The organism is Nocardia aurea (assembly GCF_003123685.1).
Classification (GTDB): Bacteria; Actinomycetota; Actinomycetes; order Mycobacteriales; family Mycobacteriaceae; genus Nocardia; species Nocardia aurea.
On record NZ_QCYJ01000115.1, the window covers coordinates 172,260 to 229,014 of the forward strand.

A 56,755-nucleotide genomic window follows, 5' to 3' on the forward strand; every position below is an offset into this window, starting at 1 on the left:
AGGTCGACCGGCTCGACGAGACCACGCGCGGCGCCGGGGGCTACGGCTCCAGCGGTGGGCACGCGAGTCTGGCCGAGACCGTCGAGAAGGGCTGATCGCGATGTTCGGTAGGAAGAAGCGGTCCGACGGCTACGACGAGTACGACGATCGTTACGAAGAGTCCGATGCCTACGACGCCGACTACGGCGCCGCCGCCTACACCGAGGACGCGGCGTTCGACGACGACGCGGCGTTCGACGACGACGTCGACACCGCCGACATCCCGGTCATCGATCCCGCCGACGCGACGAAGGCGGGTCCCTACGACTACGAGGATGTCGCCGAACTGCTGACCGCCGTGGCCGAGCAGCGACTCGATCTCGGGTCGGTGATCATCCCGGTGCCGCCGGGCGGGCAGTTGCAGGTCGAGATGACCCCGGACGGCACCCCGCAGGCGGTGCATCTGGCCACCGATCACGGCAGGCTCACCGTGGCCGCCTACGCCGCACCGAAGTCGCCGGGACAGTGGCGGACCGTCGCCGCCGATCTGGCCGATTCCCTGCGCAAGGACGGGGCGAAGGTCGCCGTCGAGTCCGGGCCGTGGGGCCGGGAACTGCTCGCCATCACCGAGGGCGCCGACCTGCGCTTCATCGGTGTCGACGGCTACCGCTGGATGGTGCGACTCGTCGCGGCGGGCCCGTCGGGCGCCGCGGACGCGGGCACCCCGCTGGTCGCCGCCGCGCGCGCGATGCTGCGCGAGACGGTCGTGCGGCGCGGCACCGACCCGCTGCCGGTGCGTGATCCGCTGCCGGTGGTACTGCCGCCCCAGCTGGCCGACCAGCTGACCGCGGCGCACCAGGCCCAGGTCGATGCCCAGCAGGAGCAGTTGGCCGCCCAGGCGGCCGCCGCGGCGCAGCAGAGCGCTGGCAGCGTCATCCCCCCGAGGATGCCGCAGGAGCCCAGGCGCGGCGCCGACGGTTCGGCGATGCAGCAGCTCGGGTTGAACTGAGTCGTTCCCGAAACCTCTCTCCCCGCGCACGGCGGGCGGAGAGGTTTCGTGTCTCAGTCGAAGGCCGCGAACCCGATGCGGCCCAGGATCGCCGGATCGGCGCCGAGTTCGTCCAGGGTGATCCGGTACAGCGCGGCCTCGGGGATCGCCTCGGCCCACTGTTCGGCGACGGCGAGCGGGTGCACGGGATCGTCGATCGCGGCGACGAGCGCCACCGGGACACCGACCGATCCGAGTCGTTCGACATCGGGCCACGCGTACCCCGCCGCTTCGCGCAGCGCCCGCGGCAGTTGGGGCCACTGGGCCCGCCACGATTGCGTCAGGGCGTCGGCGAGCCAGGCCGGACTGGTGGCCCGCATCCCCTCGATCACCGGTTCCAGACCGTCGGCGGCGAGCCGATCGGCGGTGAAGGCGGCACTGAGCGCCGCCGGGCAGTCGGTGGTGTCGGCACCGGTCCACGCGGGCAGCGCCGCGATGACGGCTGTCACACTGCCCGGATGCTCGGCGGCCCATTCCACGGCGATCGCGGCGCCGAGCGAAATGCCCGCGGCCAGGACCGGACCGCGTGCCGCCGCGGCGTCGAGCGCGGCCCGATAACCGGCGATCAATCCACGCGGATCGGGTTCGGCCGCGACGAATTCCAGCCCCGAGGCCGCGGCGGCCGCGCCGAAGGCGCGGCGTGCGAAATCGGCGTCGGAACCGGTGCCTGGCAACGCGACAGCTACCGTGGCGCGGCCCGAAGGTTTCAACCTGATCGTTTCGGGGGATTTCAACGCCATGGATCGACGATCGTTGCCCGCCGAATGTGGGGAGTCGAACACCGGGCCGAGCGTAGCGGGGCAGTCCCGCTGCGCCTACAGTGGCGGTGTACGGCCGATCGCCGGTCGTCCATCGAAAATGACGATGGTGTGCGACCCACGCCATCTGCTCTAGCAGGAGAGCGTGCAATGCCATCCGCTGCCTCAGGATATTTTCGCCGACTGGGCCGCAGACTGACCGAGGACATCGATCAGCTGGACGCCGAGGAGTTGGCCGAGACGGCGGACGCGTCGGGAGCCTGTCGCGCTTCCGAGTGTCGTCGTGGAGACGAAGCCACCATGCTGGGCCGACTACGTAGTGTCGAAGCGTGTCCGAAATCTGTCGGCGCCAGTGTGCAGGCAGAATTCTTCGACGGCACCGACGCCATCACCCTGGTGTGGATCGGGCGTCGCCGCATCCCCGGCATCGAACCGGGCAGGCGAATCCTGGTCCGCGGGCGTGTCGGTGATCGCGACGGCCGCAAGGTGATCTACAACCCCTACTACGAATTGCGCGGGAACAGCTGACACGTATGCCATCGAGCAACGACAACGGCGCCAAGACGGGCGTGCCGACCGAGACCGGACTGCGCCAGCCGACCGGCACCTTCCGTGTTCACCCCGCCGCCGGGGCCGGTGCTACCGCGACCGGTACCACCGCCACGTCCGAGGACGTGCGTGAGCCGATCCCCGATCCGGCCGAGAAAACGCTGCTCGAACAACTCGGCGGCCTGGCAGGCCTGATCTACTCGACCCTTCCGGTCCTCGTCTTCGTCCCGGTGAACACCCTGGCCGGGCTCACCGCCGCCGTCTGGTCCGCGCTCGGCGTCGCCGCGGCGATCCTGGTGTGGCGGCTGGCGCGGCGCAATCCGATCCAGCCCGCGATCTCCGGATTCATCGGCGTCGGCATCTGCGCGTTCATCGCCTGGCGGATGGGGGAGGCCAAGGGGTTCTTCCTCTTCGGGATCTACACCAGCCTCGTGTACGCGGGCATCTTCCTGGTCTCGGTGCTGGCGCGCAGACCGCTGGTCGGCGTGATCTGGGGGTATTTGAACGGGCACGGCACCGACTGGCGCGCCGATCGCGCGGTCGTGCGCCTCTACGACATCGCCACCGCCGCCTGGGTACTGGTGTTCGGCGCCCGCTATCTCGTCCAGTCCTCGCTCTACGACACCGACCACACCGGCTGGCTCGCCTTCGCCCGCATCGCGATGGGGTGGCCGCTGACCGCCGTGGCGTTGACGGTCACCGTGTGGGCGGTCCGCAGGGCCGGACACATGCCCGCGCGCAAATCCGCCGCGACCTGATCACCAGGACGGCGTGATCACCCGCCGTCCGTTCCCGCCGCCGCTCGGCGGCATTCCCGCACCGTGAACAAGGGGTGGGTAGTGCCCACCGCCGAGGTGGGTTCATACCCACCCTGGGGTATCTGGTCGGTCGGGCGAGTTCATCAGACGATCGTTGTCGACACGAAAAACGCAACGACGGCTGGAAAGGACTCGGACAGTTGGCTACCGAGCACAAGATCGCGGCATCGAAGACCCACGCGCATTCCAACCCGGCGCTGTCGGAGAGCAGGCGGGTATCCGCCGAACTGGAGAAACTGATCGGACCGGCCGCCGCGGGTGACAAACGCGCCGTCTCCGAGATCGTGCGGATCGTGCACCCGCTGGTTCGGCGCTACTGCGGTGCACGCCTCGGCAACACGGCCCACCTGCACGTCACCGCCGACGATGTGGTGCAGGAGATCCTGATCGCCACCGTGAACGCGATCCCGCGCTACCGCGATCAGGGCAAGTCGTTCCTGGCCTTCGTCTACGGGATCGCGGCCAACAAGGTGGCCGACGCGTTCCGCCGTTCGCAGATGCATCCGACCTACCCCGTGGCCGATCTGCCCGATCAGCCGTGCGGCTCGGCGGGGCCGGAGGAGTGGGCGCTGGCGTCCGAGCGTCGCGCCGCCACACGGGAATTGATGAAGATCCTGGCGCCCGCGCATCGCGAGGTGCTGGTGATGCGCATCGTGCTCGGCTGGAGTGCCGCGCAGACCGCGGAGGCCATCGGCACCAGCCCCGGTGTGGTCAGGGTGATGCAGCATCGCGCGCTCAACAAACTGCGCGCGGAACTGAAGATCGCCTCGTGAGGACCGGCGCGCCGCGGCGCCGGTCCTATCGGGGAGTTAGGGCTTGATGCCGTGGGGGGCCAATGCCACCCGCAGATCGTCCTCGGCTTCGGCGGCGGTCACGAACAGCAGCTCGTCGTCGCCCTCGAACGGGTCGTCGGGCTGCGGAACGATCACCCGGCCGCCGCGCAGAATCGTCACCAGGGCGGTATCGCGCGGCAGGGTCAGCGTGCGAACGGGTTTGCCCGCGAGCGCGGTGTCGGCGGGCAGGGTGATCTCCACCAGATTGGCTTGACCCTGGCGCAGCGTCATCAGCCGCACCAGATCGCCGACCGAGACGGCCTCCTCGACGAGGGAGGCGAGCAGACGCGGTGTCGAGACAGCGACGTCGACGCCCCAGGAACTGTCGAAAAGCCATTCGTTGCGCGGATCGTTGACCCGGGCGACGACGCGGCGCATGCCGAATTCGGTCTTGGCGAGCAGGCTGTACACCAGATTCGCCTTGTCGTCGCCGGTCGCGGCGATGACCACTTCGTAGGTCTCCAGCCCGGCCTCTTCGAGCAGCGCCAGTTCGCAGGCGTCCGCGTGCACCCAGACGGCCTCCGGGATGGCCGCGGGTTCGATGTGGTCGAGCTGGCGTTCGAGCAACATCACCTGATGACCGCCACGCAACAGTTCGCGGGCGATCGATCGGCCGACGGCTCCGGCCCCGGAGATGGCCACCTTCATGATCAGTCCTCGCTCGCTGGGGGCTTACCTGCCAGCGCGACGGATTCACCGACGCGCCCTGAGGTCGCGGCCACGTAGACGATGTCGTCGGCCTGGACGATGGTCTTGTTGTCGGGCAGCAGACCCTGACCGAACCGGATGATGAACGCCACCCGCGCGCCGACCGTCTGCTCCAGATCGCGCACGGTGCGCCCGTACCACTCCTCGTGCAGGTTGAGCTGGGTCACCGCCACCGTGCCGGTCGGGTCGCGCCAGGTGGTGGTGCTGGTATCGCCGATGAGCGAGCGCAGGAAACGGTCGGTCGTCCACGGGACGGTGGCGATGGTGGGGATGCCGAGCCGTTCGTAGACCGCGGCGCGTTTGGCGTCGTAGATGCGCGCCACCACGCGCTCGACCCCGAAATTCTCGCGCGCGACCCGGGCGGAGATGATGTTGGAGTTGTCGCCGGAGGAGACGGCGGCGAAGGCGTCGGCGCGCTCGATTCCCGCGCGTGTCAACACATCTCGGTCGAATCCGACACCGACGAGCTGTCCGCCGGGGAAGTTGTCGCCGAGCCGGAGGAAGGCGCTGGGATCCCGGTCGATCACCGTGACGTCGTGCCCGATCCTGACCAGGGCGCGGGCCAGCGACGAGCCGACGCGTCCACACCCCATGATCACTACGTACACGGCGTAACCTCGTTCCTGGAACCGTGGCGTTCGTCTGCTGTCTTCTGGGCAGAACCGTACCCGGCCCGGCTCGGCCCGGCCGAGTTTCCCCCGCCGCGCGACCGCCGAGCCGGTGGTGGCACGCCACGGCGACACCGCGCGGGCGATCCACCCTGGGGGGATCTATGCTCGCTCCGGTGTCCAAGTTGACGACGGCAGCCAAGCGCATGCTGCTGGGAAGGCCCTTTCGAAGCGATTCGCTGGGCCACACCCTGCTGCCGAAGCGAATCGCGCTTCCCGTGTTCGCCTCCGATGCCATGTCATCGGTCGCGTACGCGCCGGAGGAAATCTTCCTGGTTCTCTCCGTCGCGGGGATCTCGGCATACATGTACGCCCCGTGGGTGGGGTTGGCCGTCGCGTTCGTGATGGCCGTCGTCGTGGCCAGCTACCGCCAGAACGTGCACGCCTACCCGTCGGGCGGCGGTGACTACGAGGTCGCCACCACCAACCTCGGACCCACCGCGGGACTGACCGTCGGTAGCGCGCTGCTGGTGGACTACGTCCTCACCGTCGCGGTGTCGATATCCTCGGCCGCGTCCAATATCGGCTCGGCGATCCCGTTCGTGGCCACCCACAAGGTGCTGTTCGCCGTGGTCGCCATCGCGGTGCTCACCGCGATCAACCTGCGCGGCGTGCGAGAGTCCGGCACCGCGTTCGCGATTCCGACCTACGCGTTCATCGTCGGCATGTTCGTCATGCTGGGCTGGGGCATGTTCCAGATATTCGTCCTCGGCGACGATCTGCGCGCCGAATCGGCGGGTTTCTCGCTCGACGCCGAGGACGAGCACCTGTACGGACTGGCCTTCGTCTTCCTGATCGCGCGCTCGTTCTCCTCCGGCTGTGCCGCGCTCACCGGTGTCGAGGCCATCAGCAACGGTGTGCCCGCGTTCCGGAAACCCAAGTCGCGCAACGCCGCCACCACCCTGCTGCTGCTCGGCACGATCGCGATCGTGCTGCTGATGGGGATCATCATCCTGGCCCAGAAGATCGGCGTCGTCTACGCCCACGACACCGACCATCTGATCGGCGCGCCCGACGACTACCACCAGAAGACCCTGATCGCGCAACTCGCGGAGACGGTCTTCCACGGCTTCCCGATCGGCTTCTACTTCCTCACCGTGGTGACCGCGCTGATCCTCGTGCTCGCGGCGAACACGGCCTTCAACGGTTTCCCCGTCCTCGGCTCGATCCTGGCGCAGGACCGCTACCTGCCCCGTCAGCTGCACACCCGGGGCGACCGGCTGGCCTTCAGCAACGGCATCCTGTTCCTGTCCGGCGCGGCCATCGCGTTCGTCGTGTTCTTCGGGGCCGAGGTCACCAAACTGATCCAGCTCTACATCGTCGGCGTGTTCGTCTCCTTCGTGCTGAGCCAGACCGGCATGCTGCGGCACTGGACCCGGCTGCTGCGCACCGAGACCGATCCCTCCCATCGCAACCGGATGCGGCGTTCGCGGGTGATCAACGCGGTCGGTCTGACCGCGACCGGCGCGGTGCTCGTCATCGTGCTGATCACGAAATTCTTCGCGGGCGCGTGGATCGCGATCCTGACCATGGTGGCCATCTTCGTGGTGATGAAGATGATCAGGAAGCACTACGACTCCGTCTCGCGTGAACTCGACGAACAGGACTGGGACGGTGTGCTGCCGAGCCGGTCGCATTCCATCGTGCTGGTGTCCAAACTGCATCTGCCGACCCGTCGCGCGCTGGCCTACGCCCGCGCGACCAGGCCGGACACGCTGGAGGCGATCACGGTGAACGTCGACGAGATCGATACCCGCAAGCTGGTGCGCGAATGGGAGAACAGCGATATCACGGTGCCGCTCAAGGTGATCGAATCGCCGTACCGCGAAATCACCAAACCCGTGCTGGATTACGTCAAACGGGTGCGCAAGGACGCCCCGCGCGACGTGGTGACGGTGTTCATCCCGGAATATGTCGTCGGTCACTGGTGGGAGCAGGTACTGCACAACCAGAGCGCGCTGCGGCTCAAGGGCAAACTGCTGTTCGAGCCGGGCGTCATGGTCACCAGCGTGCCGTGGCAGTTGAGTTCCTCCACGCGTGCCAGGCTGGCCGGCGAGACCAACGCTCCCGGCGCGGTGCGGCGCGGCTACGAGGATCGGGTGTGAGCGCGGGCGGTCACGTATTCGGGCTTCTGTCGAACGGGATGAGTGGGCGATGAGTGATCGGCGTGGGAGTGATCTGCGTGGCGAGATCTTCGAGGTCGAACTCGGTGCGCCGGGACACGGCGGATTCTGCGTCGGCAGGCACGAGGGCCGCGTGGTGTTCGTGCGGCACGGTCTGCCCGGCGAACTGGTGCGGGTCCGGGTCACCGAGGATCGCGGCGGGTCCTTCTGTCGCGGCGACGCGGTCGAGATCCTGCGTGCCTCCCCGGATCGCGTCGCCGCGACCTGTCCGGTCTCGGGTCCGGGCGGAGCGGGATGCTGCGATTTCTCCTTCGCGACCCCGGCGGCGCAACGGGCGTTGAAGGCGTCGGTGGTCACCGAGCAGTTGCGTCGGATCGCGGGCGTCGAGCGCGAGGTGACCGTCGAGCCCCTGGTGGGTTCCTCGCCCGAGGTGACCGGCGGTTGGCGCACCAGGGTGCGGCTCGCCGTGGACGAGCAGGGCAGGGCCGGGGTGCACGCGTATCGCGGCACCGGCGTCATCACGGATCTGCGGTGCCCGCAACCGGTTCCCGACGCCATGGCCGATATCGCCGATCGAGCGTGGACACCGGGCGCGGATCTGGTGGTCGCCGTGGACGGTGACGGCGTACGCCATATCGTCGAACTCGCCCCCGCGGTCGTGCCCGGCGCGGGCCGCGGTGACGACACCGCGCGCACGGGACCGGGCGGGCGCGGGTCCGGCGGCGACCGCGCGGCGCGGGGTGAGTTCGATCGGCGCGCGAAACGCGGCGCGGGCCGATCCGATCGCGCGAGCCGCCCGCGCGACGAGGGCGTGAGGCGAGTCGGCGAATACGCCGCGACGCCGGGCCGCGCTGACTCCGATCGCGCGGGTGCGCAGGAACGGCGCGGGGCGACCGCGCGGCGCGCCGCGACCCATGCCCCGCGTGACGAGTGGGTGGTCACGGGCAGCGGCCGGGCGGTCGAATATGTCGCCGGTCGACGCTGGGAACTGTCGGCCACCGGCTTCTGGCAGGCACACCACGGCGCGGCGCAATGTTATTCGGATCTGGTCGTCGAATGGTCCGGATTGCGCCCGGGTGACCTCGCGTGGGATCTGTACAGCGGAGTCGGGGTTTTCGCGGCCGGACTGGCCGAGCAGGTCGGACCGACCGGATCGGTACTCGCGGTCGAATCGTCGCGTTCCTCGGTCGCCGACGGCCGGGCCGCGCTCGGCGATCTGCCGTGGCTGGAGTTGCGGGCGGACCGGGTCGAGCGCTGGATCACCGACCACGCGAGCGGGCCCGCACCGGAAGTCGTCGTCCTCGACCCGCCGCGCGCGGGGGCGGGCAAGGACGTCATCGCCGCGCTGAGCGAGGCGGGACCCGCCCGCATCGTCCACATCGGTTGCGATCCGGCGTCTTTCGCGCGTGATCTCGGTCTCTACCTGGCGGCCGGATACCACCTCGCCGAGTTGCGCGCGTTCGACGCCTTCCCCGCGACGCATCACGTGGAATGCGTCGCATTGCTGCACGCGTGACCGGCAGCCCTACGGCATCACCGACAGCGTGATGAACGACGGCCGTCCGGCATCGTGGAACAGCGTCTGCTCGCCCTCCTTCAGCGACGGATGCAGATCGAAGCGCGGATAGTTGGAGCCCGCGATCTCGACGCGGATGCGATGGCCCGCCGCGAACACCTGGCTGGTGGCGACGAGATCGACCTCGTGGACGACATCGTCGGACGATGACCGCCGGACACTGTCGAGCACGTTCATCTCCCGGCCGTCGGGCCAGACGTCGACGAGTTTGACCGTCCAGTCCGCGCCGGGCGCTGTGGTCGTGCCGTACAGCGTCGCGGTGACCGCCCCGGTGACCTCCATATCGTGTTCCAGCGGCGGCGTCGTGAACCGGACGATTCCCGGGTGCTCGGCGTTGACCCGCTGATCGCGCGGACCGATATTGAGCGGGTCGGGCAGCAGCAGCCCGCCGCCGTGGGTCGGGACGGGCGCGGCCGGATCGTGCGGGAACCGGGTCGGTTCGGCGTCGGCCGCCGGTGGCCGAGGTGACAGCAGACCGTCGGGATGCAGATAGAACGGCACCGCCACGGCCCGGGCGGGCGGCCATTCCTGCTCGTCGCGCCAGACGTTCGCGCCCATCACGAAGATCCGGACGGGTGCGCCGCCTGCCGGGAATCCGGCCAGATGGGCGATCTGCTGGATCTCCAGTCCCGCCATCTGCGCGCTCGCCGCGGTACCGAAGGCGAGTTCGCCCGCGGCGGCGTCCTGGGACAGATGCGTCCACGGGCCGATCACCAGCGGCCCGCCCAGACGACGATGGTTCTCCAGCGTGCCCAGCAGGAACGCGTCGAACCAGCCCGCGGTGTGCAGGACGGGCACCTCGATCCGATCGTGGCGCAGCGAGGAGGCCAGTTCCTCCCAGTAGGCGTCGCGTTCGGGGTGGTCCAGCCATTCGGTCCAGAACGGGAATTCCCGCGACACCGGATCCTCGCGCAGCGGCCCGTCCTCCGAGGGGGGCGCGCCGAGCAGTGCCATCTGCGCGCCGAGCCGTTCGTAGGCGGTCGTGTCGCCCGTCGCCGCCGCCTGGAGCAGACCGAGCAGACCCTGCAATGTGCTCCAGTGATGGGCGGATCCGAGCGCGAGCGCGCCGCCGACGTAGGTGAGACCCTCGTAGAAATCGTGCGGGGTCACCGACGCGACCACCGCCTTCAGCGCGGGCGGACGCCGCGAGGCGAGTTGCAGCGCGCAGCCCGCGATATACGAGCCGCCGGTGGCGACGACCTCGCCGTTCGACCACGGTTGCGCGGTGATCCAGTCGACGGTGTCGACTCCGTCGTCGCCCTCGTCCACCCAGGGCGCGAAGGTGCCGTCGCTGTCGCCGCGCCCGCGGCAATGCTGGAACAGCACGGCCATGCCCGCCTCCAGCAGCGGCATGATCGGCATCGTGCGCGCGGTGCGTTCGCCGTAGGGAGAGCGCATCAGGACGGTCCGGCGCCGGGCGTCGTCGTCGGGCCGGTAGAGGTCACCGCGCAGGATCGTGCCGTCGCGCATCGCGATCGGCTGGCCGTGGACGACCGAGACGGGCATGGCATGGCGGGGCATTCTGACTCTCCTCAGGAAAGGGTGTAGGCGTCGTAGACGACGGCCGACGCCTCGCGACGGCCGGTGGCGACCGCCACCGTGCGGCCGAGCCAGGCGTAGTCGGGGTGGGCGGTCTCGAATGTCAGCACGAGCCGGAAGTAGTAGGTGTCGGGATCGACGTCCTCGCCCAGGGCGAGGCGTCGCATGACCTCGTCCGGACCGTGCCGGTGGCCGCGGGTCTGGAGATAGATGAGCGCCCCGCCGTGGGTGCGCAGGGTGTAGCGGGTGTCGACGGTGGCCGTGCCGTCGTCGTGCACGATCTGCCAGTCGGCCCCGCCCGCGAGGACGGTTCCCGACAGCCTCGGCCCGTCGAAGGAACCGCCGGTGATCCCGATGACCCGGCGTTCACCCCACGGTGTGCGTCCGATCGGCAGGATCGGGTCGAGGGTGACGCGGAAGGTGGCCAGGCGTTCCAGGGCCGGGGCCGGCCGGACCGTCCAGGACGGACGCTCGTTGAGCGAGGCCGGATCGAATCCGGCGAGCCGCTTGTAGCGCAGCGAGATCTCGGCGAGTTCCCCGGGCGGCAGCACCGCGTCGATGTCGTCGAATCCGTGCGGGGCGCGTTCGGCCGCCAGGCTCAGCACCATCTCGGGGCCGAGGCCGCGATTGGCGTGCACGATCGCGGCGGTGGCCTCGCGGCGGTGCTGTTCGTAGTGTTCGGGACCGCGTCCGGTCGCCAGCGCGTTCGCCAGCACCCTGGCGTCGATGATGGCCTGCGACGCCCCGTTGGAGCCGACCGGGTACATCGGGTGCGCGGCGTCGCCGAGCAGGGTGACCCGGTCGTGGGTCCATCGGGGCAGCGGGTCGCGATCGACCATCGGGTATTCGAAGACCGATTCGGCCGCGGCGATCACCGTCGGCGCGTCGAGCCAGCCGAGTTTCCAGTCGGCGAATTCGGCGGCGACCGCCTCGGGATCGGCGGGACGGTTCCAGTCACCGGTCACCGCGGCGCCCTCGGTCGGCCGTTCGGCGATCCAGTTGACCAGCACCCGGCCGTCGGCGTCGGGTTCGGCGATCGGGTAGGCGACGAATTTGCGGATGCCGTCGCCCGACATCACCATGCTGCGGCCGGTCAGGAACGGTTCGGTCAGGGTGGTGCCGCGCCAGAGGGCCAGACCGTTCCAGATCGGCGGCCCCTCGTCGGGGTAGAGCGCGGCGCGCACGGTGGATCGGATGCCGTCCGCGCCGATGAGCAGGTCGGCGTCGTGATCGAGGCTCGTCACCGGACGGCCGCAGCGGATCGTGCCGGGGCCGAGCCGTTCGCGCACCGCCTCCAACAGCAGCATCTGGAGTTCGCCCCGGTGTACCGCGTATTGCGGCCACCGGTATCCGGCCGCCCTGCCGCGCTCCTCGGCGGAGATGATCTGGCCGAGCGGATTGGCGTAGACGAGTTCTTCGATCGGCACGCCGATGCGGGCGATCCGGTCGGCCAGGCCGAGTTCGGTGAGTTCGCGCACGGCATGGGGCAGCAGGTTGATCCCGACTCCGAGCGGGCGCAGTTCCGCCACCGATTCGTCGACGGTGACCTCGGTGATCCCGGCCGCGTGCAGGCTCAGCGCGGTCGTGAGACCGCCGATCCCGGCGCCTGCGATGATGATCCGCACTTCTGCTCCAACAGTTCGATAGTTATGGCCATAACAATATGAAACAGGAACTACCGGGGGCGCAAAATGGAGAAATACGAGGAAATGGCGCGGCGGACACTGCCGCAGCGGGCTCCCGGAGCCGATATCGCGACGTTCTCGCTGGCCTACAACCTGCTGCACGCCGCGTACCTGATGATCAACGATCTGGAATCGGCTATCCATCGCCCGCGTGGGCTGACCCTGCCCGGCTTCCGGCTGATGTTCAAACTCTGGCTACTCGGCCCGACCATGCCCGCGCGCCTGGCGGAACTGTCGGTGATGAGCCGCTCCGCCGTCACCAACGCCGTCAACACCCTGGAGCGAACGGGTTTCGTCGAACGTCGCCGCTCCGCCACCGACGGCAGAGCCATCACCATCGCACTCACCTCGAAGGGCGAGGAGTCGGTGCGTGAGGCGTTCGAACTCCAGGCCGCACGCGAACACCTGTGGTTCGCGGGACTGTCCACCGCCGACCGTGACGCCCTCACCACCCTGCTGCGCGGCATCGTCGCATCCAGGCCGCCGACCTAGGACGGAACGAGCGCTAGGTCGCGGACGGTTCGGATGCCGCAGTCGGTTCGGATGCCGCGGACGGTTCGGATTTCAGTCCAATTGCCAGGTGGCGCGCAGATTCGCCGAGATCTCGGTCTCGCCCGCTTCGATCGGCACCGGCGCACCGCCCGCGGGCGCCGACACCGCCATGAGACGGGGCGCGACCGGCACCGGCGACGCGGTGTTCTCGGTGATCTCGATGACCGGACCGAGGACACGCGACGCGCGGACGGCGTATTGCGCGGCCTTGGCGAGGGCGTCGTCCCACGCGGCGTCGCGGGCCTGGGCCAGCAGTCCGGCCTGGTCGGCGACGCTCAGCGCGAGGCCGCCGAGTCGTACATCGTCACCGCCCGCCTCCACACAATCGGCGATGACCGCGGCCGGTCCGGGATCCGCGTCGGGCCCGATCTCGCGCAGCACCACCGTCAGGTCGGTGGTGGCGAGGTAGCCGGTGATCCGGTTGCCCTGCCCTTCGGTCCAGATCGTCTCGGTGCGCACCGACAACCCGCCGGTGGCGATATCGGAGCCGGGAATGCCGTGGGCGCGCAGCGCTTCGGTCACGGCGCCGACCCGCGCGCCCGCCTGCCCGTAGGCGAGCGCGACCTGCTCGGCCCGCGACTCGATCGATACCGTGATCCGCATCAGATCCGGGGTGGCGCGCACCGCGCCGCGCCCGAAGGTCGTGACGGTGCCCGTCGCGGATTTCCTCTGGTTCTTGCCCACCGTGTTCTCCTGATCGGTCAGTAGTCCCCGCCGCGGACGGCGATGGACCGCACCGCCGCGTCCATCTGCGAATACGCTCCCGCGGCAAGCCTTTCCAGCAGCGCCAACTTCAGATGCGGCGCCTCCTCGGCGAGTGTGTCGAATCGCCGCGGCCCGAGAACCGCCAGCCGCACGTTCTTCTCGGCGCGCGCCTCGTTGACGAACGGCGACCCCACCAGCATCGGGATCTCGCCGAACGACATCCCGGCGGTGAGGGTGACGAGCCGATGATCGCGCCGGTCGGCCCCTTCGAAACCCAGCCGCACCCGGCCCTCCAGGATCAGGTACAGCCCCGAGCGCGCGCTTCCGCGCGCCACGATGACCTCCCCGCGCGCGAAGGTGCGCACCTCGAACTCCTCGGCCAGCCGCGCTCTGTCCTCGTGTCCGAGTGCCGCCAGCGCCGGATGCTCGACGATCGGGATGACTGCGGGCAATCGGTCGCCGGGCGGACGGTAGCGCCGCAGCAGGACGTCCTCGCACCACTCGGTCGCGGTGTCGCGGTCCAGGAAGACCCGCCCGCGCGGATCGTCCGGATCCAGGCCCGAGACCGTACGACCCAGCCGCGCGTCCGGGTCGACGAGCGCGACCAGACATCCGGACGCGGCCAGTTCGGTCTGCAATTCGCCGAGCATGTCGCCCGCGATCCCGCTGACCTCGCCGACCCTGCGCACATCGATGACGAGCGCGTCCAACTCGCCCGCCTGTGCCTCGATGGTCCTGACCGCGCGTTCGGCGCCGGCGAACAGCAGGTCGCCGTCGAGTTGGTACAGCCTGGCGCGGTGCCCGTAGGCGGTCAGCAGGTCCATGTCCTCGGTGTCGCGACGCAGTCGCGAAGGCACCTCCGCCACCGTGTAATCGCCGCGCACCGCGGTCCGCGCCGCCCGGGTGACGTGCAGGAAGTGCAGTTCCAGGCGCCGCGACAACGCGCGACAGGCCGCCACACCGCGCACGCTGTTGCCGTGCGCGTCCAGGCGCGGCGAGTAGACCGCGATGCCGATCTGTCCGGGCAGCACGGCCAGGATGCCGCCGCCGACCCCGCTCTTGGCGGGCAGTCCGACGGTGGTCACCCAATCGCCCGCCGCGTTGTACATGCCGCAGGTGGTCATGACACTGAGCACCTGTTCGGTCAGCGCGGGCGTCAGCGCGCGCTCGCGGGTCAGCGGGTTGAGGCCGTTGTTGGCCAGGGTGGCCGCCATGACGGCCAGGTCACGGCAGGTGATATCCACCGAGCACTGCCGGAAGTAGCGGTCGACGGCGTCGTCGGGATCGGATTCGATGATCCCGAAGGAGCGCAGCATGTAACCGATGGCGCGATTGCGGAATCCGGTGCGCGCCTCGGAGGCGTACACCGGCTCGTTCATGGTCAGTTCGCGTCCGGCGAAGCGGGAATAACAGCGGCGGATCCGCTCGAACTTCTCCTCCGCGTCACGTCCGGCGATCAGCGAGGCGGCGGTGATGGCGCCCGCGTTGATCATCGGATTGCGCGGGCGTTCGGTCACCGGATCCAGGCTGATCTCGTTGAACGCGTCTCCCGACGGCTCCACGTCGATGTGTCGGCCGACCGCCTCGGGCCCCCGATCGGCCAGCGCGAGCGCGTAGGTGAACGGTTTGGAGATCGACTGGATGGTGAACACGGTCTCGGCGTCGCCCGCCGCGTACAACCTGCCGTCGGCGGTGGCCAGGCACAGGGCGAACGAATCGGGCTCCACCGCAGCCAGTTCGGGGATGTAGTCGGCCAGGTCGCCGGACCTGTCGGCGCGACACGACTCGTAGACGTCGGCGACGATACGGGCCACCACACCCGGATCGTCGGCTCGCGGACGCACATGCTCGGGCTCGGCCACACGACCACTGTAGGGCGGGTAACGTGGGTCGCGCCGTCGCTCCGGGCCGTGAGTTCGGAGGCGGCATGTCGTGTGGAGCCTCACATTCGGCGCCGGAGTTGCCTGGTGACGGGCAGACGTCGAGCGAGAGCACTGGTTCGGCTCCGTAGACTGATCGGATCAGACGAAAAATCCGGAGGGAGCGAGTTCAGGTGGGAGTGCTTTCCCGGGTCGATACGCCCGAAGATCTGCGCGGGCTTACCGTGGCGCAGCTGCGAGAACTGGCGGAGGAGATCCGCGAGTTCCTGGTGTTGAAGGTCGCCGCCTCCGGCGGGCACCTCGGCCCGAACCTCGGAGTGGTCGAGCTGACCATCGCCCTGCACCGGATCTTCGATTCGCCCGCCGACCCGCTCATCTTCGACACCGGTCACCAGTCCTACGTGCACAAGATCCTGACCGGTCGCAAGGACCGATTCGACTCGCTGCGTCAGCAGGGCGGTCTGTCCGGTTACCCGAGCCGCGCCGAGAGCGCGCACGACTGGGTGGAGTCTTCGCACGCGTCGGCCTCGCTGTCCTACGCCGACGGACTGGCGAAGGCGTTCGCGTTGACCGGGCAGGACCGGCACGTGGTCGCGGTCGTCGGTGACGGCGCGCTGACCGGTGGCATGTGCTGGGAGGCGCTGAACAATATCGCCGCCGCGCCGGACCGTCCCGTCGTCGTGGTCGTCAACGACAACGGCCGTTCCTACGCGCCCACCATCGGCGGTCTCGCCGACCGGCTGACCGCGCTGCGCACCCAGCCCGCCTACGAACACGCCCTCGACGCGGGCAAGCGCATCCTCAAGAGCATTCCGCGCGTCGGCGAATCGGCGTATTCGATGGTGCACGCGGTGAAGGCGGGCATCAAGGACGCGGTGAGTCCGCAGGAACTGTTCAGCGATCTCGGACTGAAATACGTCGGACCGGTGGACGGCCACGACATCGTCGCGGTGGAGGCCGCGCTGCGGCGGGCCAAGGATTTCGGCGGCCCGGTCGTCGTGCACGTGGTCACCCAGAAGGGGCGCGGCTACGAGCACGCCGAGAACCACGTGGCCGATCAGATGCACGCCTGCGATCCGATCGACCCGCTCACCGGCCGTCCGCTGGCCGGGAAGAAGGCGCTCGGCTGGACCTCGGTCTTCTCCGAGGAACTCATCGCCCACGCCGAACGCCGCGACGACATCGTCGCGATCACGGCCGCCATGCCCGGCCCGACCGGACTCGCGCCCTTCGCCGAGCGTTTTCCCGAGCGGATGTTCGACGTCGGTATCGCCGAACAGCACGCGATGGCTTCGGCGGCCGGACTGGCGCTCGGCGGGATGCATCCCGTCGTCGCCATCTACTCGACCTTCCTCAATCGCGCCTTCGACCAGTTGCTGATGGACGTGGCCCTGCTCGAGCAGCCGGTGACGGTCGTGCTCGACCGGGCCGGTATCACCGGACCCGACGGTGCCAGCCACAACGGTATGTGGGATCTGTCGCTGCTCGGCATCATTCCCGGCATCAGGGTCGCCGCCCCGCGCGACGCCGCCACGCTGCGTGAGGAATTGGGCGAGGCGCTGGCCGTCAACGACGGTCCGACCGTGCTCCGATTCCCCAAGGGCGGTGTGGGCGAGGATATCTCGGCGATCGAACGGCTCGACGGCGTGGATGTGCTGCGCCTGGCCGCCTCCGACGGCGGCGCGCGGACCGGACGCGGTGACGTCCTGCTCGTCGCGGTCGGCGCCTTCGCCGAGACCGCCATCCGGGTCGCGGAACTGCTAGAGCCGCAGGGTATTTCGGTCACCGTCATCGATCCGCGCTGGGTGCTTCCGGTGTCGGACACCATCGTGAAACTCGCCGAGAACTACCACCTGGTCGTCACCCTGGAAGACGGCGGCCTGCACGGCGGCATCGGATCGACGGTGTCGGCGCGGCTGCGCGCCGCCGGCCTCGACGTCGCCACCAGGGATCTCGGCGTGCCGCAGGAATTCCTCGATCACGCTACCCGCGGTGACGTGCACGAGGAACTCGGACTCACCGCCCCCGACATCTCGCGTCGTATCGCGGGCTGGCTGGCCGCGCGCTCGGTCCGGGTCGACGCGGGCACCGAGACGGGCGGGTCCACCGTCTGATCGGTCCGGGGACCGGCCTCACTGCTCCCGTGGCGTCAACGCTTCGGTCAGGGCGGATACGGCCAGTTCGCGCTGCCACGGTCGCGCGCCGCCGGATTTGAGGAACCCGTCGATCGCGGACGACAGTTCCGACTCGTCGCCGACCTTGTCGTAATCGGGCAGGCCGTCCCAGCACAGCCGCCGCACGAGATCGGGCGAGAGCAGATTCTCGACCGGGATCGCGTGCGTGGTGCTCAGTTCTCCCATCGCGGCGCGGGCCCGGACCAGCCTGGCCGCCGCGGTCGGATCGCGGCGTTCCCAGCGATTCACCGGGGGCGGGCCGTCGAACGGCTGGGTCAGCGGCGGGAGATCGCTGTCGGGCATGGTGCGCGCCCGTTCGACGGCCGCGAGCCAGTCGCGGGAGTACCGGCGCTGGCGCGGGCCGCCGAAGACCGGCAATGTCCGCAACTGCGCGATGGTCTTGGGGTCGGCGGTGGCGGCGGACACGATCGCCGCGTCGGGCAGGATGCGGGCGGGCGCCACATCCCGCGCCCGCGCCAGTGCGTCGCGCGCGGTCCACAACTCGCGCACGACGGCCAGCTGTCTGGCGCGGCGCAGCGTGTGGATTCCGGAGGTCCGCCGCCAGCGATCGGGTTTGGGAGCCGACGGTTCGGTGGTCCGCACGTGCTCGAATTCCTGCGCGGCCCAATCGGATTTGCCCTGTTCGTCCAGGGCGGCGGCGACCTCGTCGCGTAGTTCGAGCAGTAATTCGACATCGAGTGCCGCGTAGTTGAGCCATTCGTCGGGTAACGGTCTGGTCGACCAGTCGGCCGCCCCGTGCCCCTTGCGCAGCGCGCGCCCGAGCAGGCGTTCGACCATCGCCGCCAGCCCGACCCGTTCGAAGCCCGCCAGTCTGCCGCCGAGTTCGGTGTCGAACAGCCGCGCCGGGCGCAGCCCGAGTTCGGCCAGTCCGGGCAGATCCTGGTCCGCGGAGTGCAGCACCCATTCCAGGTCGTTGATCGCCTCGGCCAGCGGGCCGAGCGCGTCGGTGACCGGAATCGGGTCGACCAGGAAGGTGCCCGCACCGGCCCGGCGTAACTGGATCAGGTAGGCACGCGCCGAGTAGCGGAAACCGGACGCCCGTTCGGCGTCGACCGCGAGTGGTCCGCTACCCGAGGCGATCTTCGCGGCGGCGGCGGCGACCTCGGCCGCCGTGACCAGGACCGGTGGCACACCATCGGCGGGCGCGAGCAGGGGTTCTGCTGTGCTTTCCTCCACGATGTGCCCTTTTTCGGGCTCGTCTGCTACCGGCATAGACCTGCACTTTACGTTGCTGTCAACTGAGGTCGTTGCCCGTGTACGAGTCCGGCCGCAGATGTGTGATACCGGCGGGCGGCAAACCGGCCGAATAGGCGAGCACCTCGCAGAAGGCTTCGACGTGCGGGCGCATATCCGTGGTCACCGCCGTCCACGAGGCCCGTAGCTCCAATTGATGGGCGCGCGGCGGTCCCGCGATATCGCCGTAGCGCACCGAACTGGTCGAGGTGACGGTGCCGCCGAGCGCGGTGTACGGCTCGGTCCGCGAGTCCAGCGCCTCGACCAGCCAGCTCCACGCCACCTCGGGCAGCAGCGGGTCGGTGGCGAGCGAGGCGTCGATATCGGCCTGGATATAGGCGACCAGCCGGAAGACGCCGTGCCAGGCGTCGTCACCGTCGGGGTCGTGTAGGAGTATCAGCCTGCCGAAGGCATCGCCCTCGGAATCGACCGGAACCACGGGGGTCTCGGGGTGTTTGACCTCGGCGCCGACCGCATAGGAGTACGGGGCGAGGCGTTGCGGCGGCCGGATGGGCGCAAGCTCGATCCGGGGGTGCACAGTTGCGGAGCCCATCGCCTCGACCGCAGCGCGAAACGGAGCTGGTTCGCCATCGGATCCCTCGGTCGGTGCGGCGCCGTCGCGGATGTCGAGCGGTGTCACGGATGCGACGGTAGACCTTGTGCACCCGGCGGGGTCGGAGGCGCGCCGCACGCGGGGGTCCCGCGGCCGCGAGGGGGTTTCGGCGGGCTCCGGTGAGATCGACTCGGAAGGTCTCCGCGCGGCGGTGGGCCGACGCCTGCCGGTCCGGTGGCCCGCATACGATGAGCGGTGATGAGCACTCAAACCCGCCGCCGGTTGACCGATGCCCCGTTCCTGGCCGCCGCCACCGGTGGCGAGCCGAGCAGGCGCCCGGTCTGGTTCATGCGGCAAGCCGGACGGTCGCTGCCCGAGTATCGCGAGTTGCGCAAGGGCATAGGCATGCTCGAGTCGTGTTTCGATCCGGAGCTGGTGTGTGAGATCACCATGCAGCCGATCCGCAGGCACGGCGTGGACGCGGCGATCCTGTTCTCCGACATCGTGGTTCCGCTCAAGGCCGCCGGGATCGACCTGGACATCGTGCCCGGTGTCGGACCCGTCATCGCCTCGCCGGTCCGTACCGTCGCGGATGTGAAGGCGTTGCCGCGCCTGCGTCCGGAGGAGGTCGGGGCCGTCACCGACGGGGTGCGGCTGCTCACCGAAGCGCTGGGTGACACCCCGCTGATCGGCTTCGCGGGCGCACCGTTCACCTTGGCGTCCTACCTGGTCGAAGGCGGACCGAGCAAGAATCACGAGCGCACCAAGGCGATGATGTACGCCGACCCGCAGACCTGGCACGCGCTGCTCGGCGCTCTCACCGACATCACCATCGCCTTCCTCCAGGCCCAGCTCGCCGCGGGCGTCGACGCGGTGCAGCTGTTCGACTCGTGGGCGGGCGCGCTCTCGCTGGCCGACTACCGTGATTTCGTGCTTCCGCATTCGGAGCGGGTCTTCGCCGAGATCGCGGACGCGGGCGTGCCGAGGATCCACTTCGGCGTCGGCACCGGCGAACTGCTCGGAGCCATGGGCGAGGCGGGCGCCGACGTCGTCGGCGTCGACTGGCGGGTGCCGCTCACCGACGCCGTGCGCCGCGTCGGCCCGGGAAAGGCGTTGCAGGGCAACCTCGATCCCGCGGTGCTTTTCGCGGGCACGGCCGCGGTCGAGACCGAGGCGCGGCGTATCGCGGCCGAAGCCGACGAGGCGATCACGCTCGGCGCCGCGGGTCATATCTTCAACCTCGGCCACGGCGTGCTGCCCGACACCGACCCCGGGGTGCTCACCGCGCTGGTACAGCTCATCCACGAACTCTGACAGGGGTTACGGTCGTCGTATGAGGATCGCGGTGGTCGGTGGCGGGATCAGCGGGTTGGTCGCGGCGTATCGCTTGCGTACGACGGTCGGCGACGACGCCGATATCGTCGTCGTCGAGCGTGGCCGGCGGGTCGGCGGCATCCTGTACACCGGTGAATTGGCCGGGGAGCCCGTCGATCTGGGGGCGGAGGCGTTCGTCGGGCGCAGACCCGAGGTGCCCGCCCTGCTGCGCGAACTCGGATTGGCCGGGCAACTGGTGGTGCCCGCCGGACGCAGGCCGCTGATCTGGTCCGGCGGTGTGGCGCATCCGATGCCGGAGGCCACGCTGATGGGCATTCCGTCGACCGCCGAATCCGTGCGCGGACTGGTCGACGACGAGACCGTGGCCATGATCGCGGAGGAACCGCACCGGCCGTTCGCCTGGTATCCCGACGCCGATATCGACGTCTACAGCCTGATCGCGAGCCGTTTCGGCGCGCAGGTCGCCGAACGCAGTGTCGATCCGCTCCTCGGCGGCGTGTACGCGGGGACCTCGCGATCCATCGGTGTCCGCGCGGCGGTACCGCCCTTGGCCGCCGCGCTCGACGCGGGCGCGCCCAACCTGACCGCCGCCGTGGCCGCCGCCATGCCGCCGCCGTCGGACGCCCCGGTGTTCGGCGGTATCCGCGACGGCTACCACGTACTGCTGCAAGCGCTTTCGGAGCGCTCGCGCGCCCGGATACTCACCGAGACCGCGGTGACGCGGCTGGCGAGGTCGACGCGCGGCTGGGTGGTCGACCCGATCGGCGCGGTGGATGCCGTGGTCCTGGCCACCCCCGCCCCCGTCACCGCCCGCCTGCTGCGCACCGTCGCACCCGACGCGGCGGCCGCCGCCGCCGGAATCGAACTGTCGTCCTCGGTCGTTGTCGCACTGTCACTGCCGGGCGACACCGCCCTGCCCGACAACTCCGGGGTCCTGGTGGCCACCGGAGAACCCCTGCGCGCCAAGGCGTTCACCCTGTCCAGCCGCAAATGGCCGCATCTGGGCGCCCGCGAGACCGCCCTGGTCCGCGTGTCGTTCGCCAAATTCGGTGACCCCGCGCCACTGTCGTGGTCCGACGACGAGTTGATCGCCGCCGCCGCCGAGGATCTGGCGACCGTCACCGGGATTCGGATCGACCCACTGGAGGCCGTCGTACAGCGCTGGCCGGGAGGTCTGGCCCAATACGCCCCCGGCCACCTCGACCGGGTCGCCGAGATCGAAGCGGGCACAGCCGATCTCGACGGCCTCGCCCTGGCCGGTGCGTACCTGCGCGGGGTCGGTGTCCCAGCCTGTGTCGCCTCGGGCGAACGCGCCGCGCAACGGTTGGCGGCTCGTTTCACGCCGCAGCGGTAGGGCCGGCTGCCACCCCTGAGAGCGGCCGCGGGCGACTGCGCCATCAGGCGGAAGAGTCGCGGAAAGTGTCCCTCGCGGATCGCGTGGCGTTCCCGAGGAAGGTCGCACCACCGAACCCGACCTGGATCGGATCAGCCGGGCGCGCGAGTCGGGACTCTCCCCGTCCTCCGTCACCGTGCTCGCCCGGGCTGCCGGGCGGTGCGGTCCATCGCCCGGGAGGGATTATGGTGCATGTCACATTTCGACCGGCCGAGCGGCAATCGCCGCAGCCTGAAAATCCGCACGCGTCGGAGTAATTGAGCACACGCTCGCGCGATGGTGTTCGCGCTGATCAGCGCCGGTACCGTCGGCGTCATGCAGCTCTCCCGGTTCACCGATATCGGCCTCAGGGCCATCATGCGGCTGGCGGTGAGCGACGAGTCCGACGGCAGGGTGACGACGAGACTGATCGCCAAACAGGTCGCCGTCTCCGAACATCATGTGGCCAAAGCGGTGGCCAGGCTGGTCGACCTCGGACTCGTCGAGGCACAGCGTGGACGCAACGGCGGGCTGTTCATCACCCCCGCCGGTCGCACGGTCTCGGTCGGCGCGCTCATCCGGGAATTGGAGAACGACCGGCCGGTGGTGGTCTGCGAAGGCGATCACCCGTGCCCGCTGGTCGGGGCGTGCCGATTGCGCCGGGTGCTGGCCGACGCCGAGGAAGCGTTCTACCGCGAACTCGACCGGTACACCCTCGCCGATCTCGTCAACGCCCCGACCGCCGGATTGCTGCGCCTGCTCGCCACCCCGTCGTCGCGCGATTCCGCGCCAGGAGAGGACCCCCGATGACCATCGCGATCCCCCGCGAAACCGAACCGACGGCCGACGACCTCGACGTCGTACGCGCCACGCTGCCACTGGTCGCCGCGCATATCGACGAGATCACCGCGGTCTTCTACCGCACGCTCTTCGACAACCATCCGGAATTGATCCGCGAGTTGTTCAACAGGGGCAACCAGGCCGAAGGCACCCAGCCCCGCGCGCTGGCCGCCTCGATCGCGCAGTTCGCGACCCACCTGGTCGATCCTCGGGCGCCGCGTCCGTCCGGGATGCTCGGGCGGATCGCGCACAAGCACGCGTCCCTCGGCATCACCGCGGACCAGTACGCCGTCGTCCACGACAATCTGTTCGCCGCCATCGTCGCCGTGCTCGGCGCCGAGGTGGTGACCGAGCGGGTCGCCGCCGCCTGGGACGCCGTGTACTGGTCGATGGCGCACACGCTGATCGCCCTGGAGCGGGATCTCTACGCGCGATCCGGCGTCGAACCGGGTGCGGTCTTTCGCGAGGTGACGGTCGTCTCGCGTGCCGACGACGTCCCGGGCGTCGTGGTATTCGCCGTCGAGACCATCGACGGCTCCGCACTGCCGGAATTCCTTCCTGGACAATACATATCGGTCGCGGTCCGGCTCCCCGACGGTGCCCGCCAACTACGCCAGTACAGCCTGGTCGGCGCGCCGGGCGACGGTCGTTTCGCTTTCGCGGTGAAACGGGTCGCCGCCTCGGCCGATCGCCCGGCGGGTGAGGTCTCGTCGTGGTTGCACGACAGTGTCGAGGTGGGCGCCACCCTGGAGATCAGCCTGCCCTTCGGCGACCTGACCGTCGATCCCGACGCGACGACACCGCTGGTCCTGGTATCCGCCGGTATCGGCATCACCCCGATGATCGGCATCCTCGAACACCTCGCCGCGCGCACGCCGCGACGGCGGGTGCTCGTCGTCCACGCGGACCGCGACCCGCGAACCCATCCGCTCGGTGCGCGGCTGCGCGAACTCTGCGCGCTGATCCCGGACGCGACCCTCGACCTCCGGTACCGCGACGATCACGGCGCCGCACCGCTGGACCTGTCGGCACTGGACCTGCCCGCCGATGCCGATATCTACCTCTGCGGCACACCGGAATTCCTCGCGACCCTGCGCGAGCAGTTGCGCGCCGTCGCGATCCCCGAACACCGGGTGCACACCGAACAGTTCACCCCGACCGATCTGCGCGCGAGCGCCTGCCCGGCCTCGGTCGGGTGATCGAGCGCACACGCGTGAACGGCCCGCCCCGACACCGCTTCCAGTCCCAGTGGCACGATAGGAATCATGGCGCGACTCGATTACCAGGCACTCAACTCCACCATCCGATACCTGATGTTCTCGGTGTTCCGAGTCAACCCCGGTGTGCTCGGCGAGGATCGGGCCAAAGCCGTCGCGGACGCGCGGGCGTTCTTCGACGGCCTCGCCGACGGTGACGTGGTCGTCCGCGGTGTCTACGACGTCGCGGGCATGCGCGCCGACGCCGATTTCATGATCTGGACCCATGCCGAGCGCGTGGAGGATCTGCAGGCCGCCTACGCCGATTTCCGTCGCACGACAGAACTCGGCCGCGCCAGCACCCCCGTCTGGAGCAATGTGGCGCTGCACCGGCCCGCCGAATTCAACAAGAGCCACGTCCCGGCCTTCCTCGCCGGTGAGGAGGCGGGCAACTACATCTGCGTGTACCCGTTCGTGCGGTCCTACGAGTGGTACCTGCTGCCTGACGAGCAGCGGCGCAAGATGCTCGCCGATCACGGGAAAGCGGCACGGGGTTACCCGGACGTGCGCGCCAATACGGTGAGTTCGTTCGCCCTCGGCGACTACGAATGGATCCTCGCCTTCGAAGCGCCGGAACTGCATCGGATCGTCGACCTCATGCGCGATCTGCGCGCCACCGAGGCCCGCTTGCACGTGCGGGAGGAGATCCCCTTCTACACCGGTCCCCGGGTGGAACTGGACAAGCTCATCGCCGCACTGCCCTGATCGCGCCCGGTGAGCGCATGCCCCGGCAAATCGGGGCATGCGCGGGTTTCCGGTGACGAATACGCTGCGCTGAGCGCGCAGCCCGTTCTCACCGCGCTGCGGTGTCCGCGGGGTGCAGCCGCAGTGCGATCGAGTTGATGCAGTAGCGCTTGTCGGTGGGCGTGTTGTACCCCTCGCCCTCGAACACGTGGCCGAGGTGGCTGTGGCAGTCGGCGCACAGCACCTCGACCCGGTGCGTGCCGAGACTGTCGTCGGGGCGCAGGATCACCGCCTCCGATTTCGCCGGGTCGAAGAACGACGGCCACCCGCAATGCGAGTCGAATTTCTCGGTGCTGCGGAACAACTCGGCCCCGCAGGCGCGACATTCGTAGACGCCCTCGGTCGTGGTGTCGGTGTACTCACCGATGAAGGGACGTTCGGTCGCGGCCTGTCGCAGTACCGCGAACTCCTCGGGGTTCAGCTTGGCCTTCCACTCCTGTGGCGTCAGCTGGATTCTTGGGGCGGGCAGTGACGTATCGGCGTCGGCACTCATGGCTCCACGCTAATACGTTTCTCCGAGGAGGGTGCCGTCCCGTTGCGCGGCCTCGGTGTATCCGCCACGGCCGGTCCCGGCGCGGATTCGGGGGTGACCGCGGTCGCGGCGGACTCCCGATCGAGGGAATCCGGCGCGTCGCGCATCCACGCCGGATCGATGATCCCGGTGGACAGGCGTCCCTCCCGGCGTGCGGCGAGATAGCGGTCGCCGAGTACGCAGAAGATCACCAGCAGCAGTAGCGTCCAGCCGAAGGTGATGCGCAGGTACTCCAGGTTGCGACCGATGCCCTGCCAGCGATCCGAGAGCCACTTGTCGTAGGACATGAATCCGAAGACCGCGAGCCAGGCGGGCCAGTTGCGCACCAGCGAATTGCGCAGCACCACCGTCATCAGCAGCGGGAACAGCATCATCGAGTAGTACATCTGGCCCAGTCCGGGCAGCAGGAACCACGCGGTCAGCAGCACGCCCGACGAGGTCGCGACGAAGAACACCTCGTCGTGGCGGTAGTAGCGGTACAGCAGCCACAGCGAGATTCCGACCAGCACCGCCATGGTCAGACGGATACTCCAGGTCAGCCAGTCGGGCAGCCCGTAGTAGGCGGCGTTGCCCGCGATGGCGCTGTTGAAGTAGTCCCTGGTCTCCAGGAGGTAGGGCAGGGTGCGGGTGAAGAAATGATCGGTGTCCTTGATCAGCGGCCACGCGATCGCCGTCGTCACCACGGGCACGCCGATCGCGCCGATGAAGACTTTCCACTGACCCCTCGCGGCCGCGATCAAGATCAACGGAGCGAGTGTGGGTTTCACCGTGATACTCAGTCCGAGCACCACGCCCGCCCACAGATCACGGCGTTTGAGCAGCAGGTGGATGAACAGCAGTTCGGCCAGCAGGATGCAGCCGTTGACATTCGCGAAGACCAGCGTGTTGGTGACGGTTTCCGACATGAACATCGCCAGCAGCAGCGCAGGGGCGGCCACCGAATTCACGGTGTACTTGAACAGCCGCAACAGCAGATACCAGGCGAGCAGGATCGCCAGCACGTTGAGCAGGATGAAGCACCACCGCGACTTCTCCGGATCGATGATCGCGATCGGTGCGATCAGCAGCGTTCCGCCCGGTGGGTACAGGTAGTGCGGATCGACAGAGTCGAAATTCGCCGTGTACACCGGGAGGCCGTTGAGGAAGGCCTTCGACGCGTTGTACACGGGTGCGTAGTCATCGGTGACGAATCCGTTGACAGCCTTGATGAAGACCCGGTTCAGCACGGTCATGACCGCGATCGGCCACAATGCGAACTTGATCACCTCGGCGGTGGTACGAGCGGTGCGCGGCTCGATCTGTCGAAGTAACACTGGGGCACGGTACACCGGAACCGTGGCGGATAGGTTGCCGGGACCGCTTCGAGCGTGCGAAACGGGGTGATCGGGTCAGGCCGGACACGCCGTCGCGTCGGCGGGCAGCTTCGCGGTTTTCAGATAGTCGAGCAGTGCGCGCTGGGCGCAGCCGGAATGGGTGAAGACCGGGTGGCCCCAGCCCTGCCAGGTCACGGTCGCGTGCTGAGCGCCCGCCGCGCCCAACGCGCCGGTCACCGACGCGGTGCCGCCGTTGCCGACCACCGGATCGGCGATACCCACCATGACCAGCACGGGGATATTCAGTTTCGTCGGCAGCGGCGGTGCGCCGGAGACCGGCCACGCCGAGCAGTCCATGAGCGCGACGGCGGCCGCCGCGCCGAAGACCGGATACTTCTGTCCCCAGGTGGTCCGCAGTTCCGTGGCCTTGGACGGGGTCGGGGGTTGCTGGGTGTCGGTGCACCGGTTGACGAATTGGCCGTCGCTGGCCGTGGCGGCCGATTCCCGCAGCATCAGCGTCGACAACGCGGCGCGGTCGCCGCGCCCGGCCGCCGAGAGCGCGTCGGCCAGTTCGGTGACCCGGCTCGCCTGATCGGCCCTCGGTGCGCCGAGGAATCCGGTGATCGTGGTGAGGAGGGCGTTCGCCGAGATGTCGCCGAGCCCGCCGTTACCCGCTCGCGCGACCAGATCGGCGACGGCGGCGCGCGGATCCGCGCCCAGCGAACAGCCGAGCCCGGTGCACCGCTGCGCGAAACCGCTCAGGGCCGCCTCGGCGCCCTGGAGTCGCTGCTCTTCCTTGGTGACGGCGTCGGTGCCGACGGGTTCGGGGGAGTCGAGGACCAGTTTGGCGAGGTGGTCACCGAATTTGCGGGCATAGCTGAGCGCGACCTTCGCCCCGTTCCCGGAGCCGAGCAGGTCGATGCGCTCCACCTGCCACTGTTTGCGCAACTGTTCGATGTCGTCGGCGGCGTGGGTCGCGTCGAAGGTGCCCTCGTAGGGCTGTAGGAAGTCCCGGCACGCGATGGTGCCGTCCTGGCTGAACTCCGACACCGCCCCCACCTGATCGGCCGCTCCGGGACCGAACTGGCCGTTGTCGGCCAGCCCGCGCCGGATTTCGGCGGGCAGGCAGTCGATCGGCTGCGAGCTGCCGAGGCCGCGTCGGTCCACCGCGACGATCGCGCGGTCGCTCAACAGCGCCGGGCCGCCCACCGCGAGACCCGCCAGCGTCGCGGTGGAGGAGCGGTCGGTGCCCGAGGTCAGCACCAGCGGCGGTACGTCGGTCGGCGTCTGCGCCAGCCGCGCGCGCATCGCGCCGGTGCGGAAACTGCCGAGGACACTGCCCGAGGCGTCGATCGGGGTCGAGTATTCGGCGCAATCGAGGACCAGACCCGAGGGCGCGGGACCGAGTCCGAGCAGATTCAGGGTGGGCGCGGTGCAGTCGCGCCAGCTCAGATCGGTTTTGGGGACCTCGGCCACCGGCGGCGGCGCGGCGGCGGCGGACGTCGTCGGGTTACTCGCGACCCCGGGGCGCTCGACCGCGACGTCGGGACGGTCGGAGGGGCCAGCACCGCAACCGGCGATCATGATCGAGAGTGCCGTCGACAATGCCGATGCCATGACGGCGGCTCGAGTCCAGCGCATGCGCTACAGCCTGCCAGGTTCGGCCCGCTGTTTCACACAGCGGTCGCCGATGTGCCGCCCGGAGACCGCCCGCACGGTCGTCAGCGCCTGGCCCAGCGGGTCAGAATGGTGCCGTCGTCGTCGACCAGTGTGTGCCGCAGCTCCATGGGGCGTCGGAACTCGTGCGCGGACAGTGAGATTCGCCGAGCCGCGCCGCCGACCAACAGGGGAGCGGTGGTGTGGCACAACTCGTCGACCGCGTCGGCCTCCAGCAATTCGCCGAACAGATGCGGACCGCCCTCGCACAGCACCCGGAACAGGCCCCGTTCGGCCAGCGCGGCGAGCAGAGCCCGGGGCGTCACCGCGACACCGCCCGCTTCCACCACGTCCGCGCCCGCGTCCACCAGTCGCTGTTTACTCTCGGCGGGCGCGGTGGCGGTCGTGATGATCAGCGGTGCGACGGTGGTATCGGTGAACAGGCGGCATCGCGGATCGAGGGACGCGCTCGCGGTGACGACGGCGATCGGCGGTGGCGTGCCGTCGCCGTGACCGCCGAGACCCTTCGCGTGCAGTGCGCGCCTGCGATCGGCATCGGTCTTGGCGCCGCCGTAGTTCTCCGCCCGCGCCGTGCCCGCGCCGACCAGGACCACGTCGGCGAGATCGCGCAACAACATGAAGACGGTCTTGTCGGCAGGCGTGCCCAGCCCCGCGGACAGGTCGCCGCTGGTAGCGGCCCCGTCGATGCTGGAGACGAAATTCGCTCGGACCCAGGGGGCGTCGAGTGCGGACGGGTAGGCGTACAGCTCCGCCAGATCGTCGGCGTTCGAGGCTGTGAGCTGGGTCGCATTGTGGATACGCTGCATGAAACAACATCACACCACGTCACTAGGCTTCGTCCATGCAAGAACGTCTCGTCGATCGCCACCCCGAGGTTCCGGCGGATCAACTCGTCGCTCAGATGGTGCCGCCTCCCATGTTCGACGAGGTCAGTTTCGCCTCCTACATTCCGGATCCGGGCGAACCGAGCCAGGCCGCGGCCGTGGGCAGAGCCGAGGAGTTCGCCAAGCAGGTCGCCAAGATCCATCACGCGGCGAACAAGAAGAACCTCTTCGGCAAGAAGAAGCAGATCGACGGCGCGGGGCTGTACCTGGACGGCGGCTTCGGCGTCGGCAAGACCCACCTGCTCGCCTCGATCTTCCACAGCGCACCCGCGCCCAAATCCTTCGGCACCTTCGGCGAACTCACCAACCTGGTCGGCGCGCTCGGCTTCAACAACGCCGTCGATCGACTGGCCGCCAACAGCGTGCTGTGCATCGACGAATTCGAACTCGACGATCCGGGCGACACCATGCTGGTGTCGCGGCTGCTGACCGAACTGTCCGCGCGCGGGGTCTCGATCGCGGCCACCTCCAACACCCTGCCCGGCCAGCTGGGCGAAGGCCGTTTCGCCGCACAGGACTTCATGCGCGAGATCAAGAAACTCGGCGCGATCTTCGCCGCCGTGCGCGTCGACGGCCCCGACTACCGCCACCGCGATCTGCCGCCCGCCCCCGAGCCGACCTCGCCCGAACTGCTGGCCGAACGGGCCTCGGCCACACCGGGGTCCACCCTCGACGATTTCGACGCCCTGCTGAAACATCTGAGCACCCTGCACCCGTCGAAGTTCGGCGCGCTGATCTCCGGGGTGTCGGCGGTGTACATCGACGGGGTGCATCCGGTCGCCGATCAGGCCGTCGCGTTGCGCATCGTCGTGCTGGCGGACCGGCTCTACGACGCCAGCGTCCCGGTCACCGTGTCCGGCGCCAAACTGGATCAGATCTTCTCCCAGGAGATGCTCGACGGCGGATACCGCAAGAAGTACCTGCGCGCGATCTCGCGTCTGCTCGCGCTCTCGCGCTTCGAGGCCGCCACCGCGTGACCTCGGGGCCGATGTCATGATCGGAAGTACCGGGGGACGACGAAGGGAGCCAACCACCGTGGCCGAACATCACCTCATCCGCGCGTCCGTCACCGCGGCCGCCGGACTTGCGCTCGTATTCGGCCCCGTGGTCGCCGTCGCCCCCGCCGCGACGGCCGCGCCTGCCTCCGACACGGCCTTCGATCGAGCGCTCGGCCTCACCGGCGTGCAGAACGCGCGTGACGCGGGCGGTTACCGCACCACCGACGGCAAATGGGTGCGCACCGGCCTGGTCTACCGCAGCGGCCAGCTGAACAACGCCACCCCCGCCGACCTCGCGGTGCTCTCCGACCGCGATCTGCGGGTCGTCGCCGATCTGCGCACCGGATTCGAGCGGGCCGCCGGACCGGATCGCGTGCCCGCCGGTGTCACCGAACACTGGGACGACGTCATCGGCCAGGCCCCGCCGCAGACCTTGATCACCACCCTGACCGGTGGCGACGACCTGTACGGCGCCTTCATCACCGCGCCGGGCGCCAACGAGGCGTTCGCCTCGGTGCTGCGCGACATCATCGAGACCCGCGACGGTGCCGTGCTCTACCACTGCACCGCGGGCAAGGATCGCACCGGCTGGACCTCGGCGGTGCTGCTGACCATCCTCGGCGTCGACCGCGACACCGTGCGCCAGGACTACCTGCTGTCCAACCAGTACCGCGGCGCCGACGAATCCGATCCGCTCAACGGTGTGCAGCCCGCCTGGCTCGACGCCGCCTTCGAGCAGGCGAACCAGACCTACGGCAGTTTCGACAGCTACGTCCGTGACGGCCTGAAACTCACCGACGCCGACGTCGCCGCCCTGAAAGCCAAGATGTTGGCCTGATCCGGAATCCGGATCGGGTCGCGGGCCTCAGAAGACCAGGCGCATCACGAAATCGTCGTGGAATTGATTGCCGACCGGGAAGGTCTTGGTCGCGATACGTTCGAATCCGTGCTTGGCGTAGAAACGCTGGGCACGGAGGTTCTCCTGGTTGACGCCCAGCCACACACCTTTCGCGCCGTCCTCGCGGGCCCGATCGAGGGCGGCCTCGATCAGAGCCGTGGCGACACCGCTGCCGTGGTGGCCGGGGAGCACGTACAGCTTCGAGATCTCGACCGTCGGGCGCAGATCCACCGCCTTCGCGACATCGGGGTCGGCCGGATCGTCCGCGTGCAGCATCGCGTAGCCGACGATGACACCGTCGGCGACGGCCTTGAGCACGGTCCGCGTCGGGTCGGTCAGGTATTCGCCGAAACGTTCACCCGACAGCACCTCGCCGAGGAAGATCTCGATGTCGTCCGGTGTGGTTCCCGGTGGGCAGGCGAGCGGAAAAGTCGCGGCGGCAACGTCACTGAGGGCTTCGGCGTCCCACAGTCCGGCCCGGTCGACGGTGACAGAGGTCTCGCTCATGTGTCCAGTACAGCATGCCCGCGCGGCGATCCGGGACGGCTGCCCGGTTCGGCTCGGGACTGGAAGGTCCTGGTCAGCAAGAGCAACGCCGCCGCGCAGATCAGCGGAACCGCGAAGCCGACCCGATAGGTCAGTGCCGCGGTGATACCGCCGACGACCAGCCCGGCGACCAGGGTGCCCGCGTAGTTGAACAGATTGAGCCGCGCGACGATCGCGTCGAGCGCCGTACCGCTCGCGAGCCGGCCCGCCTCACTGAAACACAGCGGGGCGACGACGCCGATACCGAATCCGGCGACCAGGAATCCCGCGATCGCGAGCACCGGGCCGGGCGCGGCCACCACCACCGTCATACCGCTCACCCCGAGGACGGCCACCCAGCGCACCACACGCCGCGGTCCGAGACGGCGCACCCAGATATCGCCGGTGAGCCTGGCCAGCAGCGACGCACCCTGATACGCGGCCAGCGCCAGTGCCGCGGTGGCCGAACTCGCGAGCAGTTCGTCGGTCAGATAGAGCGCGGACCAACTGCCGACGGTGAGGTCGATCGCGAACACCAGCGCGACGGCGAGTCCGAGCGCGAGAAACGTGCGCGAGGAGCCTGCTCCGGCGTCGGCGGCCTGCCCTGGCGCCGCCCGGGTCTCGGCGGGCGCGGCCTCGGCCTCGGCGCGTCCGAGCAGCCGCGGCCCGACGACCAGCCCGACCACCAGTACCAGCGCCGCCGCGAGGAGCAGCGACAGCCGCAGCGTGACCTCCAGCGCCTCGGTCGCGGCGACGAACAACGCGCCGCCGATCGATCCGGCGCTCCACGCGGCGTAGAACGACGCGAGGATGAAGGTCCCGTAACCGTGCTGGATGAATACCGCCTGCATATTCGTACTCGCGTCGACGACCCCGAGCGCGATGCCGTAGCAACCGAGCGTCGCGAGCAGTACCGCGGTGTTCGGCGCGAACGCGATGGCGCAGCCCGTCACCGTGATCAGCACCAGCCCGAGGCGCAATGCGGTCCGGCTCGACCAGCGAGCCGCGAATCTCTCGGCGGCCAGGCTGCCTGCGCCCGCGAGCAGCGAGGCCAGCAGCACGCCCGCGGCGATGGTCCCGTCGGACAACCCGAACTTCTCCTGCTGCTGCGGCAGGTGACTGAGCACCACGGCGAAGAAGAACCCCTGCATCCCGAAGGCGAAGGAGTCCGCGATCCGGGCTCGGCGCAGGTCGGGTGCGATCGAACTCATCCAAGGAGGGTAGCGGCGGGCCTACCGCCACGCGATCGGACGCGGGTGCGCAACATCACGATGGTCCTCGCGGGCCGGGCTCGGTCGGTGGTCACACCGCCCGATCGGCGGCTGTTCACCGGGCTCGACGCCGCCGGATTCGAGCAAATCAGGCACGCGGGCATTGTCGTCGCCTGCGGGCGGGTAATCTCGGTGCCCATGACGAGCGGGAACCGCATCGCGATCGTAGGTGCGGGTATTGCGGGCCTGGCCTACGCGAAGGTCTTGAGTCGGGAAGGTTTTCCGATCGAGGTGTTCGACAAGGCACCCGATGTGGGCGGCGTGTGGAGTGCCACACGCCGCTATCCGGGTCTGCGGGCCCAGAACACCAAGCGCACCTACCGCTACTCGGATTTCCCGATGCCCGAGGACTATCCGGACGTACCCGACGGCGCCCAGATGCAGGCCTACCTGGAGGGCTACGTCCGCCACTTCGGTCTCGGCGACAGCCTCCGGCTCGGCACCGAGGTCGTCGCCGCCGATCCGGTGGACAGCGGCTGGTTGCTCGAGATCCGCGACCACACCGGTATCCACCGCGCCTCCTGTGACCACCTGGTCGTCGCCAACGGCGTGTTCAGCGAGCCGTCGATCCCCGATTTCCGAGGCGACGACCTCTACCAGGTCGGCGGCGGTCGACTGCTGCACACCTCGCAGTTCCACGATGTCGAATCCGTGCGCGGCAAGACCGTGCTGGTCGTCGGCTACGGCAAATCCGCCTGCGACGTCGCCGAGGCCGTGAGCCACGTGGCGGCGTCGACCAGGGTCGTGGCCCGCCGGTTGATGTGGAAGATGCCGCGCAAACCCGGACTCGGCCTGGATTACGAGCGGCTGTCGCTGACCAGGTTGGGGGAGGCGCACTTCCGCTACCACCGGCTGAACCGTTTCGAACGTTTCCTGCACGGCAAGGGCCGTTCCTTCCGCGACAGCAATTTCGACGTCATACGCGAGCTCGCGACGAAAAAGATGTTGCTGCGCGAACTGGACCTGGTCCCGCCGGGGCGGTTCGAGGAGATCGCGCAGAGCACCGTCGGCCTGACCACCGAGGGGTTCTACGAACAGGTCCGCGACGGGCGGATCATCGTGCACCGCGACACCACCATCACCGAGATGCTCAGCACCAAGGCCGGGCCCGCGGTCGACCTGTCCGACGGACAGCGCGTGCAGGCCGATGTCGTGCTGTGCGCGACGGGTTTCCAGCAGCGCGTGCCCTTCCTCACCCCCTACGTGCAGCGCAGGCTCACCGACGAGGACGGCAATTTCCGTCTGCACCGCCACATCCTGCCGGTGGAGGTGCCGAATCTGAGTTTCGCGGGCTACAACTCCTCGGTCCTGAGCCAGTTGAACGCCGAGGTCGCGGCGCACTGGACCGCGGCACTGCTGCAAGGTCGGCTGACGCTGCCCACGCACGAGGACATGATCGCCGAGGTCGACGAGCGGCTGCGCTGGATGGACGCGGGCACCGGCGGCCATCACGCCCACGGCACCGCGATCACCCCGTTCGCCCTGCACGACATCGACGAACTGCTGCGCGACCTCAAATATCGACTACCGCTGCGTACGCGACTGGCGCAGTGGGTCCGTCCCGTGAAGCCCGCGTCCTACCGCGGACTCGGCGCGAAGAGTCACGCCGCGCCGTCGGGTCCGGCGACCGTCGAACCGCACCGGGAACCGCAGCGCAGCCGCGCCGACCTGAGCTGACCGACGCAGGTGTTTCGGGGTAGGAATGCGGTTCGGCCGATGCGAATTCGGTGGGATTGCCCACAAGTAACCCACCTCTCGAATCCGGTGTACGCGCGGTCACCGTCACGACCCGCAGCGCGGTCGTCGTCCATACGGTGATCAGCGGTTTCGCATCGACCCGGCCCTGACGGCGCACTCTGCGAGCCCGATGCGCGCGGATTATCGGCGTTGCGTTTTTGGTCGCCGATCATTCCATTGGTGATAATCCAGCAATGGACGCGTTGGACATGAACCTGCTGGTGGCACTGGATGCGCTGCTGGAGACGAACAGCGTGACCAAGGCGGCGGAACGGCTGAACACTTCCGCTCCCGCCATGAGTCGGACTCTCGCGCGACTGCGCAGGGTGCTCGACGATCCGCTGCTCGTCCGCGCCGGACGCAACCTCGTGCCGACCCCGCGCGCCCTCGAATTGCGGTACGAGGTGAACACCCTCGTCGGTCAGGGCCGGGATTTGCTGCGGCCGCGCGGCGGTCTCGATCCTGCGGGGTTGAAGCGATCCTTCGCGATCCGCGCGGGCGACACCGTCGGCACCGAACTCATCGCACCGCTGCTGTCCGCCGTCCGCTCACAAGCTCCCGGCGTCACCCTGCATTTCCGCCCCGACGCCCCCGAGGACACCGCCGCGCTGCGCGACGGCCGCGTCGACATCGAGGTCGGGACCATCGACCGCACCGATCCGGAGACCACCGTGCAACGGCTCTTCGGTGATCGAGTGGTCGGCGTCGCCGCGCCAGGTCATCCGCTCGTCTCCGAGCGGGTCACCGTCGCCCGCTACGCTGCCGCCGCCCATCTCGCGATCTCGCGCCTCGGTCGCGCCAACGGTCCCATCGATGACCGTCTGGCCCTGCACGGACGCACCAGGCGCGTGGTCGCCACGGTTCCCGACCTCGCGTCGGCGCTGCTGGCCGTCCGTTCCGGAGTGTCGGTCTGTCCCGCCCCCGCCCACCTCGGCGCGTCCGCCGTGGCGGCCCTGGATCTGCGCACCTTCGAAATACCGCTGCCGCTACCGGAAGTCACCGTCTCGCTGGCCTGGCATCCGCGCAATACCGCCGACGGCGGGCACCGCTGGCTGCGTGAACTGATCCGCACGGTTCTCGCCCCGCCCGCGGATCGGGGCGGGCGACGCCGGCGTCGGTGAACGAGCCCCGCTACGCGGGCATTTCGCCGGGACTGCCGATCGGCTTGCCGAAGGGGCCGTGCGGGTTGCGTTTGAGTTCGTCGAGCATCGCCTGCAATTTGTCGACGTGGCCGGTTTCCTCGATGATCGAGCGGTGCGACCCGTTGGTCTCGCTCTCCGCGTGGGCCACCGTCATCGAGGTACTCGCGTGTCCGTTGAGCGTCGGCGGCTCGAGTCGGCCGTTACTGCTGGTGGCGATCTCGAGGCGGTCGCTGTGCACGGTGTAGTCCGCCACGTGCTGACCGTTGGACGCCGCGGCGTCGACCGGAACGGGTTCGTAGCGCGGGGTGAACGAATCGGTACGTTCGGCGGCCGGTGTGACGTTCGGCGCCGGAGTCGTGCCGCGCGGGGTCGGCTCGGTCGGCGTGACCGCCGCGGGGATCGGATCGACCCAGTCGTGCAGTTCGGCGGGCACCGGCGGGATGCGCCGCTCGCCGTTCACCGGGATCGACGCCGACCGCGCCGGCGCCGGATCCGGAATATCGGTGTGGGAGTTCACCGTCGCCTCGGTGCGTTCGCCGCGGCTCGCCGCAGCGCGGGGTAGGAGACGCTCACGCGCGGCCGGTTTATCCCTGGTCGGCAGGTCGTGCTCGACCCGGACCGACGGCTGGCTCTCACCGCGCACCGGGAGCTGTTGGTCGCCGCGGACCGGGAGTTGGCTCTCACCGCGCACGGGGAGTTGCCCTTCGGCGCGCGCGGGACGTTCGATCGCGGGTTCCTGCTCGGCGCGGGCCGCCAGCTCACGCCGTTCGGCCCGGCTGCCCGGCTGCGGACGAGGCGAGCTGTCGGCGCGTACGGCGGCGGGCTGCGGCCGGGGAACGTTGTCGACGGGGGCCTCGGAGGCGACCGTCCCCGATTCGATGGTCTCGACCCGGGTTCCGAGACCGGCGACGTCCTGCTCGGTACGGAAGGCCCATGCCTCCAGCTTCGCCAGCCGGGTGGCCAGCGCGCTGTCGTCGGGACGGTCTTCTTCCACCTTGGCCGCCACAGCATCCAGCTTGTCGCTGACCTCGCGCAGGATCTCCGCGATGCCGGACAAGATCGCGCCGATCGACTCGGCGCCACGCTGGCCGTGCTCCATCCGTACCTTCTTCCCCGTCGATGCCAGGAACTCCGCCGTGGCCGGCCGATTCTATCCGTCGGTAGGTCGATGCGCGGGGTGAGAGTTCCGCGACGGCCCCGGTCCCCGATGCTCGGGTCCGTCGGCTGTCGCACAGGCTTTCGCGTATCCCCGCGCGAGTGCGTACCCGCGCGAGGTGCACCCAGGGTAAGCGGGCTCGTGTCGGGTTCGAAGATCGGGGTTGGGTACGCGCTGGTGAGGCGGATCGGCCGCGCGCGCAGCGGAGCCGTGTCCTCGGGATTGGCGGCAAAGGTCAATAGACCGGAAAATCTATGGTGATCCTCTCGCATGTCGCTGCGAAACCCCTTGTGATGCAGGGCGCATCACCTGGTGGCGGGTGGTCGTGGCGGATGTGGCGCGCGCGAACGCGGGGTAAAGGGGGCTGGCGGCAGTGCGAAGATGAGCGCACTCTTGATCTATGGAGTAGGTCGTGAGACCGGCGGTGGTATGGGCTAGGGGTGTGACGCGTGAGTACGCAACAGCGAGCGGTCGAAGCTTGTGGTCGTCGTACGATGCTCGCCGAACTGGGAATGGGGGAGCTCGACGCCGAGCAGCCGGGCGCCACCGGCGCGCGCTCGCGCTACAGCTGTCACTGCTCCGGATGCGCCGCCGCGCAATGGGATATCCAACGGCTCAAATATTGGCTGTGCGGCAGACTCGTGGCCTTCGGGGCCGATACCGCCGAAGTCGACCAGCGTGTCGGCATCCACCGGGTCGACATCCTCTGGCGTGTCGGCGACCGGAAGTACGCGATAGAAGTGCGCGGCGGCCCCCTCGATCGCGCTCTCGCGCAAGAACATACGGCCCGCCTGCGGGAAGCGGGCTGCGACGGGGTGCTGTGGTTGTGTCAGCCCGGATACTGGGTGGCGCACGTACCCGCCTTGGGGATCGCCGATTTCGCGCCGCCGGCCTGCGACTACCTCGCCGTGGTCGGCATGCTCGACGCGGCGAATACCGCCCTTGCGGTGCCTCGCCGCGCGCCGTTCGAACTGCGTGAGTTCATCAGAGGCTGGGTGGCGGGCGATATCGCCTGGGGCTATCGCGACGAGATGACGGGAGGTTGGGCGACAGTGGCGGACTGGGAGCATCACACGAGGACGCAGGCGGCGGTCATCGCCCGGCAGCGCCAGGAACTCGTCAACCAGCGCACCGCTCTCGCGCTGTCCCGTAAATCCGTGCGGGACAAGCAGAAACAGGTCATGAAACTGACCACCCGGCTCGAGCGCGCCGAAATAGACATGCAGGCCAGAGCCGATTCACTGGCCGAGGTGAACCGCAAACTCGCCGACCACAATCGAATCGACACCAGTTTGCGCGCCACCATCGCCAATTTGCAGCAAACCATCAGTCACTGGCAGCTCATCACCTATTGTTCGATGCTGTTGATCGTCACCTTCGTCGCGGGGGCGATGGTGGTGAAATGAGCCGACTACGGCTCCGGTGACCGCCGCGCGGTATCGACTCGGTCGGGGATGGTCTATACCGCGCGCGGTTCGCCCGCGGCCCGCAGCCGGAACGGCGCCCGATCCCACCGCCAGTCGTTGCGCAGCACCAGTGCGATGAAATCGGTGAGCTCCATACCGGTTTCGGCCAGCACCGGCCGCAACGTCGACCAGAACACCGGCCCGCTGTCCAGCAACTCCCGCACCCTGTTCTCCACACCCGCGTCGACCTTCCGGCCGAGCAGGTCGGCGACACCCGTGCGACTACCCGTCCAGATCAGCCATCCCCAGCCGTTCGCGTGCGCGTACCGCCGCGCCGCCGCGGACCTGACCCGATGGACGTGGAAACCGACATGCCCGAGCGGCTGCACATCGACGAGGACGACCCGCCCGTCGCGCAACCGGACCACCACACTCGGATAGCCCACCCGGCGCACGCCGTCGATGTCGTACTCGACCGCACCCGGTTCCTCCTGGAAGGTCTCGACCGCCTCACTCGCGGTCAACTCCTGGAACAGCCTGGCCTCCAGCGCGGAATCGAAGGCCACCTCCCGGCCGACCTTGCCCAGATAGAAACGCCCCCGCGCGTCGTCGTCACCGTCCACGGTGCGCGCCGAACGAGTCGGAAGCGCCGCGGCCACCCCCGAGGCGGGCCAGTCCACCTGGGACAACCATGAACTCAGCGCCCCCGTGGACTCGGTCTCGTGCAATTTCGCCAGCCGTCGCCTGGTCTTCTTCTGCCACGCCATGATTCGCTGCATGACATATCCCGCGACGCGTTTCGCGTCCTCGGGGGCGTGCCCCGCCAACCGCAATTTCAGATACGACAATTCGTTCGCGGCCAGATCGGTATCGGTGGCATACGTTTCGATCAACAGCGCCCGCACCAACCCCTGATCCCGCGCGTCCAACGGATACCGCGCCGCGAATACCCCCGCCGCGCGATGCCCCGTCGACTGCGCGTCCCGCAGCAACTGCCCCACGGCCCGCGTATGCAACTGCCTGACCCGATCCCGAGCCAGATCGAACCGCGCCCCGATCCGCGCCAACGTCTCGGGCCGCTCCCCGGAAACCCCCAGCCGCAACGCGACGATCTCGGCATCCCTGCGCCGCCGCTCACCCTGCCATTCGATCAACTCGGCCAACAGCTCGTTGATCTCCTCGAGCTCGAACGAGATATCCCCCGCGACGTCGTCGAGCAGTTCCGGCTCCACCGCATCCCGACTCGCCGTCACACCGCACCCCTGTCTCGCCCACGACAACCACCTGCGCCGGTCAGACTAACCCCGGCCACCGACAAGGACCGGGAGGTCGATGGGCTCGACGCGGAGAATCGGGACGCGCGCCTGTCGGCACCAGGGCTCGGGGCGTCGTGAGGACGAGGTCGGGCACAAACAAAATCAGCCCCGGTAAAAACCGGGGCTGACCTGCCGCTATGGTGGTGCGCGATACTGGGATTGAACCAGTGACCTCTTCCGTGTCAGGGAAGCGCTCTCCCGCTGAGCTAATCGCGCGAGGTGGAGACGGGAATCGAACCCGTGTGCACGGCTTTGCAGGCCGTTGCCTCACCACTCGGCCACTCCACCGTGCGAAGGGGAAAGGCTGTTCCAACTGCTAAAAGCCCTACCTCTCGAGCGGATGACGGGATTCGAACCCGCGACCCTCACCTTGGCAAGGTGATGCGCTACCAGCTGCGCTACATCCGCATTTTGCGATCCCCGGGGGCTCATTCTGGCCTCCGTGGTGCGAGACAGAACATTAGCGGACGCTCGGTGAAAGGTACAAATCTGCTGGTAGAACGCATGGAAACCGGCGTGTTGCGGGTGAGGTCGCAGTGGCGGCTGCGGCCGATGCGACGCCATCCGAGTCCGTGAGTGGTGTTCCGCCGACTGTCGACTCCCGCGACGCCCAACGTCATGTGTCCGACGAACTCGCGTGCCACCACCCGCGAACACCGCCCAGGGGGGCGATTTGGTGCCTGACCGGTAGTGCGTGCTAATGTTCCAACTCGTTCGGAGCGCCTCGGGCGCGCCGGAATCACAACGGTACGGTCCCATAGCTCAGCGGGAGAGCGTCCGCCTCACACGCGGAAGGTCGCTGGTTCGAAACCAGCTGGGACCACTCTATCTGTCCAGGTCAGGGCGATTTTGAGTCAAGCTATCCCATCGCGTGCAATATACGTGCAATAGCTGACCAGGTCGTATGCATCCGGGCATGCCGGAGTGTGAGCGGTCGCCGCATCGCTATATGTGATCCTTGTCATATATTGATGTGAGTGCTCGCTGCGCGGGCGGTCTTACGGGGGCCTTCAGGTGATGCTGCGAGAGTCCGTTGCTTCTGGCAGTAGTGCGGGTGACGCCTTAAGCGAGGGGGCGCATCGCCTTATCGATGTCATCGATCGCGATTCGGATCTGGCCCCGGAATCGGTAGGCGGGCAGCGTGCCGTCAGCGATCATCCGTCTGATCGTGTCCTTGCTGACGCTCGCGCGATGGGCAGCGAACCCGATCGAGACGTAGCGGCTCGGGCTCGGAGTTGGCGGGGTCTTGCGCGGGCCGGTGCCGACTTCCGGTCGCCGACTATCCGGTCCGCCAGGTGGGGGCTGCCGGTCCCGGTCGCTCATCTGCCTGAACCCTGTGATCCGGCTCGGAGGTTGGCACCGAGGTATGTGGACGTGATAGTGCCAGCGGAGGCCCGGCTGTCAATCGATGGGTGTCTCGTCGGGACGCCCTCATCGCCGACCATGGATAGCTGCACTTGCCGTCTTTGAATAGCCATAGACACTTCGTTCCGGTCTAGGCCGCTGATCCGTTCAACTCCATAAAAGCTGATCTTCATCGATTTCGCTACATGGTCGACACAAGTTCGGTCCTCACACCCGCAGAGCGCCTCACCGAGGACATGGCGACCGAGCTGGTAGAGAAGGCTGGCTTGGTAGTTTTCCGGTGGTCCGCGCCCACCATGAGGGATTTCGTTACCGGGATGTTGTCCCCGGACTCTCGGTCGAAGGCAATCATTGCCGACCTGCGGAGGCTGGAACGTCCCGATCCGCACAGCATCGAGGCCATAGACGCCGTGTTGCGGACGTTTCTCGCACAGCACTTGGGCTTCAAGATTCCTCCGGAGTTCAATGTGCACCCGAAAGGCGGCGAGACGATCGAGACCGAACGCGCCTAGCAGTGCACAAGTTGACCGTCGGCACCCAAACCCGACTGGACTATCTTGAATGAACCCGCCGACGCAGTCCTGGGGTGTTTCGACCGCGCCGGTAGTACGGGGATGACGGACAACGCAGCACCCCACGAACTCCGGTCGATCCGGCCTTGATCGCCGCGGGATGATTCGTCGGACGCAGAGGGGCCTGCGCATTGGTCCACAGGCCCTTCTGGGTTTCGGCGTCGCTACACGTCAGGAAGGTCCGGCGCAGATGACGAGCGCGTACTTGCCGGTGGCGGTCTTCTCATCAACGATCTGTCCGTCCACCGCGATGCGGCAGGTGACCGAGTTCCCTTCGGTTTGTGCACTCACGCCGAGGATGACGTAGGTCGAGTTGTTGACGAACTTCTTCGTCCATGGCGCCGTAGCGGGTGCCTGTTGCTGCATCGCAGAGTTGCCATCGACATAGGTCACCGACGGCAGGGCAGGGATGTCGGAGATGATCTCGTAGACAACGCTGACACCAGCGCCAGCGGGCTGCGGTGCGGTCAATGGCGGGAGCGGAGCACTACCCGCTTCCGTGGGGGGAGTGGTGGAGGGACGATCATCGAGAGATGCCGTGGCGTGTGCTCCCTTTTCTTGCTCGGCGCTGCTGTCGTTCGCGGCGCATCCGCCGACCACGAGTAGTACGACAGCGGAAAGCGCCGAAGTCCAGCGTGCACGGGTGGTCGACAGCGCACGGCGGGCATGCGGATTTTGCGGGTGGGGCATGGGAAGGGTTTCCTTTCGGAAAGGATGACTCGGGCGCGAATCGCATCTCGCGGCGCTGGCGATGGACCCTGTACGCGCTGACGTGGGAGTCAGCGGGGATCTGCGATCGCGCAACCGTCAAGCATGGCACTCTTCTCGTCAACGAGGCGGATTTCGCGCGGTGTCGTGGAGAAATGTCGTGCGGCTGTGGGTCATTCCGCTAGGGGCCGCACCGCTTCTGTTGTCCGCATGGTCGGTGTATGACCACAGGCTGGCCGTAGAACACCGATTCGCGTTGCCCGTGCAGTTCGACAGATGGCGGCGCGGATCAGTACTGGTCCTCGCCGCCACCCGGCGGTGTGTACTGCTCGTCCTCGGCCGCTGCCTCCAGTACGTCGAGGATGCGCGCGAGGACGACCCGGGCGGGTTCACCGCGTTGATAGCGGACGGTCGGAAGGTCCAGAATCCGCAGCACCGTATCGGTATCGTTGATCGACGGTGGCGGGGTAAGCCGTGTTGCGACGGCGCGGTGCACGTCATGGTCATTCTCGATTGCCTCGATCACGGCCAATACCAGTGCCCGCTGGTGGGGCGACATCAGCGAGTCGTCATCCACCACTCGATTATTCCGTCATCAAGGTCGGCGTCCCGGCTGCGGCCTTGTGATCGGGTTCGCGGTTCCTACGAACCCACCTTGAAGTCAGTGATCCGATCATCGGCCCGCAGTTCGACCGTCGAAGTGTCGGTGATCGCAGTCCTCGGTGTCGGCAGGTACGAAGACGACATCTCCGCAGGTTCGGCAGTAGAAGGTGAGGTGCGTTCCTCTGGGCGAAGTGCGGCAGACTTGCGTGCCGACAAGAGTTCGGCCAGGGCCGTGGCGGTGACCGTTACGGCAGAACACTGGTGCCGGTCGGACATATCCAGCGGCAGTGCGATAGAGGCGGTCGGCGTCCGGGACCACCCGGCCGTCGACTTCGAAGATCGGTGCCCAGCCAACCTCGATCGAACACATGTTCGCACTCTATCCGACGATGCAGGATATGTGTCCTGCCGCCTCGCGCTGGCGGCTGTTCGCGCCAATCGTCACTCGATGCGGACAAACGGTTATCGCGACCACGCGATGGACTGCGGCTAGTGCGGGTCGATCGATCAGCTGCCCATCGCCAGCCCTCTCGCCTCGATCACAACTGGTCGGCTCAGTCCGGTTGTCGACGGAATTGCGGCGAGGCGGCCCCGATATCGCTTTGTCCCAACGTCGAACAGGGTCGTCGCCACGACCCAGGACACGACCATAACGCGCGTGGGATTGCGGCCTTGGTGCGTCGGCACCCGCCGCGACCAGCGATGTCAGCGATTGATGCGACAGCGGCGAGTTCACGCCGTACGTTCAAGGTGCAGGAGTTCTTGGGAAGGGGATCCGAAGATGCGTGTTGATGTCGAGTTCTCAAGTGGGGCAACGATACTTCGGGGGTGGCTGTACCGACCGGAGGATGTGTCGGAGCCGGTTCCGCTGGTGGTGATGACCCATGGTTTCGCCGGAGTCAAGGAGTGGGTGGCTCCGTTCGCGGAAAAATTCAGTGAGGCTGGTCTGGCATGTCTGGTCTATGACCATCCGGGATTCGGCACCTCGGAGGGGGAGCCGCGGTTCGAGGTCGACCCGCCCGCGCAGATCGAGGGCTACCGCGATGCGATCACGTTCGCCCAAGCCTTGGACGGTGTCGATCCGGCTCGTATCGGTGTGTGGGGTACGAGCTTTTCCGGTGGTCATGTTCTGGTGGTCGCGGCGACCGATCGGCGGGTGCGTGCGGTGGTCTCGCAGGTGCCGACCACCAACGGGTGGGCCAACTTCCGGAGTCTGGTGCCCAGTGTCGTTCATCCGTTGATGCACGCGGCCATCGCCGCGGATCGGCAAGCGCGCGCAGCGGGGAAACCGCCGTTGACGATCAAAGCGGCGTCGGATGATCCGACCGAGATGGTCGCTATGCCCGGCCTGGAGGCGTATCAGTGGTTGATGGCCAACGGGCCGCAGGTGCCGACCTGGCGTAACGAGGTCACCGTGTCCAGTATCGACAAATTCCAAAGCTATGCCCCGGAATCGTTCGTGCGCCGGGTCTCTCCGACACCACTGCTGATGATCGTCGCAGACCAAGACACGCTGGCGCCGGCCGATATCGCGTTGGCGAGTTATGCAGAAGCGCTGGAACCCAAACAGTTGGAGTTGATTTCGGGTCCGCACTTCGCGGTGTACGACGAGGAGTTCGAGCGGGCCTCTAGCGTGGCACGCGACTTCCTCGTCGCCGCACTGAACGCGTAGGGCGCCCGACCGGCCAATGCCAGCTCCGATGAACCGCAGGTTTTTGGTCGGACCGGTGGCTATGGCTGGTCGGTCCGCGGTCCGCGGTCCGCGGTCCGCGGCGGTGTGCGGCGACGTCGTGCCGTGCCCCGCTGCGGTGGTCACGTGGAATCAGAAGGCGTCGCAGCAGCTGCGGATCGGCGTCGGTTTACTGAAGTGACCGGTCGCCGGGTGAGTTCCAGTGCGGCGGCGATGTCACTGGCGGTGAGGAACCAGGTCCGGCCGGCTCTGTGGCCGGGCGGCCGGGCGGCCTTCAGCTCCTCTTCGTACCAACGGCGTGACTTGTGTAGTGCACGGGCGCCATCGGAGACCGAGTAGGTCGTCTCGGGCAACGCCGATGCGGCCGAACCCGAGGAGGGGGACGAATTCGTTGAACCGGTGGTCCACGCGGTCCATCTCCCGCCGCGGTGCGGCAGCCGCCGTTCGGGCGACTGCCGCTTCGACCACGCCGCCGATAGCTGAACGGAGATGGTCCTCGCGCTGTGTGTACCGAGGTCAATCGATACACCTGCTCGATTGCTTTTGGATCCGACTCCGGTTATCGAATGCGGATATCTCCTATTGTGCGAGCAAATTCGATCTATTGCGAGAAAGAAGGGATGCTGGCGACGCCATTGTCCTGATGTGGTGCGGCACGGTGATCGAGGCTGCGGGTTTGCTGAACGTCGGGAGCGGCGAGCCGAAGCAAGGAACAAGGTCGCGGTTGGTCACTGATTTCGTGTCTCCGATCGCGCTTACTTGAGTGGTTAGCGAGGGGTGAATGGTGGGCCGGAGTACGGTTTTGCTATCGCTGTGACCAAATGCACAGTCCCTGATTCGTCCATGGGGGCGATGCTGAGGCGGTAGGAGGTCAGTGTGCCGGTGGCGGGATCGCGGTGGTGCAGTAGATCGTCGGTGTGGCGTCCGTAGTTGACGTCGATGCTGGCGGCCCATAGTCGGCGATAGTCGGGGTGGGACTGAAGATGTGCGATGAGTTCGCGGGCCTGGGCGGAGTGGCGGAACAGTCCCAGCATCGCCTTGTCGTAGGCGACGTTGTGGGCGGCTTCGCGTTCCCATTGCACGAAGACCTCTTTCGCGATGGCGCTGAAGAGCCATCGTGCGATCGAGTGGGTTTCCTCGATCCCGGGCAGTGCCGCGAGCCAGGTTTCGTTGCAGGCCAATATGTTCCAGAACGGGTCGACATACGCCGCGAGTGTGCGTCGTTCTTGCAGGTCGTCGAGGTGTTTGATCCAGTCGTCGTGACCGCGCACCTGCTGGCACAGCTTGTCCGATGTAGGGAGGAGTAGTGCCGGAGCGCGGAGTTCGTGTAGATGCCGAGTGAGCAGCGGTCCGACCTTGTATCCGTCGAGGATCTTGGAAATTGTCTCGAGTTTCGGCTTGTTGGCGTCGGATTCGATCGAGAACAGATACCCCGAGCTGATGCCGTGCAGATTGGCCGCGGTATGGCGGGTATGGTCCTGATCTTCCCTGATCAGGCGGAGCGTGGTCCCGAACGTCGGGATCCCCGGCGTCGGTACGAGTTTGGGATTCCGGCGCATGCCGGGTTCCCCCTTCCCATGGGTCTTCCCCTGACGGGTCAAACGAAGATACGATCGAGTGTTGCCCCCAAGATTTGTGTGTTTCCGTCTTACCAGAGTGGGTAGGGCGCGGCAACACCTCCGGCGATCAGGTAATCGGACGATGTTGCTGCCGAGCTTCGTGAACACTCGCGTTCTCGATGGAACCCACCGGCATGCAGGGAATCGTCTGATTACTCGAGGTGAATATTTTGTGGTGAACCAGCTGGCAAACTGCCTGCGTACGGGCTAGAAACACAGTGCCTACTTTTTCGTTAACGAAAAAGTAGGCAACGAAACCTCTGGTGCTTCCGTGGTTTTCGCGGTTTGGTTGAAAGCGCAAGACCGAACCGATCGAGAGGACACCACGATGGACCCGTATCTGATTCTGGGGTGGGTGAACGCCGGATTGTCCGTGATTTCCAACGGATTGTCCGTGGCGGCACAGGCATTGACGCTGATCCTGCCCTTCATCTGATCATGTGACGCATCTCGCATGAAAAGCGGCCTCCCAGTAGCGATCCCGTGCTGAGAGGCCGCACCGCGACACCGATCCACCTGCGCGCGTTCGCGCCATAAATCCGTCGTTCTTTCACCTTCACAGCGAAGGGCTATTTGGCATGCCTGAATTTCGTACACCACCCACTCACACCGCCGCCGTTCAGTACCGAAGAATGCGCTCGTCGACACGGAATCGCCCGTGCGGCACCATTGTCAGAGGTGGCCGAGCCGCGCTCATCACCGCGGTCCCGGTCGCGATGATCCTGGCCGCCGCCGCCGCCGCCACCGCGACCGCCGCCGAGCCACCGTCGGCCATCGCCGATCAGCCCGGCGTCACCAGCCCCGCGCAGCCCGGCACTACCGCCCCGCCACCCCCACCGGCTCCGGCGCCCGACCCCGAACCACCCGCGCCCGAACCGGAACCGGCCCCACCGCTGGTCTACTACTCCCAGCCCCCCGAAGTCCGCAACGAGGCACCCTCACGCCCCGCTCCGCCACCGGAGGCCCCGGTCGAACCGATCCGGATCGAGGACCTACACCTGCCCGAACCGGTCGAGCCGGTCGCGCCGATCGAGGCGCCGGAGAACACGATCCGTGTCGGTCAATGGCAAGCCCCCCGCCCGGAATGGCTGTCCCCGGAATACGCCGACCTCATCAACGACACCGCCGCCGGGCTGGAGGCCCAGGTCGCCACCGCACTGGACTCCGTCGGCATCCCCGCCGGGCGCTCGGACCGAGTGTCCGGAGCGACCTTGGCCGGTGCCGGAATCGGCGGCGCGGCAGGAGCAGTCGCGGTGGGCGCGCCGGCCGCTGTCGCGGGTGCCGTGGTCGGCGCGCTGGTCGGCGGCACCATCGGCGGTATCGCGGGGGCGGCCCTGGGCACGGTAGTTCCGGTCCCGGTCATCGGCACGGTGACCTCCGGTGTCGCCGGAACCGCACTCGGCTGCGCAGCCGGTGCGGCGGCGGGCGCACTCGTGGCCGGTGCCCCGGTCGCCGTGGTCGGTGCGGTCGCCGCAGGGACAGTCGGTGCGGGCTTCGGAGCCGGAGTCGGGGTGGGCCAGCCGTGACCCTCACCTCCACGACCAGCACCCGCCGACTAGTTGCCACCTTGGCTGCCGCGGCGATCTGTTCGACCGTGGCAGCCACGACCGGTGCCGCTCCGGTTGGGGCGGTGCCGATCGGACCCGGCTGCCCGGCCCTCTACATCCTCGGAGTCCAGGGCACCGGCCAGTCCTCACCGACCGCGGACCCGCTGGCCGATACCGGAGTGGTCGGCGCGCTCCTAGCGCCCGTACTCTCGGCAGCTCCCGGGCTGGTGCAACGTTCCTACATCCCCTACGGTGCCGGGTTCGGCGGTGTCGTGCCCGGTGGCGGCCCGGACCCGTACACGGTGTCGGTGACCGACGCCCGCAACCAGCTCGACGCCGCCGCCACCCAGATCGCCGACGCCTGCCCGGACACGCTCGTCGCCGGTGTCGGCTATTCGCAAGGTGCGCAAGCCATGTCGGACTTCGCCGCGGACGTCGGCGCGGGCGTGGGGCCGATCGGCGCGGACAGGATCGCGGGGATCGCGTTGTACGCCAACCCCGACCGCGCTCCCGGTGCGCCGGTGATCCCAGGGAGACCGGGACAAATCGTTCCTGATCCGGCACCGGGCACCAGTGGGGCCGCGGTGTCCCAGGTCGCGATCACCAATCCGCCCGCCGGGGGCGCGGGTATCGCGGGTGCGATCGGCTACGGCGATCTGACCGGCCGCGTCGCCGACATCTGCACGGACGGTGACCTGGCCTGCTCGGCCCCGGACCGCGCCGCCTTCCTGCGGGTCGGGGCGGAGATCGCTGCCCAAGCAGACCTGCGAAACCCGATCGCTGCGCTCGGCACCCTCAACGGAGTCTTGCACGCTGCCCTCGGCGACGCCTGGACGACGGTGCTGCTGGAGGACTTCGCCGTGGGCGGCGGCAATGTCGACTACCTCCCGCAGCAGGGACTCGCCGCCCGGCTGGTCGAAGCCGCTGATCCCCGCACTCCGGTCCCCGACGGCAATGCTGCGGCGGGCCTGTGGGACGAGATCGTCGCCACCGTCGCCGCGAACCCGATCGTCCTGCTGCCCAAACTCGCCGGACAGCTCACCGCAGCCTGGGGGCAACTGCTGGCCGACAACGTCGACCTGGTCAACCCGGCAGTGCTGTTGCGCTACGCCGACACCGTCGCCCGTCACAACGGCTACGCCACATCCGGGCAACTCGGTTCCGGGATCGCCTGGATGGTCGCCTTGGCCCACGACATCGCCGGGAGCCGATGATGGACGACACCGCTACCGATGACGAGTTCTATCGGGCACCCGACGTCGACGCCTACTCACTGCCCGGAAAGTTGCTGCGCCGCCGCAGTGTCCCTACCCCGAGTCTGCCCGGCGCGCACCGGGCATGGCAATTGGTCTACGCCACGCGCACTTCCCGAAAAGCGCCGATCCCCGCCTCCGGAATCGTGATCACCGCCGGCCCGACAAGCACCACAGACAAGGCCCCGATCCTGCTGTACTGCCCGGTCTTCCGCGGACTCGGCGGCGCCGCAGCCGCCTCACAACTACTGACACGTGACGAATCCGAGCCGGAGACAGAGTTCATCTCCAGCGCGCTGGAACGGGGATGGACCGTGGCTGTGCCCGACGGGCAGGGGATGGGGTTGACCGAGCTCGGTCCACACGCCTTCCTGGCAGGGCGCGCCGCCGCTCACGCCGTTCTCGACCTGGCTCGTGCCACACTGCGGCTACCGGAGATGCTCGCCGCCGAAGCGCCCTGCGCGGCATGGGGATACGCCGACGGCGGGCGCGCCGCGGTATGGGCTGCTGAACTTCAACCCGACTACGCCCCCGAACTCGATCTACGCGGCATCGCCGCAGGAGCGGTGATCGCCGATCCGGGCAGCCTCGCCGCGGACGTGGACGGCGGGCCGCTGGCGGGTCTGACCTTGGCCGGGCTGATCGGACTCGCCCGCGCCTACACCCACCTGCCGGTCGCGCACCTGATCACCGCCGAGGGGCACCGCGCGATCGAGCAAGCCCAGACCATGACCGCCGCCGAGGTCATCACGACCTTCGAACAGACACCTCTGGGCGCTTGGTGCGAACGGCCCGACCCCTGGAACGACCCGCTCTGGCGCTACGTACTTGCCAACGAAACCACCGGACACGGCACACCACACGCGCGGGTTCATCTCTACCACGGCACCCAAGACATGCTCGTACCCGTCGCGATGGGACGTGGCCTGTTCACCGAATACCGCACTCGCGGAGTGGATCTGAGCTGGCGCGAATACAACGCCGGACACGCCCAGACCGCCATCGACGGCGCGCGAGAGGCCGTGTCCCGGCTTGCGAGCTACCTGCGCTCACCCCGGTTGACCCGACCGCCCTTCACCGACCCCCTGACCAACTGAGTAGCGCGCCCGCACTAGCGCTTCCCCTGATGCGGGCGGGCGCCCGAAACGAGGTGAATACCGATGCGTACCAATAAGACCCGCCACCACACCGTTACCGCCGTCCTGGCGATGCTGAGCATTCTCACCGGTGCCGGGATCGCCGGTGCCGAACCGACCACGCCCGTGAGCGGAGACTGTCCACGTCTGCACATGTTGGGTGTCCAGGGTGCTGAGGAAGGCACCACCGCGGCCACGGCAGCCAGTGACAGCGGAACGCTGGGCAAACTGTTCGGCTCCGTCACCGGGGTGGCCGGAGGTCTAGTGCGGCGCACCTACATTCCCTTCGGCACGGCACGCGACGGCGCGGCACTGGCGTTCGACACCGCAGTCATCGACGCCGCGCAACAGTTGGAGGAGGCGGCGGTCGAGGTGGTGACCCGCTGCCCGAACACACGTATCGCCGTCGCCGGGTACGCACACGGCGCAGCCTCGGCATCAAAGTTCGCTGCCCGGGTCGGTACGGGCTCATCCGCAATCCGCGCGGACCAAGTGGCCGCTGTTGCGCTGCTGGCCAACCCCGAACGTCGCTCCGGCAGCCCGGTGCTTCCCGGACGCACGGACTCCACGACCCCGTCACCAGTGCCCGGAACGGGTGGTGACCAGGTCGCGACGATCCGATTGGTGAATCCGGGGCTGACCGGTGCCGGCATCACCGCCGGATCGGCACCGACGACCAGCTACGGGGCATTGACCGGCCGGGTCGCCGATCTGTGCGTGGCCGTCGACGCGACCTGCAGCACCACCCCCGGCGGCACCTTGGCCACCGCGGTCACCAACATCGCCGGTCGCACCGACCTGCGCGACCCGATCGCGGCGATCTCGACCCTGGCCGACGCACTGTCGACGACGGTGTTCCGCACCGCGGTGGACGTGGTGAACGAGGACGTCACAGGCACTAGCCTCGACCAACTGTCCTACCAGCCCGCCACTCCCATCGCGACGCGCCTGGCCCAAGCCTCCCAAGCAGGTACCACCGTTCCGACACCGGACGAGGCACTGTCGGCGTTGTTCAAGATCGGCACGATCGGGCTCAACGCTGTGATCACGGTCGCTCGCACGGTGATCACCCCGGCAGCCGTGGCCGAACTGGCGACCGTCGGCATGGCCGACCCGCTCGCGGCGGTCGCGATCCTGGGCACCAAACTCGCCGCCGCCGTCGTCGAACTCGTCCCGCCACAGACAGCCAACCGGTGGGTCAACGAAGCCTTCACCGCTATCACAACTGCGGTCTCCGAACCCAGCGAGCTCTACACCCTGGCCGGGACCGCCCGCTACAGCGACACCGCCGGCCGCCACAACTCCTACCAAAGCGTGCCCGCCACACAGTCCGGCGAATCCGCTGTCGCCGCCGCTGCGCACTGGTTCACCGCCGCCGCCCGCGACCTGGACGCAGCAGCAGCATCGTCGCCCGCACCGACCCGGACAGCGCCCCCGTTGCCCAGCATCACCACTACGCCACCGGCCAGTTCGTTCCCCTCGACGCCGGGGCCCTGAGACCCCTTCGGGCGGAGGCCGATCAGGGGCGTACCCAACAGGCCGCTGATCCCGTTCCGGCGAGCCGCCCGAAGGGCCCACCAACCCAACTTTGCTGAAAGGAGGTGATACCCGTGAACCACACCACTCGCGCCGACCACGACCACGGCATCGGATGGCTGAGCCAACACACCGAACCAGTTGCACTGCAACCGATCACCGACGCCCTGACCACCGACGAGCCCCGCACCGACAGCGAATGGCAGTGGCTACACGACCAACCCGCCATCCCGGATCGAACATCTTCAAGGCAGGTCGAGACCGACAACTCCCGCACAGGTCGCACCCGAGTCTGGGTGTGCCTGACCATCGCTCTCGCTGCGGCCCTGGTCATGGTCGGATTCGGCATCAGGTCGGTGACCGAGCCACCCGCTGCGCCGACAGCCATCCCGACGATCACGACCGCACCACCGGCCACCACAGCCCCCGCGGTAGGAGCGTGCACAGGATTGTCCGGGGCGACCATCACCGACGGCGCAGGCGATCCGCACACCGTGACCGGGGTGATCGCCGCATTCGACTACGCCTACTACCGGCAACGGGACGCCGCGACAGCGCTGGGCTTGGTGTCGGTCGAGGCAGGGTTGGTACTCGAATCTCTTTCTGCCGGTATCGCTTCGATCCCCGAAGGGTCCACGCACTGCGTCGCGATCACGCCGATCGCCGACACTGCCGCGCAGGTGCATCTGGTCGAGGTGCGTCCCGACGGTCAACGCCTGGACTACCTGCAATTGATCAATGCCCGCCCCGACGGTCCCGACCGCATGGTCATCACCAACTTTCAGAAGCAGGGCTGAGCTATGGTCTCCCCTCTTCGCCTGCACGCCGACGAGCGTGTCGAACGCCGCGCGAACCGCCTCGACCCGCAGACCGTCGAAGTCCCGACCAGGACCGCGCCGGTGCGCGAGGCGCCGCTGCCGACCTCAGGCAAATATCCACCGCTGTTCGCGGTGATGGGGGCACACGGTGGCGCGGGGACCTCCACCCTCGCCCGCTGGTGGGCGCCTGCCGCTGATACCGGCTCGGCGTGGCCCGCCTCCACGGCCACCACGCAACGGGTGATCGTCGCCGCCCGAATGTGTATCCCCGGACTGGCCGCCGCGGCCGAGCGGCTGCGGGAATGGCACGCGGGACTCGCTCCCGACGGTGTCACGGTGATCGGGCTCGCGTTGACCGCGGCACGGCCGGGGAAGGTTCCCGTGGCGGTGCGCCGGTACCGCAGCGTGATCGCCGAGCTGGTCGATGTGGTCTACGAGATCGGCTGGCACGACGAACTCGTGGTCACCGAACTGGTCGACCTCGCTCAATTCACACCCTTCGATCCTGCCCCGGCGCGGCGCCGCGTGCGACTGCGTGAGGCCGTCCCCGCTGACGTGCACTCTGCCGGGCACCAGATCATCACCCGACTCGCGGCCGACCGTGGACCGGTTGCCGCACAGCAGAATTCGGAGACAACCTCATGAGCACCATCGCGGCGGTGACCGTGCTGGCCCAAGATATCAAGGTCACACCGACGGTGCCTCCCGGGGCGCCTCAGTTGCTGAACCTGGTCAACTATCTGTCCTGGATCGTCATGCTCGCCGGGATCGCCGCTCTGATCTACGCGGGCGGGAAATTCGGGTGGGAACGCTTCCACGGCGGAGCGATCGAATCCCCCAAGATCATCCTCGGCGCCCTGGTCGGCGGGATCATCGCCACCGGCGCCGGGGGCATCATGAACGCCGTCGTCACCGGCGGTACATAACGATGCGCGCGCACACCGACCAGCCGACCACCACCGGCCTCGGCGCTGGCCACGGCCGGGAGACCGTGATCGACGCCGCCAAACAACTGCCTACGCAAGTTCTTTCGCCGCTGACCCAACTGTTGGGTTACCTCGCCTGGTGTGTGCTGCTGCTGTGCATAGCCCGCGCGGTCTGGGTCGGCGGGCTCCTCGCGATCCGCAGCTACCGCGAGGAAAGCATCGAAGGACTCCTCGGCGCCCTGCTCGGTGCGGCGCTGCTCGGCTCGGCCAGCTCGCTGGCCCTGGCTGTCCTGCCCTCCACCTGATGTCGAGGAGAAGACCGACTGTGCATCCCGACCGAATCGACCGCTGGGGCGTGATCGTCGTGATCGCGTTCACCGGCCCCCTCGCCGCCGCGGCCCTGCTCGGCTGCGGCACCGACACCCCCAACCAGGACCACACCACGACAACCGTCGATGCCGCCCGCACACCACCCACCGGCATCCGATGGTGGCCCTTCCAAGGCGTGGACCTGCCGGTGACCAACCAGGGACCACGCACCATCGAAGGGGCAGTCGCCTCGGGATTCGATCACTCGCCCGCCGGTGCCGCAGTCGCCGCGATCCAGGCGACAGTGCGGACCTCGATCGCCACCGACGGCCAATGGCCCCAGATCGGTGCCCGCATGCTCGCCCCCGGACCCGCCCGAGACGTGTGGGCCGTGGCCCGCGCACAGATCTCGATCACCGCCCCCATCGTCGACGGCGCACCGAAAATCCTGGGCTACGTCCTGAGCCGATACACCCTCGACGCCAGCGAAGTCGACATCTACAGCCTGCATCCGGACAACTCACTGACCCTCAACCACACCACCGTGCTGTGGCAACACGACGACTGGCGACTCGCTTTACCCGACACCGTCAGCGCGACCGCGCCGCCGGTGGCTGCTGTCGCGGTGACACCGCCGGACCTCGTCGTACTCACGCAGCGCTGAAAGGACTCAGCCACATGCGTTCCTATCGGCCCTTGATCATCGCCTTCGTCGCGATCACCGCTGTCGTTGTGGCTGTGTTCGTGCTGACCATCACCCGCGACTCCGACCACGAGCAGACCGCGCCCAGCATCCCCGCGACATCTCCGGCTGCGGTGAAGCCGAGTCCGTCCGAATCAGTGTTGCCGCCGGGCACGGATCTGTTCGGCAACCGCCTCGAGGTTCCCGGCATCGAATCCGGAGTCGCGGTACCGCAGATGATTGCCGGTCGGCCGGACCCGGGTAGTCCCGACTATCTGAGCACTGCGCCCGCTGGTCTGCGCTGGCAGCGCGGCTGGAGTGGCGCGGCGATGCCGATCTCGAGCAGCGACGGGCCCACCACGATCCGTGACGGCATCGCGACCGGATTCGCCCGCACGCCGCAGGGCGCGGCCCTGGCCGCAGCCGATGCCTTGGCTCGCGCGCTCGCCGCACCTGAACCGGTGTGGCAGCAGGTGGTGCGCGACCGCTACTACGGCGGCGGAACTCTATTGCTGGATCGGTTCGCCCGCTCCCGCGAACGCACCCGAGACGCGGGCCGTTACGTTGTGGTCCCCGACGGCGTCCGTGTCCGGTCCGGCTACCGCGACGATCTCGCCGTGGTCGAGTTCGCCGCCCGTGACGATCTCGGGTACCGGGTCGCGACCTGGCCGATGGCCTGGATCGAGGGTGACTGGCGCGTCCGCGTGCCCGCCGACATCGAAACCCTCTGGGGGCCAGGTACTTACGTCACCAACCTCGCAGGATTCGGCTCGTGGAAGACCGTGTCATGACAACGACGGTCTACGCGTTCCCGGCCAATGGTCTCGGGCGAGAGCAACTGGTGCCGGATGTCTGTGACGTTCCGCTGGGCCCGCAGCAGGCGTGCGAACAACTCGGACAGGCCGCGCAAGACGCAGCGGGTTCGGTGATCGATGAGCTCAGCGACGCAATGGCCAAGGGATTCGCATTCCTCTTGCGGCTCGCGATCGGCTGGTGGACGGATCTGCCCGCACCTGAGCTCACTGCGGCCGGAGGAGAACCCGGTCCAGCGCTGATGGTTATTCGCGACTACAGCGGTGGGCTGCAAGTGCTGTTGCTCACGACCGGGATCATATTCGCTGCCGCGCGTCTGGCGTTGGCCAAACGCGGAGGGGTCGCGGGCGAAGCGCAAGAGAGCTTCCTGATGCTCGCCCGCGCCGTGTTCGCGTCGATGGTCTTCGCCGCAGTGATCACCCTCGGTACTCGCGCGGGCGATCAGTTCGCGGACTGGGTGATCTTCGATGCCAGCCGCGGTGACCTGACCGGAGCTGTCGACCGTGTCACCCAAATAGACAGCTCGACAGTCGGGCTGGGGTCGGGCCTGCTGTTGGTGGTCGCGCTGCTCGGGGTGATCAGCACACTGGTCCAACTCGTGATGCTGGTGATCCGCCAAGCCCTGCTGATCCTCGTGGTCGCGGTGATCCCGCTCGCCGCTGCGGCATCGGGGACCGGCCCGGGGTCGCAGGCATACAAGAAACTTCTGTCCTGGTCGTTGGCATTCGTGCTCTACAAACCCGTCGGCGCACTCGTCTACGCGATCGCCTTCACCGTCATCGGCACCGAGAAACAGACCGATCCACAACAGATCTTGCTCGGACTGATCCTGCTGGTGATGGCCGTGGTCGTGCTTCCCGCGTTGGTGCGCCTGGTCGCTCCGGCGGTCGCCACCCTCGGCGGCGGCGGTGGAGCCACCGCCGTCATGGCCGGTGGTCTCGCCGGCGTCGCGATGGGCTCAGCGGGGGAGAGCGGCGGCGCACGCAAGGTCAGCGAAGGCGAAAACGCCCCGGGCGGCACGGGCACCGGAGACGGCGGCGGTGGAGGAAGCGGCGGGAGCGGTCCACCTCCTGGCGGGGGTGGCCGTCCGATGAGCGGAGGCAGCGGCGCATCCGACGAAGGTTCGCCAGGAAGCGGCAGCTCGAGCCTCGACAGCGGGGGCGGCAACGGTGGCAGCAGGACCAGTGGCGGTACTGCCAGGCCCAGCTCCGCGGTGGGCAAGACCTCGGAAGGCTCCGGCGCTGGCGCTGCTGCGGGCTCCGGTGGTGAGGCCGGTGGCGCTTCCAGTGCTGCTGCTGGTGGTGTGGCCGGTGCGGCGATGATGGCGGCACAAGCAGTCAAAGACGCGGGTACACAAGCTGTTTCCGCTGTCGA

At 68.3% G+C, this 56,755-nt stretch carries 53 protein-coding genes and 4 tRNA genes (2 of these 57 only partly in view); 33 read left to right on the top strand and 24 right to left on the bottom strand.

The window, feature by feature from the left end; all coding sequences use genetic code 11:
* Together dut and DAT37_RS26915 are read left to right on the top strand one after the other, a co-directional pair.
* Window positions 1–95 carry the end of a dUTP diphosphatase gene (gene dut / locus DAT37_RS26910; protein WP_109527641.1) on the top strand. Its footprint begins 382 nt before the window's first position, so 95 of the gene's 477 nt are visible here — the last part of the coding sequence; its start codon lies off the left edge, out of view; the stop codon is at window positions 93–95.
* A gap of 5 nt (window positions 96–100) precedes the next feature.
* Window positions 101–988 (top strand): DUF3710 domain-containing protein, encoded by an 888-nt coding sequence (locus tag DAT37_RS26915; RefSeq protein WP_109527642.1) that lies wholly within the window; start codon window positions 101–103, stop codon window positions 986–988.
* A gap of 53 nt (window positions 989–1,041) precedes the next feature.
* Here DAT37_RS26915 and DAT37_RS26920 read toward each other — a convergent pair whose 3' ends face one another.
* The gene (locus DAT37_RS26920) at window positions 1,042–1,767 is read right to left on the bottom strand and encodes an alpha/beta fold hydrolase (RefSeq protein ID WP_109527643.1); all 726 of its coding nucleotides are present in this window, start codon (window positions 1,765–1,767) and stop codon (window positions 1,042–1,044) included.
* Window positions 1,768–1,935: 168 nt separating this feature from the next.
* Between DAT37_RS26920 and DAT37_RS26925 the strand changes: the two genes are divergently transcribed.
* From DAT37_RS26925 to DAT37_RS26935, 3 genes are all read left to right on the top strand, one after another.
* Complete coding sequence (locus tag DAT37_RS26925) at window positions 1,936–2,313, top strand: OB-fold nucleic acid binding domain-containing protein (RefSeq protein ID WP_109527644.1); 378 nt, start codon at window positions 1,936–1,938, stop codon at window positions 2,311–2,313.
* A 5-nt stretch (window positions 2,314–2,318) separates the two neighbouring features.
* Window positions 2,319–3,092 (top strand): DUF3159 domain-containing protein, encoded by a 774-nt coding sequence (locus DAT37_RS26930; protein ID WP_109527645.1) that lies wholly within the window; start codon window positions 2,319–2,321, stop codon window positions 3,090–3,092.
* Window positions 3,093–3,292: 200 nt separating this feature from the next.
* Window positions 3,293–3,925 (top strand): sigma-70 family RNA polymerase sigma factor, encoded by a 633-nt coding sequence (locus DAT37_RS26935; RefSeq protein ID WP_109527646.1) that lies wholly within the window; start codon window positions 3,293–3,295, stop codon window positions 3,923–3,925.
* Between the two features lie 36 nt (window positions 3,926–3,961).
* On the opposite strand, the gene DAT37_RS26940 is transcribed toward DAT37_RS26935, so the two are convergent.
* Together DAT37_RS26940 and DAT37_RS26945 are read right to left on the bottom strand one after the other, a co-directional pair.
* Window positions 3,962–4,633, bottom strand: a complete 672-nt coding sequence (locus DAT37_RS26940) for a potassium channel family protein (RefSeq protein WP_109527647.1) — start codon at window positions 4,631–4,633, stop codon at window positions 3,962–3,964.
* Window positions 4,634–4,635: 2 nt separating this feature from the next.
* Window positions 4,636–5,301 carry a potassium channel family protein gene (locus tag DAT37_RS26945; protein ID WP_109527648.1) on the bottom strand — a complete coding sequence of 222 codons (666 nt, stop codon included), beginning with the start codon at window positions 5,299–5,301 and terminating at the stop codon, window positions 4,636–4,638.
* Window positions 5,302–5,477: 176 nt separating this feature from the next.
* Between DAT37_RS26945 and DAT37_RS26950 the strand changes: the two genes are divergently transcribed.
* Together DAT37_RS26950 and DAT37_RS26955 are read left to right on the top strand one after the other, a co-directional pair.
* Window positions 5,478–7,466, top strand: coding sequence for an APC family permease (locus tag DAT37_RS26950; protein ID WP_109527764.1), 1,989 nt, complete (start codon window positions 5,478–5,480; stop codon window positions 7,464–7,466).
* 49 nt (window positions 7,467–7,515) lie between these two features.
* The gene (locus tag DAT37_RS26955; protein ID WP_109527649.1) at window positions 7,516–9,000 is read left to right on the top strand and encodes a class I SAM-dependent RNA methyltransferase; all 1,485 of its coding nucleotides are present in this window, start codon (window positions 7,516–7,518) and stop codon (window positions 8,998–9,000) included.
* A gap of 9 nt (window positions 9,001–9,009) precedes the next feature.
* Here DAT37_RS26955 and DAT37_RS26960 read toward each other — a convergent pair whose 3' ends face one another.
* Both DAT37_RS26960 and DAT37_RS26965 read right to left on the bottom strand, forming a co-directional pair.
* Window positions 9,010–10,581: a CocE/NonD family hydrolase gene (locus DAT37_RS26960; protein ID WP_109527650.1), complete on the bottom strand. Its 1,572-nt coding sequence runs from the start codon at window positions 10,579–10,581 to the stop codon at window positions 9,010–9,012.
* Between the two features lie 11 nt (window positions 10,582–10,592).
* On the bottom strand, window positions 10,593–12,224 hold the full coding sequence (locus DAT37_RS26965) for a DUF3237 family protein (RefSeq protein WP_157978712.1): 1,632 nt from the start codon (window positions 12,222–12,224) through the stop codon (window positions 10,593–10,595).
* Between the two features lie 66 nt (window positions 12,225–12,290).
* Here DAT37_RS26965 and DAT37_RS26970 point away from each other — a divergent pair, with 66 nt between their 5' ends.
* Window positions 12,291–12,776, top strand: a complete 486-nt coding sequence (locus DAT37_RS26970; protein ID WP_198654445.1) for a MarR family winged helix-turn-helix transcriptional regulator — start codon at window positions 12,291–12,293, stop codon at window positions 12,774–12,776.
* 72 nt (window positions 12,777–12,848) lie between these two features.
* Here DAT37_RS26970 and DAT37_RS26975 read toward each other — a convergent pair whose 3' ends face one another.
* Both DAT37_RS26975 and glsA read right to left on the bottom strand, forming a co-directional pair.
* Window positions 12,849–13,520 (bottom strand): SIMPL domain-containing protein, encoded by a 672-nt coding sequence (locus DAT37_RS26975; protein WP_109527652.1) that lies wholly within the window; start codon window positions 13,518–13,520, stop codon window positions 12,849–12,851.
* A gap of 17 nt (window positions 13,521–13,537) precedes the next feature.
* Complete coding sequence (gene glsA, locus DAT37_RS26980; RefSeq protein WP_109527653.1) at window positions 13,538–15,403, bottom strand: glutaminase A; 1,866 nt, start codon at window positions 15,401–15,403, stop codon at window positions 13,538–13,540.
* 191 nt (window positions 15,404–15,594) lie between these two features.
* Between glsA and dxs the strand changes: the two genes are divergently transcribed.
* A complete protein-coding gene (dxs, locus tag DAT37_RS26985; RefSeq protein ID WP_109527654.1) occupies window positions 15,595–17,535 on the top strand; it encodes a 1-deoxy-D-xylulose-5-phosphate synthase in 1,941 nt (646 codons plus the stop codon).
* Window positions 17,536–17,553: 18 nt separating this feature from the next.
* On the opposite strand, the gene DAT37_RS26990 is transcribed toward dxs, so the two are convergent.
* Both DAT37_RS26990 and DAT37_RS26995 read right to left on the bottom strand, forming a co-directional pair.
* Entirely contained in the window at window positions 17,554–18,828 is a 1,275-nt protein-coding gene (locus DAT37_RS26990; protein ID WP_109527655.1) for a ribonuclease D, read from the bottom strand.
* Between the two features lie 22 nt (window positions 18,829–18,850).
* Window positions 18,851–19,489 carry a DUF3000 domain-containing protein gene (locus DAT37_RS26995; RefSeq protein ID WP_109527656.1) on the bottom strand — a complete coding sequence of 213 codons (639 nt, stop codon included), beginning with the start codon at window positions 19,487–19,489 and terminating at the stop codon, window positions 18,851–18,853.
* Between the two features lie 171 nt (window positions 19,490–19,660).
* Between DAT37_RS26995 and hemE the strand changes: the two genes are divergently transcribed.
* The 5 genes from hemE (at window position 19,661) to hemQ (ending at window position 24,910) form a co-directional block, all read left to right on the top strand.
* A complete protein-coding gene (hemE, locus tag DAT37_RS27000) occupies window positions 19,661–20,716 on the top strand; it encodes a uroporphyrinogen decarboxylase (protein WP_109527657.1) in 1,056 nt (351 codons plus the stop codon).
* A 19-nt stretch (window positions 20,717–20,735) separates the two neighbouring features.
* A complete protein-coding gene (locus DAT37_RS27005) occupies window positions 20,736–22,091 on the top strand; it encodes a protoporphyrinogen oxidase (RefSeq protein WP_109527658.1) in 1,356 nt (451 codons plus the stop codon).
* 354 nt (window positions 22,092–22,445) lie between these two features.
* Entirely contained in the window at window positions 22,446–22,919 is a 474-nt protein-coding gene (locus tag DAT37_RS27010; RefSeq protein WP_109527766.1) for an RrF2 family transcriptional regulator, read from the top strand.
* Window positions 22,916–24,148 (top strand): globin domain-containing protein, encoded by a 1,233-nt coding sequence (locus DAT37_RS27015; RefSeq protein WP_109527659.1) that lies wholly within the window; start codon window positions 22,916–22,918, stop codon window positions 24,146–24,148. The genes DAT37_RS27010 and DAT37_RS27015 overlap by 4 nt, the downstream gene beginning before the upstream one ends.
* Before the next feature lie 66 nt (window positions 24,149–24,214).
* Entirely contained in the window at window positions 24,215–24,910 is a 696-nt protein-coding gene (hemQ, locus tag DAT37_RS27020; protein ID WP_109527660.1) for a hydrogen peroxide-dependent heme synthase, read from the top strand.
* Window positions 24,911–24,998: 88 nt separating this feature from the next.
* On the opposite strand, the gene msrB is transcribed toward hemQ, so the two are convergent.
* The 4 genes from msrB to DAT37_RS27040 form a co-directional block, all read right to left on the bottom strand.
* Complete coding sequence (msrB, locus tag DAT37_RS27025; RefSeq protein WP_109527661.1) at window positions 24,999–25,442, bottom strand: peptide-methionine (R)-S-oxide reductase MsrB; 444 nt, start codon at window positions 25,440–25,442, stop codon at window positions 24,999–25,001.
* Window positions 25,439–26,809, bottom strand: coding sequence for a glycosyltransferase family 87 protein (locus tag DAT37_RS27030; protein WP_109527662.1), 1,371 nt, complete (start codon window positions 26,807–26,809; stop codon window positions 25,439–25,441). Before DAT37_RS27030 ends, msrB begins: the two co-directional genes overlap by 4 nt.
* A gap of 60 nt (window positions 26,810–26,869) precedes the next feature.
* Window positions 26,870–28,435, bottom strand: a complete 1,566-nt coding sequence (locus DAT37_RS27035; RefSeq protein WP_109527663.1) for an alpha/beta hydrolase — start codon at window positions 28,433–28,435, stop codon at window positions 26,870–26,872.
* An 80-nt stretch (window positions 28,436–28,515) separates the two neighbouring features.
* A complete protein-coding gene (locus tag DAT37_RS27040) occupies window positions 28,516–29,277 on the bottom strand; it encodes a pyrimidine reductase family protein (protein ID WP_109527664.1) in 762 nt (253 codons plus the stop codon).
* 35 nt (window positions 29,278–29,312) lie between these two features.
* On the opposite strand from DAT37_RS27040, the gene zapE reads away from it, so the two are divergent.
* Both zapE and DAT37_RS27050 read left to right on the top strand, forming a co-directional pair.
* A complete protein-coding gene (zapE, locus tag DAT37_RS27045; protein ID WP_109527665.1) occupies window positions 29,313–30,332 on the top strand; it encodes a cell division protein ZapE in 1,020 nt (339 codons plus the stop codon).
* 58 nt (window positions 30,333–30,390) lie between these two features.
* On the top strand, window positions 30,391–31,191 hold the full coding sequence (locus DAT37_RS27050; RefSeq protein WP_232840015.1) for a tyrosine-protein phosphatase: 801 nt from the start codon (window positions 30,391–30,393) through the stop codon (window positions 31,189–31,191).
* Between the two features lie 27 nt (window positions 31,192–31,218).
* Here DAT37_RS27050 and DAT37_RS27055 read toward each other — a convergent pair whose 3' ends face one another.
* Entirely contained in the window at window positions 31,219–31,758 is a 540-nt protein-coding gene (locus DAT37_RS27055; RefSeq protein ID WP_109527667.1) for a GNAT family N-acetyltransferase, read from the bottom strand.
* Complete coding sequence (locus DAT37_RS27060) at window positions 31,755–32,987, bottom strand: MFS transporter (protein ID WP_109527668.1); 1,233 nt, start codon at window positions 32,985–32,987, stop codon at window positions 31,755–31,757. Before DAT37_RS27060 ends, DAT37_RS27055 begins: the two co-directional genes overlap by 4 nt.
* A gap of 45 nt (window positions 32,988–33,032) precedes the next feature.
* Here DAT37_RS27060 and DAT37_RS27065 point away from each other — a divergent pair, with 45 nt between their 5' ends.
* Both DAT37_RS27065 and DAT37_RS27070 read left to right on the top strand, forming a co-directional pair.
* Window positions 33,033–34,724, top strand: coding sequence for a flavin-containing monooxygenase (locus DAT37_RS27065; protein WP_232840016.1), 1,692 nt, complete (start codon window positions 33,033–33,035; stop codon window positions 34,722–34,724).
* A gap of 254 nt (window positions 34,725–34,978) precedes the next feature.
* Complete coding sequence (locus DAT37_RS27070) at window positions 34,979–35,905, top strand: LysR family transcriptional regulator (RefSeq protein WP_109527669.1); 927 nt, start codon at window positions 34,979–34,981, stop codon at window positions 35,903–35,905.
* Between the two features lie 10 nt (window positions 35,906–35,915).
* Here DAT37_RS27070 and DAT37_RS27075 read toward each other — a convergent pair whose 3' ends face one another.
* Window positions 35,916–37,025, bottom strand: coding sequence for a hypothetical protein (locus DAT37_RS27075; RefSeq protein WP_109527670.1), 1,110 nt, complete (start codon window positions 37,023–37,025; stop codon window positions 35,916–35,918).
* Between the two features lie 551 nt (window positions 37,026–37,576).
* Here DAT37_RS27075 and DAT37_RS27080 point away from each other — a divergent pair.
* Window positions 37,577–38,488 (top strand): hypothetical protein, encoded by a 912-nt coding sequence (locus DAT37_RS27080; protein WP_232840017.1) that lies wholly within the window; start codon window positions 37,577–37,579, stop codon window positions 38,486–38,488.
* Between the two features lie 53 nt (window positions 38,489–38,541).
* Here DAT37_RS27080 and DAT37_RS27085 read toward each other — a convergent pair whose 3' ends face one another.
* The 4 genes from DAT37_RS27085 to DAT37_RS27100 form a co-directional block, all read right to left on the bottom strand.
* The gene (locus DAT37_RS27085; RefSeq protein ID WP_232840018.1) at window positions 38,542–39,741 is read right to left on the bottom strand and encodes a sigma factor-like helix-turn-helix DNA-binding protein; all 1,200 of its coding nucleotides are present in this window, start codon (window positions 39,739–39,741) and stop codon (window positions 38,542–38,544) included.
* A gap of 204 nt (window positions 39,742–39,945) precedes the next feature.
* Window positions 39,946–40,020: transfer RNA gene (locus tag DAT37_RS27090), tRNA-Val, on the bottom strand.
* Window position 40,021: 1 nt separating this feature from the next.
* A tRNA-Cys gene (locus DAT37_RS27095) sits at window positions 40,022–40,092 on the bottom strand.
* Window positions 40,093–40,139: 47 nt separating this feature from the next.
* Window positions 40,140–40,212 (bottom strand) — tRNA-Gly (locus DAT37_RS27100).
* 343 nt (window positions 40,213–40,555) lie between these two features.
* Between DAT37_RS27100 and DAT37_RS27105 the strand changes: the two genes are divergently transcribed.
* Window positions 40,556–40,627: transfer RNA gene (locus tag DAT37_RS27105), tRNA-Val, on the top strand.
* A gap of 239 nt (window positions 40,628–40,866) precedes the next feature.
* Here DAT37_RS27105 and DAT37_RS46125 read toward each other — a convergent pair.
* Window positions 40,867–41,127, bottom strand: a complete 261-nt coding sequence (locus DAT37_RS46125) for an excisionase family DNA-binding protein (RefSeq protein ID WP_109527671.1) — start codon at window positions 41,125–41,127, stop codon at window positions 40,867–40,869.
* Between the two features lie 227 nt (window positions 41,128–41,354).
* Here DAT37_RS46125 and DAT37_RS27115 point away from each other — a divergent pair, with 227 nt between their 5' ends.
* The gene (locus DAT37_RS27115; protein ID WP_109527672.1) at window positions 41,355–41,681 is read left to right on the top strand and encodes a hypothetical protein; all 327 of its coding nucleotides are present in this window, start codon (window positions 41,355–41,357) and stop codon (window positions 41,679–41,681) included.
* A gap of 231 nt (window positions 41,682–41,912) precedes the next feature.
* Here DAT37_RS27115 and DAT37_RS27120 read toward each other — a convergent pair whose 3' ends face one another.
* Both DAT37_RS27120 and DAT37_RS27125 read right to left on the bottom strand, forming a co-directional pair.
* Window positions 41,913–42,431, bottom strand: coding sequence for an MmpS family transport accessory protein (locus DAT37_RS27120; RefSeq protein ID WP_109527673.1), 519 nt, complete (start codon window positions 42,429–42,431; stop codon window positions 41,913–41,915).
* A gap of 307 nt (window positions 42,432–42,738) precedes the next feature.
* On the bottom strand, window positions 42,739–43,026 hold the full coding sequence (locus tag DAT37_RS27125; protein ID WP_109527674.1) for a hypothetical protein: 288 nt from the start codon (window positions 43,024–43,026) through the stop codon (window positions 42,739–42,741).
* A gap of 807 nt (window positions 43,027–43,833) precedes the next feature.
* Between DAT37_RS27125 and DAT37_RS27130 the strand changes: the two genes are divergently transcribed.
* Window positions 43,834–44,724, top strand: coding sequence for an alpha/beta hydrolase (locus DAT37_RS27130; RefSeq protein ID WP_109527675.1), 891 nt, complete (start codon window positions 43,834–43,836; stop codon window positions 44,722–44,724).
* 785 nt (window positions 44,725–45,509) lie between these two features.
* On the opposite strand, the gene DAT37_RS27135 is transcribed toward DAT37_RS27130, so the two are convergent.
* Complete coding sequence (locus DAT37_RS27135) at window positions 45,510–46,301, bottom strand: helix-turn-helix domain-containing protein (RefSeq protein ID WP_109527676.1); 792 nt, start codon at window positions 46,299–46,301, stop codon at window positions 45,510–45,512.
* A gap of 692 nt (window positions 46,302–46,993) precedes the next feature.
* Between DAT37_RS27135 and DAT37_RS45710 the strand changes: the two genes are divergently transcribed.
* The 11 genes from DAT37_RS45710 to DAT37_RS27190 all read left to right on the top strand — a co-directional run.
* Window positions 46,994–47,887, top strand: a complete 894-nt coding sequence (locus DAT37_RS45710) for an insoluble domain protein (RefSeq protein WP_109527677.1) — start codon at window positions 46,994–46,996, stop codon at window positions 47,885–47,887.
* A gap of 104 nt (window positions 47,888–47,991) precedes the next feature.
* Window positions 47,992–49,122 (top strand): cutinase family protein, encoded by a 1,131-nt coding sequence (locus tag DAT37_RS27145; protein ID WP_232840021.1) that lies wholly within the window; start codon window positions 47,992–47,994, stop codon window positions 49,120–49,122.
* Complete coding sequence (locus DAT37_RS27150; protein WP_157978713.1) at window positions 49,122–50,258, top strand: lipase family protein; 1,137 nt, start codon at window positions 49,122–49,124, stop codon at window positions 50,256–50,258. The genes DAT37_RS27145 and DAT37_RS27150 overlap by 1 nt, the downstream gene beginning before the upstream one ends.
* Before the next feature lie 63 nt (window positions 50,259–50,321).
* The gene (locus tag DAT37_RS27155) at window positions 50,322–51,794 is read left to right on the top strand and encodes a cutinase family protein (protein ID WP_109527679.1); all 1,473 of its coding nucleotides are present in this window, start codon (window positions 50,322–50,324) and stop codon (window positions 51,792–51,794) included.
* A 113-nt stretch (window positions 51,795–51,907) separates the two neighbouring features.
* On the top strand, window positions 51,908–52,630 hold the full coding sequence (locus tag DAT37_RS27160) for a hypothetical protein (protein WP_157978714.1): 723 nt from the start codon (window positions 51,908–51,910) through the stop codon (window positions 52,628–52,630).
* Window positions 52,631–52,633: 3 nt separating this feature from the next.
* Window positions 52,634–53,296 carry a hypothetical protein gene (locus DAT37_RS27165; protein WP_109527681.1) on the top strand — a complete coding sequence of 221 codons (663 nt, stop codon included), beginning with the start codon at window positions 52,634–52,636 and terminating at the stop codon, window positions 53,294–53,296.
* Window positions 53,293–53,577 (top strand): hypothetical protein, encoded by a 285-nt coding sequence (locus tag DAT37_RS27170; protein WP_109527682.1) that lies wholly within the window; start codon window positions 53,293–53,295, stop codon window positions 53,575–53,577. Before DAT37_RS27165 ends, DAT37_RS27170 begins: the two co-directional genes overlap by 4 nt.
* A gap of 2 nt (window positions 53,578–53,579) precedes the next feature.
* A complete protein-coding gene (locus DAT37_RS27175; protein WP_109527683.1) occupies window positions 53,580–53,882 on the top strand; it encodes a hypothetical protein in 303 nt (100 codons plus the stop codon).
* 20 nt (window positions 53,883–53,902) lie between these two features.
* Window positions 53,903–54,550, top strand: a complete 648-nt coding sequence (locus tag DAT37_RS27180) for a hypothetical protein (protein ID WP_198654447.1) — start codon at window positions 53,903–53,905, stop codon at window positions 54,548–54,550.
* A 14-nt stretch (window positions 54,551–54,564) separates the two neighbouring features.
* Window positions 54,565–55,359 carry a hypothetical protein gene (locus DAT37_RS27185; protein WP_109527684.1) on the top strand — a complete coding sequence of 265 codons (795 nt, stop codon included), beginning with the start codon at window positions 54,565–54,567 and terminating at the stop codon, window positions 55,357–55,359.
* On the top strand, window positions 55,356–56,755 hold the 5' portion of the coding sequence (locus tag DAT37_RS27190; RefSeq protein ID WP_109527685.1) for a hypothetical protein. Its footprint extends 73 nt past the window's final position; 1,400 of the gene's 1,473 nt are visible here — the first part of the coding sequence; its start codon is at window positions 55,356–55,358; the stop codon falls past the right edge of the window. Before DAT37_RS27185 ends, DAT37_RS27190 begins: the two co-directional genes overlap by 4 nt.

Excerpts from the sequence above, each read along its gene's own strand:
- DAT37_RS46125 (WP_109527671.1), bottom strand. The coding sequence starts at position 41,127 with ATGAGCGACCGGGACCGGCAGCCCCCACCTGGCGGACCGGATAGTCGG.
- hemQ (WP_109527660.1), top strand. The coding sequence starts at position 24,215 with ATGGCGCGACTCGATTACCAGGCACTCAACTCCACCATCCGATACCTG.
- hemE (WP_109527657.1), top strand. The coding sequence starts at position 19,661 with ATGAGCACTCAAACCCGCCGCCGGTTGACCGATGCCCCGTTCCTGGCC.
- DAT37_RS27150 (WP_157978713.1), top strand. The coding sequence starts at position 49,122 with ATGGACGACACCGCTACCGATGACGAGTTCTATCGGGCACCCGACGTC.
- DAT37_RS26925 (WP_109527644.1), top strand. The coding sequence starts at position 1,936 with ATGCCATCCGCTGCCTCAGGATATTTTCGCCGACTGGGCCGCAGACTG.
- DAT37_RS27005 (WP_109527658.1), top strand. The coding sequence starts at position 20,736 with ATGAGGATCGCGGTGGTCGGTGGCGGGATCAGCGGGTTGGTCGCGGCG.
- DAT37_RS26970 (WP_198654445.1), top strand. The coding sequence starts at position 12,291 with ATGGAGAAATACGAGGAAATGGCGCGGCGGACACTGCCGCAGCGGGCT.
- DAT37_RS27075 (WP_109527670.1), bottom strand. The coding sequence starts at position 37,025 with ATGGAGCACGGCCAGCGTGGCGCCGAGTCGATCGGCGCGATCTTGTCC.
- DAT37_RS26990 (WP_109527655.1), bottom strand. The coding sequence starts at position 18,828 with ATGCCGGTAGCAGACGAGCCCGAAAAAGGGCACATCGTGGAGGAAAGC.
- DAT37_RS27015 (WP_109527659.1), top strand. The coding sequence starts at position 22,916 with ATGACCATCGCGATCCCCCGCGAAACCGAACCGACGGCCGACGACCTC.
- DAT37_RS27155 (WP_109527679.1), top strand. The coding sequence starts at position 50,322 with ATGCGTACCAATAAGACCCGCCACCACACCGTTACCGCCGTCCTGGCG.
- DAT37_RS27010 (WP_109527766.1), top strand. The coding sequence starts at position 22,446 with ATGCAGCTCTCCCGGTTCACCGATATCGGCCTCAGGGCCATCATGCGG.
- DAT37_RS27130 (WP_109527675.1), top strand. The coding sequence starts at position 43,834 with ATGCGTGTTGATGTCGAGTTCTCAAGTGGGGCAACGATACTTCGGGGG.
- DAT37_RS27170 (WP_109527682.1), top strand. The coding sequence starts at position 53,293 with ATGAGCACCATCGCGGCGGTGACCGTGCTGGCCCAAGATATCAAGGTC.
- zapE (WP_109527665.1), top strand. The coding sequence starts at position 29,313 with ATGCAAGAACGTCTCGTCGATCGCCACCCCGAGGTTCCGGCGGATCAA.
- DAT37_RS27115 (WP_109527672.1), top strand. The coding sequence starts at position 41,355 with ATGGTCGACACAAGTTCGGTCCTCACACCCGCAGAGCGCCTCACCGAG.
- DAT37_RS26960 (WP_109527650.1), bottom strand. The coding sequence starts at position 10,581 with ATGCCCCGCCATGCCATGCCCGTCTCGGTCGTCCACGGCCAGCCGATC.
- DAT37_RS27175 (WP_109527683.1), top strand. The coding sequence starts at position 53,580 with ATGCGCGCGCACACCGACCAGCCGACCACCACCGGCCTCGGCGCTGGC.
- DAT37_RS45710 (WP_109527677.1), top strand. The coding sequence starts at position 46,994 with ATGCGCTCGTCGACACGGAATCGCCCGTGCGGCACCATTGTCAGAGGT.
- DAT37_RS26955 (WP_109527649.1), top strand. The coding sequence starts at position 7,516 with ATGAGTGATCGGCGTGGGAGTGATCTGCGTGGCGAGATCTTCGAGGTC.
- DAT37_RS27120 (WP_109527673.1), bottom strand. The coding sequence starts at position 42,431 with ATGCCCCACCCGCAAAATCCGCATGCCCGCCGTGCGCTGTCGACCACC.
- DAT37_RS27055 (WP_109527667.1), bottom strand. The coding sequence starts at position 31,758 with ATGAGCGAGACCTCTGTCACCGTCGACCGGGCCGGACTGTGGGACGCC.
- DAT37_RS27185 (WP_109527684.1), top strand. The coding sequence starts at position 54,565 with ATGCGTTCCTATCGGCCCTTGATCATCGCCTTCGTCGCGATCACCGCT.
- DAT37_RS26940 (WP_109527647.1), bottom strand. The coding sequence starts at position 4,633 with ATGAAGGTGGCCATCTCCGGGGCCGGAGCCGTCGGCCGATCGATCGCC.
- DAT37_RS27060 (WP_109527668.1), bottom strand. The coding sequence starts at position 32,987 with ATGAGTTCGATCGCACCCGACCTGCGCCGAGCCCGGATCGCGGACTCC.
- DAT37_RS27040 (WP_109527664.1), bottom strand. The coding sequence starts at position 29,277 with ATGCAGCGTATCCACAATGCGACCCAGCTCACAGCCTCGAACGCCGAC.
- DAT37_RS27080 (WP_232840017.1), top strand. The coding sequence starts at position 37,577 with ATGCTCGCCGAACTGGGAATGGGGGAGCTCGACGCCGAGCAGCCGGGC.
- DAT37_RS26920 (WP_109527643.1), bottom strand. The coding sequence starts at position 1,767 with ATGGCGTTGAAATCCCCCGAAACGATCAGGTTGAAACCTTCGGGCCGC.
- DAT37_RS26915 (WP_109527642.1), top strand. The coding sequence starts at position 101 with ATGTTCGGTAGGAAGAAGCGGTCCGACGGCTACGACGAGTACGACGAT.
- DAT37_RS27070 (WP_109527669.1), top strand. The coding sequence starts at position 34,979 with ATGGACGCGTTGGACATGAACCTGCTGGTGGCACTGGATGCGCTGCTG.
- DAT37_RS27135 (WP_109527676.1), bottom strand. The coding sequence starts at position 46,301 with ATGCGCCGGAATCCCAAACTCGTACCGACGCCGGGGATCCCGACGTTC.
- DAT37_RS26930 (WP_109527645.1), top strand. The coding sequence starts at position 2,319 with ATGCCATCGAGCAACGACAACGGCGCCAAGACGGGCGTGCCGACCGAG.
- DAT37_RS27035 (WP_109527663.1), bottom strand. The coding sequence starts at position 28,435 with ATGCGCTGGACTCGAGCCGCCGTCATGGCATCGGCATTGTCGACGGCA.
- msrB (WP_109527661.1), bottom strand. The coding sequence starts at position 25,442 with ATGAGTGCCGACGCCGATACGTCACTGCCCGCCCCAAGAATCCAGCTG.
- DAT37_RS27165 (WP_109527681.1), top strand. The coding sequence starts at position 52,634 with ATGGTCTCCCCTCTTCGCCTGCACGCCGACGAGCGTGTCGAACGCCGC.